This is a genomic window from Pseudomonas lactucae, assembly GCF_016937615.1.
GTDB lineage: Bacteria > Pseudomonadota > Gammaproteobacteria > Pseudomonadales > Pseudomonadaceae > Aquipseudomonas > Aquipseudomonas lactucae.
Genome location: NZ_JAFHKI010000016.1, coordinates 57,672 through 114,524, shown reverse-complemented (window position 1 = coordinate 114,524; position 56,853 = coordinate 57,672). Strand labels below are relative to the sequence as shown.

At 59.5% G+C, this 56,853-nt stretch carries 54 protein-coding genes and 3 pseudogenes (2 of these 57 running past the window's edge); 38 read left to right on the top strand and 19 right to left on the bottom strand.

Translation table 11 applies throughout. The features are described from left to right. The 4 genes in view from JWR98_RS03965 to JWR98_RS03955 are tightly spaced (at most 49 nt apart) and all read left to right on the top strand, a layout consistent with a single transcriptional unit that may run on beyond the window. Positions 1–458, top strand: the 3' portion of a protein-coding gene (locus tag JWR98_RS03965; protein WP_078732555.1) for a TetR/AcrR family transcriptional regulator. 133 nt of this gene lie to the left of the window's left edge; only the last 458 of its 591 coding nucleotides appear in the window; its start codon lies beyond the left edge, outside the window; its stop codon occupies positions 456–458. Between the two features lie 3 nt (positions 459–461). Beyond that, the gene (locus JWR98_RS30040) at positions 462–614 is read left to right on the top strand and encodes a DsbA family protein (RefSeq protein WP_425273144.1); all 153 of its coding nucleotides are present in this window, start codon (positions 462–464) and stop codon (positions 612–614) included. Positions 615–637: 23 nt separating this feature from the next. Next, complete coding sequence (locus tag JWR98_RS03960) at positions 638–1,162, top strand: DsbA family protein (RefSeq protein WP_263974475.1); 525 nt, start codon at positions 638–640, stop codon at positions 1,160–1,162. A 49-nt stretch (positions 1,163–1,211) separates the two neighbouring features. After that, a complete protein-coding gene (locus JWR98_RS03955) occupies positions 1,212–1,541 on the top strand; it encodes a thioredoxin family protein (RefSeq protein WP_205489340.1) in 330 nt (109 codons plus the stop codon). A gap of 6 nt (positions 1,542–1,547) precedes the next feature. Here the strand turns inward: JWR98_RS03955 and kefC are convergent, their stop codons facing one another. From kefC to metC, 8 genes are all read right to left on the bottom strand, one after another. Then, a complete protein-coding gene (gene kefC, locus JWR98_RS03950; protein WP_205489339.1) occupies positions 1,548–3,377 on the bottom strand; it encodes a glutathione-regulated potassium-efflux system protein KefC in 1,830 nt (609 codons plus the stop codon). Position 3,378: 1 nt separating this feature from the next. Then, entirely contained in the window at positions 3,379–3,900 is a 522-nt protein-coding gene (gene kefF / locus JWR98_RS03945) for a glutathione-regulated potassium-efflux system oxidoreductase KefF (protein WP_205489338.1), read from the bottom strand. Between the two features lie 109 nt (positions 3,901–4,009). Then, positions 4,010–4,228 (bottom strand): tautomerase family protein, encoded by a 219-nt coding sequence (locus JWR98_RS03940; protein WP_078732560.1) that lies wholly within the window; start codon positions 4,226–4,228, stop codon positions 4,010–4,012. A 28-nt stretch (positions 4,229–4,256) separates the two neighbouring features. Next, positions 4,257–5,363: an alkene reductase gene (locus JWR98_RS03935; RefSeq protein WP_205489337.1), complete on the bottom strand. Its 1,107-nt coding sequence runs from the start codon at positions 5,361–5,363 to the stop codon at positions 4,257–4,259. A gap of 35 nt (positions 5,364–5,398) precedes the next feature. Then, on the bottom strand, positions 5,399–5,731 hold the full coding sequence (locus JWR98_RS03930; protein ID WP_078732562.1) for a carboxymuconolactone decarboxylase family protein: 333 nt from the start codon (positions 5,729–5,731) through the stop codon (positions 5,399–5,401). 184 nt (positions 5,732–5,915) lie between these two features. Then, positions 5,916–6,791, bottom strand: a complete 876-nt coding sequence (locus tag JWR98_RS03925) for a DMT family transporter (protein ID WP_370694832.1) — start codon at positions 6,789–6,791, stop codon at positions 5,916–5,918. 5 nt (positions 6,792–6,796) lie between these two features. After that, positions 6,797–8,155 (bottom strand): glutathione-disulfide reductase, encoded by a 1,359-nt coding sequence (gene gorA, locus JWR98_RS03920; RefSeq protein WP_205489336.1) that lies wholly within the window; start codon positions 8,153–8,155, stop codon positions 6,797–6,799. A 160-nt stretch (positions 8,156–8,315) separates the two neighbouring features. After that, a complete protein-coding gene (gene metC / locus JWR98_RS03915) occupies positions 8,316–9,485 on the bottom strand; it encodes a cystathionine beta-lyase (RefSeq protein ID WP_205489335.1) in 1,170 nt (389 codons plus the stop codon). A gap of 363 nt (positions 9,486–9,848) precedes the next feature. On the opposite strand from metC, the gene JWR98_RS03910 reads away from it, so the two are divergent. Both JWR98_RS03910 and JWR98_RS03905 read left to right on the top strand, forming a co-directional pair. Further along, positions 9,849–11,318, top strand: a complete 1,470-nt coding sequence (locus JWR98_RS03910) for an amino acid permease (protein ID WP_205489334.1) — start codon at positions 9,849–9,851, stop codon at positions 11,316–11,318. Between the two features lie 92 nt (positions 11,319–11,410). Next, positions 11,411–11,989 (top strand): TetR/AcrR family transcriptional regulator, encoded by a 579-nt coding sequence (locus tag JWR98_RS03905; RefSeq protein WP_205489333.1) that lies wholly within the window; start codon positions 11,411–11,413, stop codon positions 11,987–11,989. Positions 11,990–12,013: 24 nt separating this feature from the next. On the opposite strand, the gene gspJ is transcribed toward JWR98_RS03905, so the two are convergent. Next, positions 12,014–12,619, bottom strand: a complete 606-nt coding sequence (gspJ, locus tag JWR98_RS03900) for a type II secretion system minor pseudopilin GspJ (protein ID WP_205489332.1) — start codon at positions 12,617–12,619, stop codon at positions 12,014–12,016. Continuing rightward, a complete protein-coding gene (gene gspH / locus JWR98_RS03895) occupies positions 12,616–13,077 on the bottom strand; it encodes a type II secretion system minor pseudopilin GspH (RefSeq protein WP_205489331.1) in 462 nt (153 codons plus the stop codon). The genes gspJ and gspH overlap by 4 nt, the downstream gene beginning before the upstream one ends. Positions 13,078–13,145: 68 nt before the next feature. Here gspH and JWR98_RS03890 point away from each other — a divergent pair, with 68 nt between their 5' ends. Beyond that, a complete protein-coding gene (locus JWR98_RS03890) occupies positions 13,146–13,577 on the top strand; it encodes a type II secretion system protein N (RefSeq protein ID WP_124423160.1) in 432 nt (143 codons plus the stop codon). Between the two features lie 6 nt (positions 13,578–13,583). On the opposite strand, the gene gspI is transcribed toward JWR98_RS03890, so the two are convergent. After that, a complete protein-coding gene (gene gspI, locus JWR98_RS03885) occupies positions 13,584–13,970 on the bottom strand; it encodes a type II secretion system minor pseudopilin GspI (RefSeq protein WP_205489330.1) in 387 nt (128 codons plus the stop codon). 138 nt (positions 13,971–14,108) lie between these two features. Between gspI and gspG the strand changes: the two genes are divergently transcribed. Genes gspG through gspF form a run of 7 tightly spaced genes read left to right on the top strand, consistent with a single transcriptional unit; the run spans position 14,109 to position 22,102 of the window. Then, positions 14,109–14,558 carry a type II secretion system major pseudopilin GspG gene (gene gspG, locus JWR98_RS03880; RefSeq protein WP_205489329.1) on the top strand — a complete coding sequence of 150 codons (450 nt, stop codon included), beginning with the start codon at positions 14,109–14,111 and terminating at the stop codon, positions 14,556–14,558. An 8-nt stretch (positions 14,559–14,566) separates the two neighbouring features. Beyond that, positions 14,567–15,490 (top strand): type II secretion system minor pseudopilin GspK, encoded by a 924-nt coding sequence (gene gspK / locus JWR98_RS03875; RefSeq protein ID WP_205489328.1) that lies wholly within the window; start codon positions 14,567–14,569, stop codon positions 15,488–15,490. Then, positions 15,487–16,626, top strand: coding sequence for a type II secretion system protein GspL (gspL, locus tag JWR98_RS03870; RefSeq protein WP_205489327.1), 1,140 nt, complete (start codon positions 15,487–15,489; stop codon positions 16,624–16,626). Before gspK ends, gspL begins: the two co-directional genes overlap by 4 nt. Beyond that, complete coding sequence (gspM, locus tag JWR98_RS03865; RefSeq protein ID WP_205489326.1) at positions 16,619–17,128, top strand: type II secretion system protein GspM; 510 nt, start codon at positions 16,619–16,621, stop codon at positions 17,126–17,128. The genes gspL and gspM overlap by 8 nt, the downstream gene beginning before the upstream one ends. Next, the gene (gene gspD, locus JWR98_RS03860; RefSeq protein WP_205489325.1) at positions 17,125–19,473 is read left to right on the top strand and encodes a type II secretion system secretin GspD; all 2,349 of its coding nucleotides are present in this window, start codon (positions 17,125–17,127) and stop codon (positions 19,471–19,473) included. The genes gspM and gspD overlap by 4 nt, the downstream gene beginning before the upstream one ends. A gap of 2 nt (positions 19,474–19,475) precedes the next feature. Further along, positions 19,476–20,894, top strand: a complete 1,419-nt coding sequence (gene gspE / locus JWR98_RS03855) for a type II secretion system ATPase GspE (RefSeq protein WP_205489324.1) — start codon at positions 19,476–19,478, stop codon at positions 20,892–20,894. Then, positions 20,894–22,102, top strand: a complete 1,209-nt coding sequence (gspF, locus tag JWR98_RS03850) for a type II secretion system inner membrane protein GspF (RefSeq protein ID WP_205489323.1) — start codon at positions 20,894–20,896, stop codon at positions 22,100–22,102. Before gspE ends, gspF begins: the two co-directional genes overlap by 1 nt. Before the next feature lie 64 nt (positions 22,103–22,166). On the opposite strand, the gene JWR98_RS03845 is transcribed toward gspF, so the two are convergent. Together JWR98_RS03845 and JWR98_RS03840 are read right to left on the bottom strand one after the other, a co-directional pair. Then, positions 22,167–23,309, bottom strand: coding sequence for a pectate lyase family protein (locus tag JWR98_RS03845; protein WP_205489322.1), 1,143 nt, complete (start codon positions 23,307–23,309; stop codon positions 22,167–22,169). 271 nt (positions 23,310–23,580) lie between these two features. Then, positions 23,581–24,648: an NAD(P)-dependent oxidoreductase gene (locus JWR98_RS03840; RefSeq protein WP_205489321.1), complete on the bottom strand. Its 1,068-nt coding sequence runs from the start codon at positions 24,646–24,648 to the stop codon at positions 23,581–23,583. Between the two features lie 1,242 nt (positions 24,649–25,890). On the opposite strand from JWR98_RS03840, the gene JWR98_RS03835 reads away from it, so the two are divergent. Next, on the top strand, positions 25,891–26,580 hold the full coding sequence (locus JWR98_RS03835; RefSeq protein ID WP_205489320.1) for a cysteine hydrolase family protein: 690 nt from the start codon (positions 25,891–25,893) through the stop codon (positions 26,578–26,580). 18 nt (positions 26,581–26,598) lie between these two features. Continuing rightward, a pseudogene (locus JWR98_RS03830) lies at positions 26,599–27,934 on the top strand (purine-cytosine permease family protein). A 77-nt stretch (positions 27,935–28,011) separates the two neighbouring features. On the opposite strand, the gene JWR98_RS03825 reads toward JWR98_RS03830, so the two are convergent. Beyond that, positions 28,012–29,169 (bottom strand): alpha/beta hydrolase family protein, encoded by a 1,158-nt coding sequence (locus JWR98_RS03825; protein ID WP_078732523.1) that lies wholly within the window; start codon positions 29,167–29,169, stop codon positions 28,012–28,014. Positions 29,170–29,321: 152 nt separating this feature from the next. Beyond that, positions 29,322–30,233: a LysR family transcriptional regulator gene (locus JWR98_RS03820; protein ID WP_003173128.1), complete on the bottom strand. Its 912-nt coding sequence runs from the start codon at positions 30,231–30,233 to the stop codon at positions 29,322–29,324. Between the two features lie 325 nt (positions 30,234–30,558). Between JWR98_RS03820 and JWR98_RS03815 the strand changes: the two genes are divergently transcribed. From JWR98_RS03815 to JWR98_RS29225, 22 genes and pseudogenes are all read left to right on the top strand, one after another. Continuing rightward, positions 30,559–31,497, top strand: a complete 939-nt coding sequence (locus JWR98_RS03815; RefSeq protein ID WP_205489319.1) for a VOC family protein — start codon at positions 30,559–30,561, stop codon at positions 31,495–31,497. Positions 31,498–31,512: 15 nt separating this feature from the next. Then, complete coding sequence (locus tag JWR98_RS03810) at positions 31,513–31,875, top strand: Rieske (2Fe-2S) protein (RefSeq protein ID WP_003173130.1); 363 nt, start codon at positions 31,513–31,515, stop codon at positions 31,873–31,875. A gap of 351 nt (positions 31,876–32,226) precedes the next feature. After that, positions 32,227–33,906, top strand: a complete 1,680-nt coding sequence (locus JWR98_RS03805; RefSeq protein WP_205489318.1) for a DUF1302 domain-containing protein — start codon at positions 32,227–32,229, stop codon at positions 33,904–33,906. Positions 33,907–33,918: 12 nt separating this feature from the next. Beyond that, positions 33,919–35,283 carry a DUF1329 domain-containing protein gene (locus JWR98_RS03800; RefSeq protein ID WP_042727898.1) on the top strand — a complete coding sequence of 455 codons (1,365 nt, stop codon included), beginning with the start codon at positions 33,919–33,921 and terminating at the stop codon, positions 35,281–35,283. Positions 35,284–35,353: 70 nt separating this feature from the next. Next, a complete protein-coding gene (locus JWR98_RS03795; RefSeq protein ID WP_042727897.1) occupies positions 35,354–36,457 on the top strand; it encodes a WD40/YVTN/BNR-like repeat-containing protein in 1,104 nt (367 codons plus the stop codon). A 4-nt stretch (positions 36,458–36,461) separates the two neighbouring features. Then, the gene (locus JWR98_RS03790; protein ID WP_205489317.1) at positions 36,462–38,990 is read left to right on the top strand and encodes an efflux RND transporter permease subunit; all 2,529 of its coding nucleotides are present in this window, start codon (positions 36,462–36,464) and stop codon (positions 38,988–38,990) included. Between the two features lie 126 nt (positions 38,991–39,116). Then, positions 39,117–40,315: pseudogene (locus JWR98_RS03785) on the top strand (MFS transporter). 48 nt (positions 40,316–40,363) lie between these two features. Then, positions 40,364–41,437, top strand: a complete 1,074-nt coding sequence (locus JWR98_RS03780; protein ID WP_205489316.1) for an aromatic ring-hydroxylating oxygenase subunit alpha — start codon at positions 40,364–40,366, stop codon at positions 41,435–41,437. Further along, positions 41,434–42,477 (top strand): aromatic ring-hydroxylating oxygenase subunit alpha, encoded by a 1,044-nt coding sequence (locus JWR98_RS03775; protein WP_078732529.1) that lies wholly within the window; start codon positions 41,434–41,436, stop codon positions 42,475–42,477. The genes JWR98_RS03780 and JWR98_RS03775 overlap by 4 nt, the downstream gene beginning before the upstream one ends. Continuing rightward, a complete protein-coding gene (locus tag JWR98_RS03770; protein ID WP_205489315.1) occupies positions 42,477–43,430 on the top strand; it encodes a PDR/VanB family oxidoreductase in 954 nt (317 codons plus the stop codon). The genes JWR98_RS03775 and JWR98_RS03770 overlap by 1 nt, the downstream gene beginning before the upstream one ends. A 63-nt stretch (positions 43,431–43,493) precedes the next feature. Further along, positions 43,494–44,065: pseudogene (locus tag JWR98_RS03765) on the top strand (cupin domain-containing protein). Then, entirely contained in the window at positions 44,062–45,054 is a 993-nt protein-coding gene (locus JWR98_RS03760) for a fumarylacetoacetate hydrolase family protein (protein ID WP_205489314.1), read from the top strand. Before JWR98_RS03765 ends, JWR98_RS03760 begins: the two are co-directional and overlap by 4 nt. Continuing rightward, positions 45,045–46,052: an NAD-dependent epimerase/dehydratase family protein gene (locus tag JWR98_RS03755; RefSeq protein ID WP_205489313.1), complete on the top strand. Its 1,008-nt coding sequence runs from the start codon at positions 45,045–45,047 to the stop codon at positions 46,050–46,052. Before JWR98_RS03760 ends, JWR98_RS03755 begins: the two co-directional genes overlap by 10 nt. Next, entirely contained in the window at positions 46,039–46,824 is a 786-nt protein-coding gene (locus JWR98_RS03750) for a cyclase family protein (protein ID WP_193862599.1), read from the top strand. The genes JWR98_RS03755 and JWR98_RS03750 overlap by 14 nt, the downstream gene beginning before the upstream one ends. Continuing rightward, positions 46,821–47,552 (top strand): FCD domain-containing protein, encoded by a 732-nt coding sequence (locus JWR98_RS03745; protein ID WP_205489312.1) that lies wholly within the window; start codon positions 46,821–46,823, stop codon positions 47,550–47,552. The genes JWR98_RS03750 and JWR98_RS03745 overlap by 4 nt, the downstream gene beginning before the upstream one ends. A 139-nt stretch (positions 47,553–47,691) precedes the next feature. Beyond that, the gene (locus JWR98_RS03740) at positions 47,692–48,498 is read left to right on the top strand and encodes a LysR family transcriptional regulator (protein ID WP_263974286.1); all 807 of its coding nucleotides are present in this window, start codon (positions 47,692–47,694) and stop codon (positions 48,496–48,498) included. A 99-nt stretch (positions 48,499–48,597) separates the two neighbouring features. Continuing rightward, on the top strand, positions 48,598–48,927 hold the full coding sequence (locus JWR98_RS29235; RefSeq protein WP_225908545.1) for a hypothetical protein: 330 nt from the start codon (positions 48,598–48,600) through the stop codon (positions 48,925–48,927). 5 nt (positions 48,928–48,932) lie between these two features. Further along, positions 48,933–49,607, top strand: a complete 675-nt coding sequence (locus tag JWR98_RS03735) for an ornithine cyclodeaminase family protein (RefSeq protein ID WP_225908544.1) — start codon at positions 48,933–48,935, stop codon at positions 49,605–49,607. A gap of 28 nt (positions 49,608–49,635) precedes the next feature. Then, entirely contained in the window at positions 49,636–50,652 is a 1,017-nt protein-coding gene (locus JWR98_RS03730) for a dihydrodipicolinate synthase family protein (RefSeq protein ID WP_193862607.1), read from the top strand. Positions 50,653–50,668: 16 nt separating this feature from the next. Further along, positions 50,669–52,138 carry a succinate-semialdehyde dehydrogenase gene (locus tag JWR98_RS03725; protein ID WP_205489311.1) on the top strand — a complete coding sequence of 490 codons (1,470 nt, stop codon included), beginning with the start codon at positions 50,669–50,671 and terminating at the stop codon, positions 52,136–52,138. A gap of 315 nt (positions 52,139–52,453) precedes the next feature. After that, positions 52,454–53,188, top strand: coding sequence for an FAD-dependent monooxygenase (locus tag JWR98_RS29230; RefSeq protein ID WP_225908543.1), 735 nt, complete (start codon positions 52,454–52,456; stop codon positions 53,186–53,188). After that, positions 53,173–53,586, top strand: coding sequence for an FAD-dependent monooxygenase (locus JWR98_RS29225; protein WP_225908542.1), 414 nt, complete (start codon positions 53,173–53,175; stop codon positions 53,584–53,586). Before JWR98_RS29230 ends, JWR98_RS29225 begins: the two co-directional genes overlap by 16 nt. A gap of 44 nt (positions 53,587–53,630) precedes the next feature. On the opposite strand, the gene JWR98_RS03715 is transcribed toward JWR98_RS29225, so the two are convergent. The 4 genes from JWR98_RS03715 to JWR98_RS03700 form a co-directional block, all read right to left on the bottom strand. Then, positions 53,631–54,326 carry an EthD domain-containing protein gene (locus tag JWR98_RS03715; protein WP_225908541.1) on the bottom strand — a complete coding sequence of 232 codons (696 nt, stop codon included), beginning with the start codon at positions 54,324–54,326 and terminating at the stop codon, positions 53,631–53,633. A gap of 63 nt (positions 54,327–54,389) precedes the next feature. Continuing rightward, a complete protein-coding gene (locus tag JWR98_RS03710) occupies positions 54,390–54,908 on the bottom strand; it encodes a TSUP family transporter (RefSeq protein WP_205489310.1) in 519 nt (172 codons plus the stop codon). Positions 54,909–54,957: 49 nt separating this feature from the next. Further along, a complete protein-coding gene (locus tag JWR98_RS03705; protein ID WP_078732568.1) occupies positions 54,958–56,538 on the bottom strand; it encodes a rhamnogalacturonan lyase B N-terminal domain-containing protein in 1,581 nt (526 codons plus the stop codon). Further along, positions 56,538–56,853, bottom strand: partial view of a pectate lyase family protein gene (locus JWR98_RS03700; RefSeq protein ID WP_482822917.1) — the 3' portion only. 932 nt of this gene lie beyond the right edge of the window; the window shows 316 of its 1,248 coding nt (coding positions 933–1,248); its start codon lies beyond the right edge, outside the window — the gene reads right to left on this strand; its stop codon occupies positions 56,538–56,540. Before JWR98_RS03700 ends, JWR98_RS03705 begins: the two co-directional genes overlap by 1 nt.

Sequence of the window (56,853 nt, the reverse complement as noted above, 5' to 3'; positions counted from 1 at the left end):
TTCCCACCAAGGAGTGCCTGGGGGCAGAGCTGATCAAGGACTACATCCAGCGCTTTGAAGAGACGCTGGTCGCGATTGAGGCCATGCATGCCGATCCGCTGTTGCGACTGCGTGGTTTTTCTCAGCTTTTCGTGATCAGCGCCAACGAGGGGCTTTTGCCGCTGTGCGGCGCATTGGCCGCGGAAATGGCGGTATTGCCGCTGTCTCTGCAGGGGCTCACTCGGTGCTTCTTCGAGTCTCAACTCCATTGGCTGCAAGGCACGCTCAGTGATGCCGCCCGCCAGCATCACTGGGTGCTGGATAAACCTCTGGAGGTCTACGCCGCTATGTTGCTGGGAGCGCTTGAGGGCGCCAGCCTCATTAATTGGGCATTGAGCGGATCAAACGATCCCTTGTCGGGTTTCAACCATTTACTTGAAACACTTGCAACGCGGTCTTCACTTATTTGTGCAGGATGACTTATGCAAACCCCTACGAAAAAGTACGTCGTCGATATCTGGTCCGACTTCGTTTGCCCCTGGTGCTGGATTGCCAAGCGCCGTTTTGAAAAAGCGCTGGAGCACAGTTCTCCGACAAGGACAGTGTTCAAGTCAATGTCAGAGCTTATCGTCTAGCCGCCAATCAGGCCCCGGAGCCCATGGTCGCGGCGCTCAAGCGCAAGCTCGGCAATCCTCATTCCGCCGATGCGATGATGGATACCGTCACCAAATACGGACGGTCCGACGGGTTGGAATATCGTTTTGGCACCATGTTGTTCGGCGATACCGCTGACGCCCACATTCTGGTCAAGTCGGTACAGGACCCCGTGGTGAAAAAGCGGCTCGTAGAGAAGCTGTATGAACAGAGCACTACGTACGGCAAGTCATTGTTCGATCGCACCAGCCTGGCGGCCATTGCCAAAGCGGCGGGTGTATCGGATGAGTCAATCGAACAAGCGTGGTCGTCGCCTGAACTGCGCGTAGAGATGGAAGAGGACGAACATTTCGCCGCGCAATTGGGCTCTGGCGTGCCGTTGTTTGTCTTTAATAGCGCGTTCACTGTCGCCGGCGCTCAGCCTGAGGCGGCGTTCCTTGAGGCGCTGAACAAGATGCAGGAGAAGGCACGGGTCGATGAGGGCGCGTTTATTGGCCAGGTCTGCGGCATCGACGGCTGCAAAATTTGACTGGCAACGTGGCGCGGCCTCACAAGAGGTAGCGCTCAATGAGGTGCTGATGAACCGTATCGTTGAATTGAGTGCCCCACAGTTCGCTCGCTTTGTTGCCAAAGGCAGCAGTGTTGTGTTGTTTTCGGCGTCTTGGTGCAAGCCGTGCCAGGAGATGAAGTCTGTATTCCATGCGCTGGAAGACAAGCTCCACGCCCTGGCTGCCTTTGGGAAAGTCGACGTCGCCGTCTCGCCCACCATCGCGCAGATGTATGGCATTCGCGCCGTACCGTCCCTGGCGGTGTTTCACCAGGGACGGTTGCTGCGCGTCATGCCTGGCTCACGTTCAGTCGCCGCCCTGAAGAAAGCCGTACTGGCGGAGCTGGAAGAGGCTCGCTGATCGAGTCTAGTCCGCCTGGTGTGCTCGCGTTGCCGATTGGGGCTTGCCAGGCCCGTTATCGATAGGATGGGCGCGGTCCTCATTGAAGATGTCCGTCAGCATCGCATTGGCGCGTTTATAAGCATCATATTGGTACTCGGTGTCTTCTTGCGGTTGCGCGGCCATTTCCTCAAGCATCGCCAGATTCAGGCGGCGAAACCGATCCGCGCGCTCACGGGCTTCGTAACGCCCCACACCCAGTTGTTCCAGCGCTCTGCGTCCCAGCGCCAGCGCGCTCTCGAAGGTTTCCCGCTCGACCGCTCCGATACCCATCCGGCGCAACATAATTATGTGTCCCATGTCGCGGGCGCGCACCACCAGTTTCAAGGACGGGAAATGCTCCTGGGCCAACCGGGTCAGCGTCAGGTTGTCGTCCGTGTCGTCAATCGCGTTGATCAGCACCAAGGCCTGGTCGGCTCCAGCGGCATGCAATAAATCGAGGCGTGTTGCGTCCCCGTAAAACACCTTGACCCCAAATTTGCGTAACGTTTCAATGTGGTCGGGATCGTGATCGAGCACGACGACTTCAAACCCGCACGACATCAAGAGACGCCCCGCGACCTGGCCGAAGCGACCAAAACCCGCAATGATCACGCGAGGATTGTGCTGGTCGATGGTGTCCGCCGGCTGATCGTTGCCTTTGTTCGCCGATTCCAGGCGGTTGAGCACAATGATCAGCAGCGGTGTGACGCACATGGACAACGCCACCGCCAGGGTCAGGCTTTTGCCCCACGGGTCGACCAAGACGCCCGCCACGGTAGCCGCGCCGAAAACCACGAAGGCGAACTCACTGCCCTGGCCGAGAAACACGGCCTGCCAGGATCGTTGCTCTGCAGGGACATTCAGAAAGCGTCCCAGGAATTTAATCATCAGCAGTTTGATGACGATAAAACCAAGGGTCAGCGTAATCACGGTCAGCGGTGAATGGATCAGCGTGCCGAAGTCGATCGACATGCCGACGCCGATAAAGAACAGCCCGAGCAATAGCCCCTTGAAGGGTTCGATATCACTTTCCAGGGCATGCCGGTATTCTGAACTGGCCAGCAGCACGCCGGCCAGAAAGGCACCCATGGCCATGGACAGACCGGCCTCTTCCAATAGCAAGCCGAATCCGAATACCAGAAACAAAGCCACCGCACTGAAGATTTCACGCAACCCCGAGCGTGCGACGAAACGCAGCACTGGGCGGGAGACGTATTGCCCCAGGAGTACCACTGCCACAATCGCCCCGACGATCTTTGCGATGGACAGCAGCAGCTCGGCACCGGAAGGTGTGCCGCCATTGGCGGCCAGCAGCGGGATCATGGCCACCAGCGGAATCGCCGCGATGTCTTGAAACAGTAGTACGGCAAAGCTGCTGCGGCCCACTGCGGTGGGCGTCATGTTACGTTCGTTCATGGCCTGCATGGCGATCGCAGTGGACGACAGACTCAGCGTCAGCCCCACCAACAAAGCGGCGCTCCAGTTCAAGCCCAGGGCTGCGCAAAACAAGGCAATCGCCGCGCCACAGACCAGCATCTGCAAGGCGCCACCCCCAAAGACCATCCGACGCATCGCCCAGAGGCGCTTGGGGTCGAGCTCCAGACCAATGATAAATAGCATCAGCACCACGCCGATTTCAGCGAAGTGCAGGATGGATTGCACATCCGTGACCAGCTTCAGGCCCCAAGGGCCGATCAGGCAGCCGGCCAGCAGATAACCCAGCACCGGGCCCAGTCCCAATCGCACGGCGATAGGCACAATCAACGCAGCGGAGCCCAGGTAGATAAGCATTTCAATCAGGCTGTGAGTCTCCATATCAATCTTCCTTCCAAGAAGCCAGGCGGGCGCCGTATCGGCGTATTTGAGAGAGCAGGCCGTTTTGGTCGGCACCGTATGCGCCGTGTATTACCACCGGCGCCAACCAACGCATCTGGCAGTAGCTCGCGGTGGCATGCAGCGGCTGAGCCAGCACGGCAAAGCCTGGGTGATCACCGAGGTCGAAATGATCATGATCGCCGCCGGTGGTTACGGCCCAGAGCATGCTTTTGTCTTTTAGCCCGGTAGCGCCTTTGCCATAGGCCCAGCCTTGGGTGAGGACCTTGTCGATCCACAGCTTCAACAGTGGAGGGTAGCTGTACCAGTAAAGAGGGTGTTGCAGCACCAGCAGTTGTGCCTGTTCTACGGTCTTTTGTTCAGCCTCGACGTCAATATTGAAATCGGGGTACAGGTCGTACAGCGAGCGAATGGTGACATCCGAATTATTGGCGGCCAACTTGAGCATCAGTTGGTTAACCTTGGATTTATCGGGGTAGGGGTGGGCGAAAATAATCAGAATCATGGAGGTACACTCCGACAAATGTGCTGTTCCTTCAGAACGGAAAAACTCCCGGCCGCTGAGCATAGGGAGTGCTCAGCGCGGGAGTTGTGGAGTTTAAAACTAAAACCGCTTATTGACCGGCTTGCAGCTTCAAGACTTCCTGAGCCGTGATGGGGTTGCCGGCAATACCCCAATCTCCGCTCTTGACCTCTTCGAAGATGACCCAGGTGAGGGCGCGCATGTTTTCACCCTCCACCGAGACCATGGCGTCGGTCACTTTGCGAATGACCTCAGCTTTCTGTTCATCGGTAAAAACGCCTTCAATGCCTTTGATGGTAACGAGTGGCATGGTGTGCTCCTTGGGGTTGGAAGTGAGATCAAGCCTGGGTTTGCGCGTATTCCGGATAATCCGTGTAACCTTTGGCGCCGATGACGCCGTAGAATGTGGAGGGATCCGGTTTGGCCAGCGGCCAGCCGTTCTTCATACGTGCCACCAGGTCCGGGTTGGAAATGAAGGCAGTGCCGAAGGCGATCAGGTCGAGTTCGCCCTTTTCCAACTCCTGGTCGGCGAGGTCCTGGGTAAAGCCGCCGGCGCCGATGAGGGTGCCGCGATAAGTCTCGCGGAATGCTGCGCCGAAGCCTTCAGGTGTACTGGCAGCGGAAATGGTCGTCTGGTAGTTAAGGTGCACGTACGCCAGATCGCGTTCGTTCAACGCCGACCCCACGCTCATCCAGGCCTCGGCCTCGCCGTCAAAGGCCTCCATGTCGTAGATCCGACCGAAGGGTGAAACCCGTACACCGACTTTCTCTGCGCCGATTTCGGCGGCCAGTGCATCGACGGTCTCCAACAGTAGGCGCTGGCGATTGGCGATGGAGCCACCGTATTGGTCAGTGCGCGTGTTCAGTTTGCTACTCAGGAACTGATCGAACAGGAACGCATTGGCCGCCATCACCTCGACGCCATCGAAGCCTGCATCCATCGCCCTGCGTGCAGATGCGACAAAATCCTGGATAACGCGCTGGACTTCATCGGTTGTCAGGGCGCGCGGTGCACTTGGCAGCACCGGGCCTTCTTTGCCAGGTTCGACCCAGGCGTAAACCATGGTCGTGGTGGCGGGAACGGTGCCCGACGAAACGGGCGCCGCGTTGCCCGGTTGGAGCGACACATGTGACAGGCGGCCGACGTGCCACAGTTGGGCGAAAATCTTGCCACCTTCAGCGTGCACCGCATCCGTGACTTTGCGCCAGCCTGCGGTTTGCTCATCGGTGTAGAGGCCCGGGGTATACAGATAGCCACGGGCTTCTTCCGACACCGGCAAACCTTCGGTGATGATCAAGCCGGCCGAAGCACGCTGTGCGTAATAGAGCACGGTCAAATCGCCGGGAATGTTTTCCGGAGTGCGCGTGCGGGTCATCGGCGCCATCACCACGCGGTTGGCCAATGCCAGGCCGGCTAGATCGTAAGGAGCAAACAGCTTATTCATGAGTTATCTCGATGTCGTAAGAGGGGAGTGCAGGCTTATGACTTGTCGAACGCGTCCAGCACGTGCGTGCTGTAGACCAGTGCGGCACCGGCGTTCATGTTGATCGCCACGCCTAGTGCTTCAGCGACTTCTTCGCTGGTCACGCCGACTTTCTTGGCCTCGGCAGCATGGAAGGCTATGCAGCCATCGCAGCGGGTGGTCACTGCAACGGCAAGGGAAATCAACTCACGGGTCTTGGCATCCAGATGGTTGGTCTTGGTACCGGCACTACCGAGCGCTGCCATGCCCTTCATGGTTTCTGGGGTGAGTGCGTTGAGTTCCATCAAGCGAGTGTTGATGTCTTTGCGGGTTTGCTTCCAGTCTTGCATGGCGATTCTCACTGTGTGCGTGGGATTTAAACTGAAAACAAGGCTACCATCCAGTTGGTAGGCATACAATGTTGTTTTGTTAATACCTACTATCACTGAAATTTTTCGCGCAGATTGGCGACGGTTTGGCTTTGATGGGGGCAGCGATTGCTCTTTATCAGCGCGGCAGGCTTACCGTGAACCTCTAGGCACGCGCTGAGGGGCCGGCGCTGAGCACCAGTCCAATCCCGCTCAGTACGGCCAACGATGTCAGGATCAAGCGAGCGGTGAGCGGTTCATTCAAAATAAATACGCCGGCCAACGACGCTAGTATGGGGACGCTCAACTGCAGGGTTGCCGCTCGAAACGATGACAATGAGCGCAAGGCTGTATACCAAATGGCATAACCGACACCCGAGGCAAGGGTCCCAGAGGCAATCGCGCATAGCACGCCTTGGATATCGATCGATGCGTCGGCGATGAACACAATCGCCGCGCCCAGCATCATGGGCACGGCCCTCAGAAAATTGCCGGTTGTAGAGGCTAATGGGTCATGGGCGCGCTTGCCAATGAGCGAGTATGCCGCCCATGCGACACCAGACAGCAGCATGATCGCCGCACTGCCCGGTGCGGGTGCGCTTGCACCAGGCAATAACAATGCAATGAGCCCGCCAATTGCGAGGGCAAGTCCTGCAATCGCAACGCCCTGCATCCGCTCTCCACGCCAGTACCCGAAGCCCAGCATGGTGAGTTGGACTGCGCCAAACAGCAGTAGTGCGCCGGAGCCTGTCTCCAGGTGCAGGTAAGCGTATGAAAAGGCAAAGGCGTAGATAAACAGCGTAAAGCCTCCCAGCCATGTGCCGGCAGGGCGTTCAGTACGGTTTTTGATCACCATGATCAGCCAGAGCATCATCGCTCCGCTGAATAAGCGAATCAGCGTGAACGTTGCTGGATCAATTTCGGTGTAGCGAAGTGCAAGTCGGCAAAGAACCGAATTGGCAGCAAACGCCAGCATCGCCAGCCCGGTGAGCAGTACTACTTGGTGGGTTGTTGGATTAGTCGACACTTCGGAGGAAGGCATCACAGTTAACCCGCCACTGGTGTGCGCAGGGTGACGAACTCTTCCGCAGAGGTCGGATGCACGGCGATAGTCTCATCGAAGAGGCGTTTGGTCGCGCCTGCTTTTAATGCGATCGCCAAGCCTTGAATTATTTCACCCGCATCCGGCCCGACCATATGACAGCCCAATACCTTGTCGGTCTTGGCGTCCACTACCAGCTTCATCAAGGTGCGTTCCTGGCATTCTGTGAGCGATAGCTTCATGGGCCGGAAACGGCTTTCGAAGATCACCACATCGTGGCCGGTTTTGCGTGCGGCTTCCTCGGTGAGGCCCACGGTGCCAATGTTGGGTGCGCTGAACACCGCCGTCGGGATCAAGTTGTAATCCACCGGGTGATACTGCTCAGGCTTGAACAAACGTCTCGCCACGGCCATGCCTTCGGCCAGTGCCACCGGTGTCAGTTGCACACGGCCAATCACGTCGCCGAGCGCAAGAACGGATGGTTCGCGGGTCTGATAGTACTCATCGACCTTGATAAAACCTCGGTCATCCAACTCAACGCGGGTATTGTTCAGCCCCAGGTTGTCCAGCATCGGGCGGCGACCGGTGGCGTAGAACACACAATCGGCTTCCAGTACGCGACCGTCTTTGAGGGTGGCCTTGAGGCTACCGTCGGCCTGCTTGTCGATGCGCTCGATGTCGGCATTGAATTGCAGGTCCAGGCCGCGTTTGGTCAGCTCTTCCCGCAGGTGCTTGCGCACCGCACCGTCAAAGCCACGCAAGAACAGGTCACCGCGATACAGCAGCGAAGTCTTGGCGCCCAGGCCATGGAAAATACCGGCGAATTCGACCGCGATATAACCGCCACCCACCACCAGCACACGCTTGGGCAATGTCTTGAGAAAGAACGCCTGATTGGAGTTGATTGCATGCTCATGGCCTGGAATATCCGGAGCTTGCGGCCAGCCACCTGTGGCGATCAGGATGTGTTTGCTGGTAAAGCGTTCACCGTTTATCTCGACGGTATGGGGGCCGACGATTTTTGCATGCCCTTCGTGTAACGTGGCGCCGCTGTTGGACAATAGATTGCGATAAATATCGTTCAGGCGGGTGATTTCGCGATCCTTGTTGGCGATCAGAGTTGCCCAATCAAACCTCGCTTCACCCAAGCTCCAGCCGAAACCGGCTGACAGCTCAAATTCGTCTGCGAAATGCGCGCCGTACACCAGCAGTTTCTTCGGGACGCAGCCCACGTTTACGCAGGTACCGCCCAAATAGCGACTCTCGGCCACGGCTACTCTTGCACCAAATCCAGCGGCAAAACGCGCCGCTCGGACGCCACCGGAACCGGCACCGATTACGTAAAGGTCAAAATCGTAGGTCATTTCAATTTCCTTGGCAGGCCAGCAGCGCGAATTATCTGCTGTTCGATAGCGGTTAACGTAGGTGGAGGGAGGCCGTTAATCTTAAAACACACTCCCATCCGGTTGGTAGGCATTCGATTCGGCGTGTCATATTAACGAACTGCCCCCTCTGAAAACCGTATCACCCGAGCAAACGGTTGAACCTCTCGAACCCGCGCTCCAGATCCGCAATCAGGTCATCCGGATCTTCAAGACCAATATGAAGGCGGACTAGGTGCCCGTCGGCTGCCCAGGTCGTAGCACTCCTGACGGGTGTTGGGTCTGCAATCATCGCCAGGCTTTCAAAACCTCCCCATGAGTAACCAATCGAGAACAGCGATAAATTATCCAGGAGTGCATCCGCCGCCGCCTGCGGGGAAGGTTTAGTCAGGAACGAAAGCAGGCCTGAGGCCCCCTTGAAGTCTCTTTTCCACAAGTGATGCTGCGGATGAGAGGCCAGCGCTGGATAATAAACGGCCTCAACTTCGTCCCGGGTTTCCAGCCACTTAGCCACCAGGGTCGCGTTTTTGAAATGACGCTCTAGTCTCACTTCCAGCGTGCGCATGCCTCGCAGGGCCAGTGAGACGTCATCCGGGCTAGCAAACAATCCCGTGTTGAAGTGATATTTTTTGAGGCTGTCCCAGGCTCGCTCCGAGGCCGAGACAGTTCCCAGGATGGCGTCGGAATGACCGACGATGTACTTGGTTGCGGCCATGATCGAAAGGTCCACGCCAAGCTCCAGCGATGGAAAGTAAAGCGGGGTCCCCCATGTATTGTCCGCAATAACCAGAATGTCATGCTCGTGGGCAACCTTAGTGATTGCGCGAATGTCTGGTATTTCCAGGGTCAACGAGCCAGGAGACTCGGCGTAAATGGCTTTTGTATTCGGCTGGATAAAACCTGCGATGTCAGCACCGATGGCCGGGTCGTAAAACGTAACTTCAATACCCAGTCGGTTACCGACGTGTTCAACAAATGCTCTGATGGGTGAATAGACGTTGTCGGCAATCAGCAGGTGGTCGCCAGCACCTACCACACTGAGGATGGCGGTCGTACACGCTGAAAGCCCCGATGGGCAAAGTACCGTGCCTTGGGCGCCCTCCAGTTGCTGCAGAGCCTGGGTGAGTGCTTCAGTCGAAGGGTTATTCCAGCGGCCATATATGTATTTCTGGCGACCTTCGCGCATGGATTCACAGGTGGGGAATACCACTGTCGAACCGCGATAGACCGGGGTATTGACAAAGCCATGATGCTGCTCGGGCTCGATCGACGCATGAGCGAGCAGGGTTTTTACGCTTTTATATTTTTTCATGCGACCTTCCAAGAATGTCCTGAGGGGCTGACTGCGCGTCTCTGACGCTGTCTTGGATTAAGCTATCAAAATAATTAATTGTCTACCATCAGGATGGTGTTTTTTAAAAGTCTAGAAAAATCAATAAGGTGTTGGCTTTTATAAAATACTCGTTGAACGGCATTCATGTGGATGGTAGGTTTTTTAGTGTTTGAGGTGTCCGGTAAAAAAATAACAATGCGCCGGAGGCGCTTCAAAAAGGTGCATCGCGACGTATCAGCGATAAGTTATAAAGCACTGTGTGGGATTGCGCACTAGAAGTGGACGGGCATCTTAGATAACACGAAAAAAACACAAACTGCACATCAATAGCGTGGGTGGAATATGAAAAAGAATAATGCCCTGGCAGGACATGACGAATCAGTAACGCGATCGAACTGGCTCGATTCCCATGAGACCGGCTATGCGAAGCATCTAAAAAAACGCCACGTGCAGATGATGGCATTGGGCGGAGCAATAGGAACGGGATTGTTTCTAGGGGCCGGCGCGAGGTTGCAAATTGCGGGGCCGTCATTGGCCATTGTGTATTTGGTCTGTGGGGTGTTTGCTTTCTTTATCTTGCGGGCGTTGGGTGAGCTGGTGATGCACCGTCCGAGCAGCGGCAGTTTTGTGTCTTACACCCGGGAGTTTATGGGGGAGGGAGCTTCATTTGTTGCCGGTTGGATGTATTTTTTGGTGTGGGCGTTAACCGGCGTCGTGGACATAACAGCGATCGCGATCTACATGAAGTACTGGAGCGTCTTCTCGGATATCCCGCAGTGGGTATTTGCCCTGAGTGCGCTGGGTGTAGTCACCGTGATGAACATGGTCAGCGTTAAATGGTTCGGCGAAATGGAGTTCTGGTTCGCGGTCATAAAAGTGTGCGCCATCACTGTGTTTTTAGTGGTCGGATCGTTCTTTTTCGCTACCGGGCATGCGGTGGCCGGCAGTGTTCCGGGTCTGCATCTGATTTCAGATAACGGCGGGCTATTCCCACACGGGCTGCTGCCGGCCATTATCATCGTGCAGGGAGTGATCTTTGCTTACGCAAGCATAGAGTTGGTGGGCACGGCCGCTGGTGAGACGGCCGATGCCAAAAGCGTGATTCCCAAGGCCATCAATGGCGTGATCTGGAGGATAGGGCTATTTTACGTGGGCTCCGTGTTTTTGCTGGTGACGGTTTTACCTTGGACGGCCTATAGCGCGAATGTCAGCCCATTCGTAACTTTTTTCGAGGCGCTCGGGATTCCAGGAATTGGTTCGGTGATGAACATTGTCGTCATGACCGCCGCGCTCTCAAGTCTTAATTCCGGTTTGTACGCCACGGGGCGCGTTCTGCGGTCGCTTGCCATGGGTGGCTCTGCGCCAGCTTTATTTAAACGAATGAGTAAGCAGGGCGTTCCCTATATGGGAATATTGGTGACCATGGGCATTAATATCATTGGGGTTGTGTTGAATTTTCTGATTCCGGCTCAACTCTTCGAGTTGTTGCTGAATCTGGTTACCCTTGGGATTCTTTCGACATGGGCTTTTATCGTCTTGTCCCAGATCAGTTATCGGCGTGCGGTGAAACGGGGTGAGGCGGTAATGGTTTCATTTAAGATGCCAGGTGCTCCCATTACCGCGTGGCTCACCCTCTTATTTCTTGCCGTGGTATTGGTATTAGTCGGGTTAGACTATCCAAACGGCACTTACACGGTGCTTTCAATTCCACTGGTGGCGGCTGCGTTGGCCATGGGGTGGTGGAAGGCCGTTCGTTCAAAAACGCAAGATGCAGGCAAACTTGAGCCTCTTGCGAGTCGTATAGGCGTTTAGTGCGGTGACCAAGAGAGGTCGATTACCTCGTCCTCTCTTTATTGGAAATAGGCGACTTGCTTAACGATAGCTTTAAGAAACAGGTACGCTTCATGAGTACGCGATCCAAACTTTTAGTTACTGCCGAGTTATTGCTACGTACCAAAGGTTACGCCGCATTCAGTTATGCGGACCTAGCACACGAAGTGGGTGTAAAAAAGGCCAGCATTCATCATCACTTTCCTACCAAGGAAGGATTGAGTGTTGCACTGGTCGAAAGTTACCTATTCAGATTCGATAAAAGCTTGGCGCAGATCAACGAGGATCATGCTGATGTCACTGCACGCTTAAAGGCTTTTTCGGCCTTTTTTGCCGAGAGTGCAAAAACGGGAATGCTGCCTCTTTGTGGTGCGTTGGCTGCTGAATTAGCGGTGCTGCCAGATCGCCTTAAGGCGTTGACCAAAACGTTTTTTGAGATTCATCTCGCCTGGTTGGAAGACAACCTGTCGACTGGCCAGCGGGTCAATACTGTCAAAGCGGAAATCAACCCTAAAGAAATCGCCAGAGCCATTTTGAGTGTACTTGAAGGTAGTTGCTACATCGCATGGGCGCTCAAAGAGACTGTCGTTGATCAATCGGGGTTCGAACTTATTCTGAAATCGTCCACTGTTTCCTATGCTGGCATTGATTAAGCGTATCTCTGCGATCACTTCGATTTATTGAAGGGGCCCCACCACTTGCCGATAACGCTCTTCCCCTTGCGGCGTCTGGCGGGTCAGCTTGATCTCCAGGCCGAGAGGGTCGTTCTTGCGGTTGCCGGCGAGCTGACGCCAGCCTTTGCCGGCCTCCCAGAAGCGTACCTGCAGATCACTGACGCTGGACAATACCGCCACTGTTTTTTTGGGAGCAGGTAAGGGGTATCGGTCACTGGCCGCTGATGTGGCGCGATACAAGGTGTCACCGTCCAGCCACCAGCGCACGCGTTGCAAACCGATCTCTGGAGGTGCTGCGCTACGGATGATGTCCAGTTGAAAATCATGATTGTCGGAGCTGCGAACGCTGACTGCCGGGAGGTCGTCGGGCTGCTCATCCTCGGTCAGGCCTGGGGTGCGCAGTTCGATACTGGCGCGCAGGGCCAGGTCGCGTTCCAACTGGTTCAATGTGCGCAATAACGCCTGGGTCTGTTCCGTGCTGCTCTGCAGATGGCTGTCGGCCCGGCTCACGCTGTCGAGGCCGCGCCAGGCGATAAGGCTGACAATGGCCATCAGCATGATCGCCACCATGACCTCTATAAGCGTAAAACCGTGCTGGTCTGTTTTCATGGTTCGTTCGCCACGCGAACTTGCCCGGTCGCGGTGAGTTGAACTGTGAGGTGGTGCTGGCCATCCGAGAGCCGCAACTGGAGAGGGGAGGCGAACCATTCGGCATTCACTACCACTCGTTGCCTGGGGGTTACGCGCACGCTCATTGACGGAGTTTCCCAGGCCCGAGGACGCAGTTGCGGGTCGTTCACAAAGTGATCCCAGCCGTGGCCTGATTCGTTGCGACGACTGAAGCGGAACCCTTTATTGTCTGCCTGCCAGGTGATTGGGCGGCCGTCGGCACGGGCTTCGGCCTGGGCGACTTGCAGCCTCTGGGCCACTTGGTTGGCGTCCTTGCGCAGTAACTGCAACGGGTCGGGTTTGATACTCAGGCTGATGGCTGCACTGGCGATACCGATGATCACCAACACCACCATCAACTCGATCAGGGTGAAGCCCCGCTGGTTGTCTTTGTTCATGACACAACGCTCCTTCGTCGTGGATCTCTCCTGTAGACTGCCCGGCAGGACAACAGGGAGGTTTTGTCTTGGTCTCTAATTTTCGTTTAACGGTACCGCGGCTGTTGCAGACCGTGGCGTTGGCCACGGCGCTCGTGGGTGTGCTGGTCTGGTCTTCTGTCCTGCTGACGTCGGCCGAGTCCCAGGCGCCGCAGGTTGAGCCCCGCGTTTTGGCCGCTCGCCCCGATACAACGGCGCTGCAGTGGTTTTCCAACCAGCCGGCCGCGGTGGATATCAAGGTCTCTGGCGTGATGGCCGGTGCGCGGGGAGCGGTGGCGATCCTGAGCTTGAACGAGGGCCCGCCGCGCAGCTTTCTGGTGGGCGAATCGTTGGCCCAGGGCGTTCGCCTGGCGGCGATCGAGGCGGATGGCGTGGTCATTGAGCGCGGTTCGCAGAACACCCGCATCACCGTCAGCACGCTGCCGGACGCCGTGGTGCTGCCCCGATTGACCCAGCCCTGAGTACGCTCATTGGCGCGTTTCCGTTGGCGGATTCAGCAGGGTTTCCAGCCGCGCCAAGGGCGGCGCCTCGCGCTTGCGCTCCGACACCTCAACCGTGACACGCAATAAACGTCCATCGGCAGCGGGTGCAATGGTTTGTTCGCAGCGCAACTGTAATTGCCCCTGATCACAATCAAACCCTTTGTGCCCCGGCGGTAGCCGCCCGTCCAGGCGCAGTTCGGCGAGCCGGCTTTGAGCCGACAGCAACGCAATTGAGCGATCGCGCAGTAAGCCGTTGCTCTGGGTCATCAGGCCTGCAACGCGGACGGCGGCCGACATCGCGACGGCAATGATCGCCAAGGCCACGAGCACCTCGATCAGCGTAAAACCTTGCTCCTTGCGCGACAGCTCCATGGGCCACTCTTGGTGTAAAAAACACGTCGCAGGATAGCACTCGCAGAGCCGCAGGCAGCGGCCAATTAATTTTGCTATCCGGCTAGTTAGTTTTGTTACACTGCGCGCCGAATTAGGATCAAACCAAGGATGGTGGATATGGATTTCGCGCGCATCAAATATGGGCCTGGCGGCCGTCACGCTCAGCACGGTTTCACCCTGATCGAGATCATGGTGGTGGTGGTCATCCTTGGCATCCTGGCCGCGATTGTCGTACCCAAAGTGCTTGATCGCCCGGATCAGGCCAGGGCGATTGCGGCGAAGCAAGACGTCGCCGGCCTGATGCAGGCGCTCAAGCTTTATCGCCTCGACCACGGCACCTACCCCAGCATGAACCAGGGCCTCAAGGTGTTGGTCGAGCGCCCGGCGGATGCAAAAAATACCCAGTGGCGTTCTTATCTGGAACGCCTGCCCAACGACCCCTGGGGCCGTCCTTACCATTACCTGAATCCCGGCGCGAACGGCGAGGTCGACATCTTCTCTCTCGGTGCCGACGGCCAGCCGGATGGTGACGGCGTGAATGCCGATATCGGATCCTGGCAGCTTTAAGCGCCGTCATGAAATCGCAGTCGCCGACAGTGGCGAAACAGCGCGGTACGGCGATTATCAGCGCCTTGCTGATCGTCACGGTGGTCGCAGTGATCGCCGCCGGCATGCTCACTCGCCAAAGCATTTTTACCCGTTCACTTGAGGCTGAGCAGGCGCGTGTGCAGGGCAGCGCATTGTTGCTGGGCGGGTTGGAAGTCAGCAGGCAATTGCTCAGGGACGTCCGCGAGCATGATGCGCTGACCCGGCTCGACCAGCCTTGGGCGCGGCCGATCAGTACGGCGCAGGGCGGCCAATTTGAAGGTCATCTTGAAGATCAGCAAGGCAAGTTCAATCTCCGTAATTTAGTCGCCCGCGAGCACGTTGATCTTGGCCAGGTGCGCAGCTTTGAACGGCTGTGCGACATGATTGGTATCGAGGCCCACCTGGCACAGCGCATCAGCCAGCGGGTCATTGCGGCTTACCCGCGCATGCCGGTTGCATCAGCCTCGGGACAGCCTGGGCCGCTGTTACCCGCCACCCAGCCGATGCTGCGCACACTTGACCAACTACGCGGTATCGATGGTCTCAGTGAGCGACTGTTGGCACGGTTGGCGCGTTACGTGAGCATTATTCCGGTCAACACATGGGTCAACAGCAACACCGCCAGCGCCGAGGTCCTGGCGGCGGTAGTGCCCGGCTTGTCACTGTCGCAAGCCGGCGCGTTGGTCGCTGAACGTGACCGCGGCCAGTGGTTTGTCAATCGAGGTGACTTCGTCAATCGCGTGCAATTGCCCAACCTGAGCGTGGATGAACTGCGCGTGGGGGTTACCAGTGAGTGGTTCATGCTTCATGGCCAGGCCCATCGCAATCAACGCCGTGTACACATGGATGCGCTGTTGCATCGCCCCGAAGATGCAATGCCGAAGGTCATCTGGTCGAGGATGGGCGTATGACCGGCCTGCGCATTGCCCTGCCTGCGCTGGATACCTTGACGGCGCAGACCGAGCTTGAGTTCGCACAACTGGACCGCAAGGGGCAGGTCAGCCAGGCCGGCATCAGCACCCTTGAGAAGCTGGGCCGACCCGACAAGTTTCAGGCCGTAGAGTGTTTCCTTCACCCGTTGGATACGGTACTCACACGCATAGCGCTGCCGCCTCTATCATCGGCCCGTATCGGTGCGGCTGTCACCTGCGCCGCGCAGGCGCTGATCCTGGGGCGCAGCGAACAGATGCATATAGCGCACAGTGCCCGGCACGCGGACGGGCAGGTGCATTTGAGCTGGCTGCCAACGTTTGGCCTGGATCGTCTTGGTCAACTGTTGGACCGGCATCGACTCAAGCTGCGCGGCCTTTACCCGGCACCTTACCGCTTAGCCGTACCACCGGCGGGGCAGATCAATGCGTGTGTGGTGGACGGCCAGTTGTTGCTGCGTTTCGCCCTTGAGCATGGGACGGTGGAACCGTTGGTTGAGGACACTCTGCAGGCGCTTGCAGCCACTGGCGAAACGCTGTTGTGGTCAGTCGATCACCAGCGCTGGAGCGGCGCAGCCCCTGGCTGGGGGCTGCACGGCGGGGTAGGTAAGCGCATCGCCCAAGCTGCTGGCTGGGGGCGGGCATTGGGCTGTTGCGCACTGGCTGTTGGCATTTGGGTGATCGGGCTGAACCTTTACGCAGCCCGCGAAGTGGCGCAAGGGCAGCAGCTCAAACAACGAATGAGTCAACGCGTAAAGCAAGCATTTCCGGAGCTGCCGGTGATTCTCAATCCCTTGCAACAGGCCCGTCAGCAACTGGCGATTCGGCAAGGGGGCGGGGCAATGCAGGCTAATCATGATTTTGCGTTTCTGGTGCGGCAAGCCGCGCTTGCGCTGCCGTTCATGGCGGGCAGCGTCGAGCAAATGACATTCGGCCAGCGTCAGTTGCAAGTGCGGATGACGGACGAGGCGCCTCCCGTTGCCGACGCGGCTGCGCAACTGACATTGCACCAGGCCGGGCTCTCCGCCAACCGCGATGAGCGCACCTGGACGTTGAAGAGGCTGGAGGAAACCGTGTCGCGTGAACGTGATGCCTCCTTGGAAAGCGACGATGAATAATCAGATGCGGGTCATGTTTCGAGGACGTTGGAAGGCGTTGGCCCCGCGCGAACAGCGCATGCTGATTGGCGTGGCGGTGTTCCTCGCGAGCTTGTTGGTGTGGTCGTTACTGATCCGGCCGCCGCTCAAGGACATCGAGTATTGGCAAACCGAAACCCCGAAATTGCGCGCCCAGAACCAGGCGCTGGAGCTATTGCTTGGCGAGGTCACGACACTCGCTGGGCCGAGCATTGAACAATCATTGCAGCAATCACTGGACACTGCTGGGTTGGCCGGACGCTACCGATTGCAGGCCAGGGACGCATCCTGGCAACTGACATTCGCACAGGCGCCCGCCGATGTGGTGATCGCCTGGCTATTGAATTACCCCAATCAATTTTCACTGGAAGTGGTCGAGGCTCGCCTGCGACGTGCGGGTGAAGTCACGGCCGATAACACGGCTGGCACTCTCTCAGGAACCGTCCGTATGGATCAGATGCAAGGCGCTAAGGAAGCATCATGAAGTGGTCAGGTTCCAATTATGTACGCACGGCCGCGCCGTTTCTGTTGCTGGCGCTGGGCGCATGCAGCTCACTCCCTTCAGCGCAGTCGCCGCCGGACAGTGAGCTCGGACTGCCCCTGGCCACCACCCAGCGCAGCGGCGATGCGTTGGTCGACAGGCAGCGCGCGCAAGTGCAGATCGAACGACCGCCGCGGCCGTTGCACAAAGTCACCAGCAGCGGGCGCAACGGCTCTGTCGGTCGGACGCAAACAGCACCGAGAAAGCCTCTGGGTGATCAACCCATTACGTTGAATTTCGTCGAGGCCGATATTCAAGCGGTAGTGCGAGCGTTATCCCGCGCCACCGGTCAGCAATTTTTGGTCGACCCCCGCGTCAAGGGCACGCTCACTCTGGTCTCCGAAGGGCAGGTGCCGGCGCATCAGGCCTATGACATGCTGCTGGCGACGTTACGTATGCAAGGGTTCAGCGTCGTGGATGTGGGCGGCATCGCACAGGTGGTGCCCGAGGCTGATGCCAAGCTGCTGGGCGGGCCGGTCGACAGTGCAGACAGCGTCGGCAGTAACGGCATGCTCACCCGTACGTTTCGCCTGCAATACGAAAACGCAGTGAACCTTATCCCGGTATTGCGCCCGATCGTTTCGCCCAACAACCCGATCAACGCCTATCCGGGCAACAACACCATTGTTGTCACCGACTACGCCGAGAACCTCACACGGGTGGCGCAGTTGATTGCAGGCATCGATACCCCTAGCGCCATTGACACCGACGTGGTGCAGGTTCAGAACGGTATCGCCGTGGATATCGCCGAGATGGTTGCGCAACTGCTGGAACAGCCGGGCAGTGATGTGACGCAGAAAATCACCGTGGTGGGCGATCCACGCTCCAATGCCATCGTGATTCGTGCCGGCAGCCCGGAGCGAACCGAATTGGCGCGTAATTTGATTTACAAGCTCGATAACGCCCAAGCCAACCCTAGTAACTTGCACGTGGTGTACCTGCGCAATGCCCAGGCGACGAAACTGGCACAGTCGCTGCGTGGTTTGCTCACGGGTGAAAGCGACAAGGGAGGGGGCGACAATGCGCGCTCGGTGCTCAGTACGATGGGCGCCACTACCACGGGCAGCCTGGCCGGGCAGAGCAGTGCCCAAGGCACTGTCAACAACGGCAATGATGAGTCGGCATTGATGGCAAGCAGCTCGACCGGCCAACCCGGCGAGCAGCAGAGCGAGCAGAACGTTGCCTTCAGTGCCGGCGGGGTGACCCTTCAAGCGGACTCGACCACCAACACCTTACTGATTTCCGCCCCTGAACCGCTGTACCGCAACCTGCGGGAAGTCATCGACATGCTTGACCAACGCCGCGCCCAGGTCGTCATTGAAAGCTTGATCGTTGAAGTCAACGAGGACGATGCCAACGAGTTCGGTGTGCAGTGGCAAAGCGGCAACCTGGCCGGTAAAGGCGTGATCGGCGGAGCCAACCTGGGCGGTACGGGCTTTAACCTCAATGGCAAGACCAGCGTTGACGTGCTGCCCGGCGGCCTCAGCCTGGGCTTTATCAACGGCACCGTGGATGTGCCCGGCATTGGCAAGGTCATGGACCTCAAAGTGTTGGCCCGCGCACTGAAAAGCAAAGGCGGCAGCAACGTCCTGTCGACGCCGAACCTGCTGACCCTGGATAACGAAGCCGCGAGCATTTTCGTGGGGCAGACCATTCCGTTTGTCAGCGGCAGTTACGTCACGGGCGGCGGCGGTACCAGCAACAACCCGTTCCAGACCGTCACCCGCGAAGAGGTCGGCTTGAAACTGAATGTGCGCCCGCAGATCTCCGAAGGTGGCACGGTCAAGCTCGATATCTACCAGGAGGTCAGCAGCATCGACGAGCGCGCCTCCAGCAGCGCGACGTCGGCCGGCATCGTCACCAACAAGCGCGCGATCGACACCAGTATTTTGCTCGATGACGGACAGATCATGGTCCTGGGCGGCCTGCTCCAGGATGGCTATAGCCAGAGCAATGAAGCCGTACCGTGGCTGTCGAGCATTCCGGGACTGGGGGCGCTGTTTCGCAACGAGCGGCGGGCCATCGCCAAGACCAACCTGATGGTGTTTTTGCGCCCGTATATCATCCGCGACAGTGGCGCCGGGCGCGCAATCACCCTGAACCGGTACGACTACATGCGCCGCGCTCAGGGGCGTTCGCAGCCGGAACATAACTGGGCATTACCCGACATGCAGGCGCCTCAATTACCCGAGGCGGCCCAGGCCGTGCCGATAGGGGCGGCCCAACCACGCACGACGCACCGTGCGGTGCCGCAGGCTGCCGCGCCAGCGGGGCGAGAGGTGTATTGAGTATGAGTGCGCTGCCTTACGCCTGGGCCAAGGCACACCGTATTCTGCTGCGTGAGAGCGAGGAGGGCGCGATGCTGACGGTGTGCCCGTCCACCGCGAGCTGGGCGATCGCTGAAGCCCGCCGTCAGTTCGGCCCCCTGCGCCTGGAGCGGGTAGGTGATGCCGAGATCGACGGCCTGCTTGCCCGCGCTTATGCCGACACAGGCAGTGCCGCCGCCGTGGTCGGCGCCGCGGAAAATGAAGTAGACCTGGATCGACTGATGCAGGACATCCCCGAGATCACCGACCTGCTCGACACCCAGGACGGCGCACCGGTGATCCGCATGATCAACGCCTTACTCACCCAGGCGGCGCGGGACGAGGCGAGCGACATCCACATCGAGCCCTACGAAAGTCATTCGGTGGTGCGTTATCGGGTCGACGGCACGCTGCGCGATGTGGTGTCGCCACGCAAGGCCTTGCACGGTGCACTGATCTCGCGGATCAAGATCATGGCGCAATTGGATATCGCTGAAAAACGCTTGCCCCAGGACGGTCGCATCACGTTGCGTGTGGCCGGGCGGCCTATTGATATCCGGGTGTCGACGGTGCCTACCGGGCATGGCGAGCGGGTGGTGATGCGTCTGTTGGACAAGCAAGCGGGTCGCCTGCAACTGGAAACCCTCGGCATGGCGCCCTCGGTGCTGACCAGGCTCGACAGCCTGATTCGCCAGCCCCACGGCATTGTGCTGGTCACCGGGCCCACCGGCAGTGGTAAGACCACCAGTTTGTACGCCGCCCTCGCACGGCTGGATGCAAGCACCAGCAATATTCTCACCGTAGAAGACCCGGTGGAATATGACCTGCCGGGTATCAGCCAGATCCAGGTCAACGCCAAGATCGACATGACCTTCGCACTGGCCCTGCGCGCGATTCTGCGTCAGGACCCGGATGTCATCATGATCGGTGAAATCCGCGACCTGGAGACCGCGCAGATTGCGGTGCAGGCCTCACTCACCGGGCACTTGGTGTTGGCGACGTTGCACACCAACGACGCAGTTTCAGCCGTCAACCGCTTGCTGGACATGGGGGTCGAGCCGTTCTTGCTGGCGTCGTCGATGCTCGGCGTTCTGGCTCAGCGCCTGGTACGCCGGCTTTGCCTGCACTGCAAGGAAGAAGATCAGGCCAGTCCGGGGACTTGGCGTGCGCCTGGATGCCCGGCATGCAACCACACGGGCTACAGCGGCCGCACCGGCATTCATGAGCTGTTCTGCATTGACGATGACATTCGCACGCTGATCCATCAGGGGGCCGGTGAACAGGCGCTCAAAGCCGCAGCACGCCGTGCGGGTATGTTCAGCATGCGTGAGGACGGCGAACGCTGGGTTAACAGTGGCGTGACCGCGCCCGAAGAAGTGCTTCGCGTGACACGGGACGCCTGATGAATCGCTATCGTTTTGAAGCCGCCAACGTCACGGGCAAGATCGAGACCGGGCATCTGGATGCTGACAGCCAGCGTGAAGCCTACAGCCTCTTGCACCGGCGCGGCTTGACCGCATTGTCGGTACAACTTGAGCGCGGTACGGGGGCCGCGAGCGCAGGGATCTTCGCCGCAAAACTGTCAGACAACGACCTGGCCTGGACTACGCGACAACTGGCCAGCCTGCTCAGCGCGAGCCTGCCGCTGGAGGCGGCGTTGAGCGCCACGGTGGAGCAGGCCGAGCGCAAACACATCGTCCAGGCTCTCAGTGCGGTGCGTGCCGATGTGCGCAGTGGCATGCGCCTGGCGGACGCTCTGGCCGCGCGACCACGGGACTTTCCGCAGATTTACCGTGCACTGATTGCGGCAGGAGAGGAGTCCGGCGATCTGGCCCAGGTGATGGAGCGGCTCGCCGATTACATCGAAGAACGCAATAACCTGCGCAGCAAAATCCTCACCGCGTTTATTTATCCTGGGGTCGTAGGGCTGGTGTCGATTGCTATCGTGATCTTCTTGCTCAGCTACGTGGTGCCGCAAGTGGTGAGCGCGTTTTCCCAGGCACGCCAGGATTTGCCGGGGCTGACCCTGGCCATGCTCAACGCCAGTGATTTTATTCGCGGTTGGGGGTGGCTGTGTTTGAGTGCCCTGGTGGCGTGTTTCTGGGGCTGGCGTGTTTACCTGCGCAACCCTGTGGCCCGCTTGAGCTGGCATCGGCGCGTGTTGCGCTTGCCGCTGATCGGGCGGTTTGTGCTCGGGCTCAACACTGCGCGGTTCGCGTCGACCCTGGCGATCCTCGGCGCTGCCGGGGTGCCGCTGCTGCGCGCACTGGAAGCGGCGCGCCAGACCTTGTCCAACGATTGCTTGAGCCAAAGCGTGAGTGACACCACTGCGAAGGTACGTGAAGGGGTCAGCCTGGCCGCGGCCTTGGCGGTGGAGAAAGTATTCCCGCCGCTGCTGATTCACCTGATCGCCAGCGGTGAAAAGACTGGCTCGTTGCCGCCCATGCTCGATCGTGCGGCGCAAACGCTGTCCCGCGATATCGAACGCCGGGCGATGGGCATGACGGCACTGCTTGAGCCCTTGATGATCGTGGTGATGGGCGCGGTGGTGCTGCTGATCGTGCTGGCAGTACTGTTGCCGATCATCGAGATCAACCAGTTGGTGCAGTAGGCACAGGCACGAAAAAGCCCTCGTCACCGAGGGCTTTTTTATATCACTGACGTTGCACTATCGCTTAGAGCTTACCGGCTCCGGCCTTGGCTTTGACGTCCGCAGCGACCTTGTCGGCAGCCAGCGGCGTGTAGCTGTAGGGTGGGGTCCAGCCGATGCTCGAACTCCACGAGCAGCTCAGTGCGCTGCCATTGAGTGTCGAGCCGGTGTCACGGTAGACGCTGCCGCCGTAATCGCCGGCGATCTTGTCGCAACCGCTGATACCGGCGATCTCGAAAACGTTACGTTCGGAGAAGATCTTCGAGTTCTTGCCCACGCCATGGGCATATGAGAACGGGTACACCTTATGGCTGGTGCTGCCCACGTGGTAGTTGTTGTACAGATGCACTTGGCCGTAGCGCACGCGGGGCGCACGGGCGGAGATGTTCTCGAACAGGGTGTTGTGGATGGTGACCTTGAGCTTGCCATCGTCGGTGGTGCGCGAGTCGCTGGAACCGATCAGGTTGTTTTTTTCGTGGGACTTGAACACCGAGTAAGAGATGGTTACGAAGTTGGCGCCGTTCTTGACGTCCAGCGCGCCGTCGTGATGTTGCTTGGGACGCTCGTGTTCGGTGCCGTTCTGGTCATCGGTACGGCGGCCGTCGGTGAAGGTCACGTGATCGACCCACACGTTGTTGGCGCCTTCGACGGTCAGGCCGTCGTACTCGGAGTTCCAGTTGCCGTCGGCACCATCGTCCTTATCAAAGATTGGCTCGGGGTCCCAGGGATTTTCGACGGTGATGTTGCGGATGATTACGTCATTTTCTTTCGCGTAAAAGAAACCTTCGCGGATCTCCGCATTGCTGCCGATGCCCACGATTGTGGTCTTGCCGGGAATGTCCAGGCGGCCGCGAACTTTCATGTCAGCCGTTTTGGTGTAAACCTTGCCTTCGCTGACGTCGATAATGCCGGTGATCTTGATGATGCGACCGTTGCTGCCTGCCGAAGCACTGAGGGCTTTTTTCAGTTCGGCTGCGTTTTTAACGGTGTAGATGTCGTTCGCGGCAGCCCGGGAGCCGCCCTTGGTCCCGCCATTCTGCGTGGCCCAGCCGGTCGTGGCGACGTCCAGCCAAATATCCGCCGCATGTGCGGGAACGCTGGAAAACAGCAGGGCGCCGAATACGGCACTGGCCAGTTTGCAGGCGGTGAAAGTTGAGGGTTTTGTCATGAGTAATCAGATCCTTGATTAACTTGAGTTTTAAACGCGCACAGGGTTTGCGCGTTTCTCGAGCGGACGTCCTTGCCACCGGTGCAGCGAATCGAACGTCCGCTGCATTAGAAATACTATCATGTGTCTCTTGCGATGTCGTACAACTGATTGCGTTATGATTTGCTCTCTTTCGCAAGACTACAGCCGCCGGCCGGACTGGACGGCAATGAGCCCTTCGTGGATGGAAGGGCATCAAAGTGATTTCTAAACGGCTACAGCCGATTGGTGGCTACTGCTCAAAACCGTGAATTTCTCGATCAAGTCTGAATGCGGAAATTTTATCTACGATTTGCCGTGAGGCCATCCTGATTGCCTTCGTAGTATTGCCGGCGATATGCGGCGTCAGTTGAGCATTGGCTATGCCCGTCAACGGCGAACTGAAACGGTCCTTTTCCAGAGCAAAAGTATCGATGGCGACCGCCTTGATATGCTCGGGAAAGCGCCTCATGAAGATAGCCAACTGCTGTTCGTCGACAATGCCACCACGAGCGGTGTTGATTAGAATCGAGCCTCGACGCATTTGACTGAACGCTTCGGCACCGAATAGGCCCCGGGTGAATGCTGTGAGCGGAGTATGAATTGATACGACGTTGGCTTCGGTCAGCAACTGCGCGAGGGTTTGTCGTCGTTCAAGCCCGAGAGTCCCTGCGACCTTATCCGTAAAGCGTTCCGAACCGGTGGCAATGACCTTCATGCCGAGTGCGTGAGCCTTGCGAGCTACCTCCTGAGCGATGTTGCCAGTCCCCACCAGCCCGAGGGTGAGTTCGGAAAGTTCCAGGCCAGGTGCCAGACTTCCCTTGGACCAATGGCCGCTGTGTGTTTCGGTATTGTAGTGGTTCAGGTCTCTCGATAAGTAAACGGCCTGAGCCACCACATATTCGGCGACGGCTGTAGCGTTGGCGCCCGGAGTGTTCAACACCGTCACGCCAGACCGCTCGGCCTCTTGTCTATCGATATGGCTGATTCCTACGCCTGCCTGAGCGATTGCTTGTAACGGAGTTGCCAAGTCTGATGACGCAGCGGACCTGATCACTTCGCTATCAAGAGGGATGTTCAGGCGAGTCTTGAACACGCTGTAACCTCCAGCATGCTTCACTGCAGCGATGAAGGCGGGCTTGTCGTGGCAGTTGATATCGACATATTGAATGCGCTCGCCATAGTGCAGTTTGATGTGGGTCTTATCGATGAAATAGTGAACGTTCAGAGTGATGGCGATGCCCGCTTCAAGGAAGCGGTCGACTTCCTCAAACAGCAGCGGTGGGCCAGGGGCGTCCAGGATCAGCGTGACGAATGCCATGCGTGTGCTCCTTTCGGAAGAATACCTGCAAGTACCTATACCTGATTGCCTTGGATTTCGGTGGGTTATTTACCAATGAAACTGATCTCAAAATCCTCGACGGCGTAATGAATGGCTTTCCGGCATACCGGCCATTCAAAAAGCAGCGTCAATGCCAAGCCAATCGCGCCCCTATCGCCAAGTATTAGTCCAATCCTTCCGAGCGGCCATTGATCCTGAGCAGGAGAGGGCTCCAGAACATCTGCTCATGGTCTACCAGCCCGAAGAGTTGCCTGCGGTGGTCGATATTCGTCGGTTGTGAGTTGCCTGGTGAGCGGGGGAGGTTGGGACGTCTTTTCGGGGGGGCTCATACCCTGTTGATCCTATGAAAATGACACCGCCGGCTTGATGATCGTTCGTCCGATTGGCTATGGGTAGAATCCAATAGCCTTGCTTAGAGTTACCCCTTTTTTCGCTCTTGAAACACCGCAGAAACAAGTCCAGAATTGAGTCTTTCCCTGCTTCGGCAAGAAAAGAAACCCCTTAGATTTCAATGAGTCGGACACCAGATACGAGTCTCGTTTCCCGCTCCAAGTATTAAAAAATGGATCTCTGAAAAGAGGTCCATTTTTTTCGTCCAAAGAAAAGTCTCCCTTTGACTTTTGCCGCGCCGTCCCGTGAAAACACTATCGGCGTATGAAGCGCAATGCTGGGCGCCTGACAAAACCTCCAGGAACAGAAGTGGCCAAAGCTGCCCACCTGTAGCGGGAAGTTCACAAAGATGCACTTCGGCGTTGCGTGCTACGTTTCGTAGCGTGGTGTTACGGCATACCGAATACCATAAGACATCACGATATTTCTGATATCGCTCTATCCCGCCGCTTTCCGAGCCTTCCGATATTATGGCGTGCATATTACTTGTCTGATGGGACTTACCCCAAGAGTCTACGTCATGGTCAGTTTCGCATTTCGACCCGGCATAACGTGCATCAGCCTACTTGGCTGGGCAACGTTAGTCCCGTGCGGAGCCATGAAGAACTTTCTACGTCGTTCGGTTGCGCCTTCCCACGTGACTCTGAAGCGTCTTCCCTCCTGCGTTGCCGCCAAGCAAAACGGCTTTTGGCAAATAGTCAGATAGTCCTTCCTAGAGAATATTTCTCGTACTTTCCGTAGCCCGCGATTGCGGTGCCTGCGCCTGGTTATTCATAGCTATCAGCGAGCCTTGCGGCTATCGCCTGGTGCTCTGCAATTGGAAGAAACCTGATGACCCAAGACACGGCTTTGCTCGTGATCGACCTTCAGAAAGAAGACGGCTTCCCTCTGGAGCGGTTCAATCAAGTAATCAAAAACGCAACAGCGCTGGTTGATTGCGCTCGAAAAAACAACATCCCTTTGTTCTACACCCGTCATGTCAACGATGCCCAAGGTTTCGGCTTGGCGTTGGGCGAGCCCGTAGATGCCGAGGGCAAACCGACAAGCTATCGCGCTGGCACAGCTGCCATAGATATCATCGATGTGTTAGCCCCACAACCCGGTGACGTTGTCATTGATAAGCAACGCTACAGTGCTTTCCACGGTACTCGGCTGACTCCGATGCTGAGGGAGCGCGGCATCAAACATCTCGTGGTGATGGGCGTGCTGACTGACGTCTGTGTGATGAGTAGCCTGTTCGATGCCTATCAGAACGACTTCCACTTGAGCCTCGTGGCCGACGCTTGTACGGCGACAACTTGCGCAGCCCATTACTCGGCCTTGTTTATTCTCTCCAACTGGCTTTACGGACTGGACATGCTTTCTACCGAACAGCTGTTGCGGCGCTGGAGGGGCGAGCCAGCACCTTCACTTCGTACGATGGAACCAGACCACCTTGCCTCCCAGCCGGAAGAGTTTATGCAAGCCATTGCGCGCCTGGAAAGCTGCCTCGTTGCCAAGACTGAGCGGAGAGCACGATGAACGTAGAAATAAAGAAGCATCGATTTCATCCCGGAAACCGAACGTCGGCGAACCCCGTTCTCTGTTCTTCGTGTGGTTTGGGGCCAACACCAACATCACCACGATTGCGGCCGGGGTGGTGCCGATCAGCCTGGGACTGAATCTGTTCTGGAGCGCTTTATCGATCCTGTTTGGTTCCTTGATCGGGGCGGTATTCATGGCTTCGCATTCTGCCCAGGGGCCGAGGTTGGGCATCCCGCAGATGATTCAGAGTCGTGCGCAGTTTGGGGTATTTGGAGCCATTGTTCCGCTGTTGTTCGTCATGCTCATTTACTTGGTTTTTTTTGTGAGTAATACCTTGTTGGCAGCCCAAGCGGTCGCCGCCTCAAGCCCCCTCAGCAGTGAGGCGAACATTGTGCTGCTTGGTTTACTCTGCTTTCTGGTAGCGCTGTTTGGCTACACGCTCATCCACCGCCTGCAAAAAGTGCTGTCGTTGGTTTCGGTTGTTTTTTTCGGGATCGCGACCCTGCTCGCCCTTGCACTGCCAGTCGACGCGGACCAATGGACGGCGCAGGGCTTCAACTTGGCGAGCTTCCTCGCCTCGGTGAGCATTGCGGTGACTTGGCAACTGTCCTACGCCCCTTATGTGGCCGACTATTCTCGCTATTTACCTACCTATACTTCTGCACGCCAGGTCTTTTGGTACAGCTACACGGGCACGGTTATTGGTGGAAGCTGGATGATGCTGCTGGGTGCGGTATTGACCAAGGGCGTCACAGGTTTCTCAGATAACGTTGGCCTCCATTTGCTCGGTGTTCTGGGGGGGAGCACCTTGCTGGCCGTGGCCTTCGCGCTCTATGGTCAGATCGCCATCAACGTGTTCAACCTCTATGGAGCCTTCATGTCGACGGTTACCGTTATCGAGCGTTTTGCTGCGCTCAAGGTCACTCCGAAGGTGCGCGCCAGCTTTATGCTCGTTATCTGTGCTGTTGCAACGGCGTTATGCACCATGGCTCAAGATGACTTCATTCAATTTTTCCTGAATTTCATCTTTTTCATGAGCTATTTTTTAATCCCTTGGACGGCAATCAACCTGGTCGACTACTACGCGCTACGCAAAGGCGTATACAAGATTGCGGATATCTTTGACCCGTCGGGGATTTACGGTCGGGTGAACGGGATTGCTATCGGCGTGTTCCTCGCGACCATCGTATTGGAAATTCCATTCATGAATACTTCCCTCTACGTCGGCCCTATTGCCTCCGCACTGCAGGGTATCGATCTGGCGTGGCTTGTTGGTCTGCTGTTCCCGGCATGCGCTTACTACGGATTAATGAGTCGGCGCAGTATTGGGGTGATCAAACCAACCCATTGACGCCCATCGCCCGGTTGCGCAGTGACACCGTGCAGCTCAAACCCTCGCAGCGTGACGGAACATCCACTTCATGCCCGTCACGCAATGCGACCACCGAGCACTTCAGCCACCCAGTCGGCAATGTAGTGACCCGCATTGATACTGTTGTCGAAGCTCGAATGCTGCACGCCACCCTCGCGTTCGGTGAAAATTTTCAGTTCGCGCTTGGGACTGTTGACCAACTGCTCATAGGTGCGGTGTGCCCACTTCAAGGGAATCTGTGAATCCTTTTCACCGTGGGTGACCAGGAAAGGCACCTTGATGCGATCCAGGATGCCGTCCAGATGAACATCTTCGGCGATGGTCATGAATTCGTCGGTGTCCTTGGCGCCCCATACCCATGAGACGTGCGACCAGTAATGCGGGACCGGGAAGCTGCCTTCCTTTTCCAAGCGGCGTTTCTGCACGTCGCGCCAGTCATGGTTGGCTCCCCACACGACACCGCACGCGAAACGCGGCTCGAAGGCTACCGCGCGCGGGCAGTAGTAGCCCCCAAGCGACACACCTTCCAGACCAATGCGTTTGACGTCGACGTCGTCGCGGGTTTCCAACCAATCCACCACGCGACTGGCCCAATGTTCGCTGTCAAAACGCGCAGTCAGGTTATGTAGCCGGAGCGCTTCGCCTGTCCCGGGCTGGTCGATGATCAGCGACGACACGCCACGTTTGGCCAGCCAGGCGGGCAGGCCGACGCGGTATTTCATTTCTTTGGTGGAGTCGAGTCCATTGACCTGCACCAGAATCGGCGCCGGGCCGCTGACACCTTCGGCACGCACCAGCAGGCCGGAAATATGTTTGCCTTCGTAAGGGATTTCCACGCGCTCGCAGTTTTCTCGTGCCAGTTCGATACTGCACTGGAACGTCTGCAGAAAGCGCTGGTACAGCTCCGTGCGGCCTGGGGCGCCATGGGCCTGCAGGCGTTCGCAGCTCAGGTAATACGTTGCGGCGCGGTTATATTTTTCACCGGCGGACAGCATCCGCCCCTTGCCTTCGTCTTCTTCCGCCAGGCTGCACAGTTTGTCGGCCATGTTTGCCCAGGTTTCACGGAAGGCCTTGCTACCGGCGGCGTCCGGTTGTTTGGCGGCCTCTTGCAGTGGCGCGCACATCTCTTCGATTTCGCCGATACGGGCGCCCATTTCAATGGCCAGGTCGACTGAAAGATTCCACACGTAATTGGTCGGGAAGTAGCGAAACATGATTGTTATTGTCCTTGTGCAAGCAAAGGCAGGCGGCCAGGTTCTGAACGGGAATCGCTAGACCTGACGGTTCGAAGCAGGCTAAGGGCAGTCCCATAGTTTGGCTAATCGCAAGTCGGGATGGGAGGTATTGCGAATGGAGATAGAGTCGACTACTGCTCCAGCTCATTGATGATCTGACTGATTTTTGCCCGCAGCCAGCGGTGCATCGGATCCCCCTCCATGGTCCGGTGCCAGAGCATGAATTCACGCATCACCGGGATTTTCACCGGGGGTTGCACGATGCGCAGCGGCAGGTAATTGGCGTATAGCCTGGCCATGCGCTGGAGCATGGTGGCGACGCGTTGGGTGCCGACGATCAACTGCGGCAGGGTGTTAAAGTCGTGGGTCACAACTTCCATGCGGCGCGTAAAACCATACTGGCCCATCAGCCATTCTTCGACGCTCAGTTGCCGGTTGCGCCCAAAAATCACCGAGACATGGCCCATCTCGATGTACTGATCGAGGCTGATGCTATCGCCAACCAACGTGTTGCCATCCCACACCACGCAAACGTGCTCTTCCTCAAACAGCAGTTGCGAGGGGTGACCTTCAATGAGGTAGTGCTCAGGCACGATCATCATGTCGGCCTCACCGCGCATCAGCATCTCGGTGGACGTGTCGCCGGGGCCCAGCAGTTCGAAGGTGATGTGCGGCGCTTCCAGGGAGATTTTCTGGATCACCCGGGCAAACAGGACGCTGATCAGATAGTCCGACGTGATCAGGCGAAAATGGCGCTTGCTGGTGGCGGGGTCGAACACCGGTTTGGCGGTGATCGAGGACTGGATCGTCAGCAGCACCTGGCGCACCGGCGCCGCCAGTTCACGGGCATAAGGCGTGGGCTGCATCTTGCGTCCGACCTGCGCCAGCAGCTCATCTTCGAAGTAGAGGCGCAGCCTGCCCAGTACACCGCTGGTGGCGGATTGGGTCATATGCAGGCGTTCGGCGGCGCGGGTGATGTTCTGCTCTTCCAGTAACACATCCAGCGCCACCAGGAGGTTGAGGTCCAAGTGGTTAAAACGCATGGCGGTCTCGATTTTTGTATTTATTTTGTAAATACCTTCCGACCTTCCCATCGCGGCGTCAAGAGGCGTGAATGGGCGAATCGGGCGGTCCGTGTTCGATTTTCAAGCCCTTTGCGCTTCGCGGCCAGGTATCGCATTTGCCGATAGGTCGCATCCTGACAAGCGATTAGTCAGTGAGTTTTTAGCCCTTCACTATCAGCCCACAGTCGGTTGGCCGTGGCGCTTTATCGGCTCCAAGACCCGCCTCGGCAGCGTACCGCCGGGCACTGCTCCCATAGCGGGACGCCAGGCCTGCGCTGAATAATGACAATGGAGTGGTAACTCAATGAGCATCATTGGCCTAGACGCGCTTATTTTTGGTGTCGACGACATTCAAGCCTGTACCGATTGCCTGCGTGACTACGGCCTGCTTCCTGTCGATGTCGACAGCGAGGGGGGCCGTTTTGAAGCGCTGGACGGCACTGCCGTGATTATCCGCCGGGCAGACGATGCCAGCCTGCCGGCGGCCATCGGGCCGGCGCCTTCGATACGTGAAACGGTGTATGGCGTGGCCAGCGAGGCTGATCTTGAGGCCATCGCTGATGAGCTGGGGCGCGATCGCCCGGTGACCCGCGGTGCCGATGGCTCCGTGCACAGCGTGGACGATATGGGCTTTGCCATGGGTTTCCAGATCAGCGTGCGGCGCGCCTACAGCGCGCCAGCCGATCTGACCAATGCACCGGGCCACGCCCCCCAACGCCCGGTCAACCAACCCGGCATCAATCCTGACATGCAGGCCTTGCCACGGACCCTGTCCCATGTGGTGTATTTCGTGCCGGATGCAGTCAGGGCCGAGGCTTTTTACAAGCGCTTGGGCTTCGTGACCACCGACACTTTTGTCGGTGCCGGGCCGTTCATGCGTCCGGCCGGTTCCGATGACCATCACTGCCTGTTCATGATCCAGACGCCGCCGCACATGAAAGGCTGCGAGCACTTCACCTTTCACATGGGCAGCGGCACGGAAGTGCTGTTGGCCGGGCGCCGCTTCGAGCAGCAAGGCTGGACCAGTTTCTGGGGGCCGGGTCGTCACCTCTTCGGTTCCAACTGGTTCTGGTACTTCAACAGTCCGTTGGGCTGCCACATCGAATACGACGCCGACATGGACAAGCACGATGACGCCTGGCAAGCGCGCCAGGCGCCGTTGTCGGCGGATAACTCACAATTGTTCCTGTTCACGTCCCAGGAAAAATGGTTCCCGAGCGGCCCGCCGCCCAAGCAGGCCTGAATGCGGATTTCGTCCATGAGCCACGACGCGATTGTTCTCTGTCGCCTGGATGAAGTGCTCGAAGGGCAGTCCCGCGGGTTCGATCCCCTGGATACCGGTAAGGACAGCGTGTTTGCCCTGCGCCATGAAGGCGAGGTGTGTGTCTATCGCAACAGCTGCCCGCACCTGGCGGTGCGCCTGGAGTACCGCAAGGATCGTTTCCTCAGCGTCGATGGTCGCCAGATCGTCTGTTACGCCCACGGTGCGCGGTTTCTCCCTGACACGGGCCTGTGCGTCTACGGGCCATGTCTGGGGGAGCGCCTGAGTGCACTGAAATGGCATGCCGAGGCCGATTGGCTGGTGCTCGAAGCGGGCCAGCTGGAGGCGTATGCATCCTGATTAACGTATCGCGATTGCTGATACATCGTATCCCTACATGCGATTAGTCAAAGGTCTGCTTTGCCGAGAAAGTAAACACAGCGCGGTACTGAATGCGTGCAAACACTGCCAGTGGTGAAGCCTGGGATCGCTCCCGCAGAACGCTGGCGTGAATAACAAGAATAAGAATGAGACGAGCATGAACGCAGACGGATTCTCGACGTCACGGCTGCTCCCATCTGAGGCGCCGGCAAAACTGAAACTCACTCTCCCATGAATGCTTCATGCCTGTGCAGGCTTGGCCCGGTTCGACTGCGGGCGCGGTTTCACCAGAAGAGCTGACATACAACAACAATAAAGAGGGTTACTTCGATGGCTATTGGCAAGTTCGCCGCGTCGCGGCGCGTCCCCTTCACCCTGAGCCTTGCGGCCAGCCTGGGGCTTGGCGCTTCGGCGGCCCAGGCGTTTCAGATTGACACCGGCAATCCTGATCTGAGCCTGCGCTGGGACAACACGCTGAAGTACAGCGCGGCCTGGCGCCTCAAGGAACCCAGCAGCAAACTCAGCGAAGGGTCGACGGCCCTGAACCAGAATGACGGCGATCACAACTTCGGCAAGGGGCTGATCTCCAATCGCCTGGACGTACTTTCCGAACTGGACATCGGCTTTCACAACTTCGGCGCCCGTGTGAGCGGTGCCGCCTGGTATGACACCGTCTATCAGGAACGCAACGACAATCACGACGCGGCTAGTGCCAACCAGCGTTCGGTAGGCTTCGATGAATTCACCAGCGATACCCGTCAATTGCATGGTGGTGACGGCGAACTGCTGGATGCCTTTGTCTACTGGAACGGTGAGCTGGCGGACCGTTCCTTGTCAGTACGTGCGGGGCGCCACGGCCTGATCTGGGGCGAGAGCCTGTTCTTCGGCGGCAACGGCATTGCCGGTGCCATGGCGCCAGTGGATGTGGTCAAGGCGCAATCGGTGCCCAATACCCAATTCAAGGAAATCACTCGACCGGTCAACCAGCTGTCGACCGCCTACCAACTGACCGACGATGTGTCGTTGGGCGCCTTCTATCAGTTGGAGTGGGAAGCCACCCGCTTGCCGGGCGCCGGCAGCTATTTCTCCACCAGCGATACCATCGGTGATGGCAATGAAAGGCTGATCACCGGAGCGCCGTTCCCGGATTTCCTGGGCGGTAATGCCAACAGCCCGGCTGCGTTTTTCCATGGCAAAGACAAGAAAGCCAGGAACTCCGGCCAGGGCGGCCTGCAGCTCAAGTACAACACCGGGACGACGGATTACGGCCTGTACGCGCTGCAGTATCACGAAAAAACGCCCACGTTGTACTTGAAGCCGAATGCCACCGGGCCGAACTTCAGTACCGGGCAAATCGGCGAATATTCCTGGGTCTACCCGGAAGACATCCGGGTTCTGGGCGCCAGTTTCGCCACCTCCGTGGACGAGTACAGCTTTGCCGGCGAGGCATCGATGCGCTGGAACATGCCGCTGGTCTCCAACGCCCAGACCGTCCTGGCGGGTGTCGACGCGGACAACAACGATGACGCTCTGTACGCCGTCGGCCGAACGGCTCACGTCAACCTCAACGTCCTGGCATCGCTGGGGCCTTCCTTCGTCGCCAATGAAGCCAGCCTGACAGCGGAGGTGGCCTGGAACCGCCTATTGGCCGTGACCCGCAATCGCGCAGCCCTGGACCCCAACGCCACCGATGACGGCCTGGGCTTGAAGCTGGTGTACACGCCAACCTACCGCCAGTTCTTCCCAGGCATTGATATCAGCCTGCCGGTGGGCATCAGCTATTTCCCCATGGGCAAGTCGGCGGTGATCAGCGGGTTCGGCGCCGACAGAGGAGGGGACATGAACATCGGCGTCTCCGCCACCTACCTGGACCAAGTGACCGTGGGGCTGACCTACACCCACTTCTACGGTCCCGAGGACACCAGCCTCAACGCCGCCAACCAATTCAATTACAAGCAGTCGTTGAAGGACCGGGACTACCTGGCTTTCTCCGTCAAGACCACGTTCTAAGAGGATTTGCGCATGACCATTCAGTTCACTCTAAAGGCCTTGTGCTTAACCCTGCTGGTCGCCGCCGCGCCGATGGCCTTGGCCGCCAGCGCCGAACAAGCGGCCGCGCTGGGCAAGACCCTGACGCCCTTCGGTGCCGAGAAAGCCGGCAATTCCGACGGCAGCATTCCGGCCTGGGACGGTGGCTACACCAAGGTCGATCCGGCTTATGTTCCGGGCGGCAAGCGCGGCGATCCGTTTGCCGCAGACAAACCCTTGTTCAGCATCACCGCCCAGAACCTGGCCAAGTACGCCGACAAGCTCAGCGACGGCACCAAGGAGCTGTTCAAGCGCTTTCCGGACACCTATCGCATCGACGTGTATCCGACCCGGCGCACGGCGGCCGCGCCGCAGTGGGTTTATGACAACACGCTGAAGAATGCGACCCGCGCCAAGCTGGTCAATAGCAGCGCCGGCCTGATCCCGGATGGCGCCTATGGCGGGATCCCGTTTCCGATTCCACAAAACGGTACCGAAGCCATCTGGAACCATGTGCTGAACTGGCGCGGCACTTCGGTGGCGGGGCATTTTCGCCACTATCTGATGACGGCCGACGGCAACCAGGTGATGACCAGCGACGGCCTGTTGACCCAGGAAATGCCCTACTACTTCCAGGAGGGCGGCCCTGAAAACTACTCGGGCGACTACTGGCAGGTGCACTTTGTCAATCTCGGCCCGGCGATTCGTGCCGGCGAGCAAATCCTGGGGCGCGAGAACATCAACGGTGACAAATCCCAGGCCCATGTCTACCTGAGCGGCCAACGCCGGGTACGCACGCTGCCCAACGCTTGCTGCGACACGCCGACGCCGTCCACCGCTGGGGTCATGTCCTTCGATGAGTTGAGTGTGTGGGGGGGGCGTACAGACCGGTTCGACTGGAAGCTGGTGGGCAAGCAGGAGATGTATGTCCCCTACAACACCAACAAGGTGCAAAACGCTGCCCAGCCGCAGGACCTGCTGGGCAAGCACCATCTGAACCCCGATTACGTGCGCTGGGAATTGCACCGCGTCTGGGTGCTTGAATCGACGGTGGCCGCCGGCAAGCGTCACCAGCTGCCCAAGGGCCGTTACTACCTCGATGAAGACACCTGGCAAGCGCTGCTCGGCGATCGTTGGGATGCCAGCGGCCAACTGGCCAAAACCCTCTGGTCGCTGCCGTCGGTATTGCCCGACCTGCCGGGGCTGGTGCAGCTCTCTTCAGGTTTTTATGACCTGACGTCCGGTGCGTGGTTTATCCAGAACCTCTATGCAGGGTTGCCGGAGCAGTACCGCGCGGTGGATCGCTACAAGGCCTCGGAGTTCTCGCCGGCAGCGATGGCGGGGCGCGGCGTGCGTTAGACCTGAGCCGAGCGTGAAGGGCAGGCCGGTCGCCTGCCTTTGGGATACGAGTGTTTGTCCGAGGTAGGTTATGAACAGAATCAATCAGGCGAGCGCGTTGCTCCTGGCCCTGTATTTGCCCTTCGCCACGAGCGAGTGCCTGGCCGGGTCGGCTGCGGTGGGCGTGCCGCTCAATACCCCGGCCATGCGGGTACCGGTTGCACAAAACGGCGTGTTGATCGACCTGGCGCGTGCCGGCACACGTCTGGTGGCCGTGGGCGAGCGCGGCCTGGTGCTGTTCTCCGACGACAACGGGCAAAGCTGGCAACAGGCTGGGGTACCGGTTTCGGTCAGCCTGACGGCGGTGCGCTTCGTGGATGCGCAAAAGGGCTGGGCAGTCGGTCACGCGGGCGTGGTGCTGGCGACGCTGGATGGCGGCGAGCACTGGACGCTGCAGCTCGACGGCGCGCGCGTGGCACAGCTGGAGCTGGACTCCGCCAAGGCGGAGCAAGCCACGGCTGCCGACCCGGATGCCGCCCTGGCGCGGGTACAAAATGCCGAGCGTCTGGTGGCCGATGGTCCGGACAAACCCTTTCTGGCATTGGATTTCGTCGACGCGCACCGTGGGCTCATCGTCGGCGCCTACGGTGTGGCGCTGCAGACCACCGATGGCGGTGCTACCTGGCACTCGCTGATGGGGCATATCGCCAACCCGAACGGGATGCACTTGTACGCGATCAGTCACCAGGGCACCCGCTGGTTCCTGGCTGGCGAGCAAGGTTACCTGGCCCGTTCGGACGATGACGCCGTGTCGTTCAGTCAGTTGGACAGCCCTTACGAAGGCAGCTATTTCACGCTGCAACGTCGTGACGATGGCGCGCTGGTGGTTGCCGGGCTGAAGGGCAATGCCTTTGTCTCCCGCGACGCCGGCGTCAGTTTCCAGCGTCTGTCGGTGCCCGTACCGATCTCCTTCAACGATGCCACCCGTTTGGCCGACGGCCAGCTGTTGCTGGTCAATCAGGGCGGCATGCTGTTTCGCCACAGCGAGCAGACCGGCGCGGCGATGCTGCCGTTGGGAGCGCCCTTGGGCAAACCTGTTTCAAGTGTGATCGAGGCCGCCGATGGCAGCCTGATCGTTGCCGGTTTCACCGGGCTGCAGCGTCTTGCGCGGCCAGCCACTGCCGCTTCGGAGTGAGGTTATGACGTCTCCTGGTAAGTTTTTCCAGCCCCCTGCCAATGCGCTCGATGATTTTGATCCGCGCTCCGGTTCGCTGCTCGAACGCGCATTGTTCAACCATCGCCTGTGGGTGTTGCTGCTGTGCCTGGCGACCACGTTGGTGCTGGGTTGGCAATCCGGCCGTGTCGAGCTCAATGCCAGTTTCGAAAAAATGATCCCCACCCATCAGCCCTATATCGCCAACTACCTGGAGCACCAGAAGGAGCTGAGCGGGCTGGGGAATGCGGTGCGTATCGCGGTGGTCAACAAGCAGGGCGACATCTACGACAGCGCCTACCTCAAGACCCTGCAGGCGTTGAGCGACAAGATCTACCTGCTGCCCGGTGTCGACCGGGCGTACATGAAGTCGCTATGGACGCCGGCCACCCGCTGGGTGGCGGTGACCGAGGCGGGCCTGGAGGGTGGGCCGGTCATTCCGGATAACTACGATGGCGGCGCAGCGAGCCTTGCGGCATTGCGGCGCAACGTGCAGCTGTCCAACGAAATCGGCCAGTTGGTGGCGTTCGACCAGGCCTCGAGCATCATCCAGGTACCGCTGTTGCAGCGCACCCCCGACGGCAAACCCTTGGACTACAGCCAACTGTCGCAACAGTTGGAATCGCTGCGCAGCCAATACCAGAGCGACAGCATCGACATCCGCATCACCGGTTTCGCCAAGAAAGTCGGTGACCTGATTGCCGGCCTGCGGCAAATCCTGATGTTCTTCGCCGTGGCGATCCTGATCACCACGGTGGTGCTTTATTGGTACACCCGCTGCATTCGCAGCACTCTGTTGGTGGTGTTCTGCTCATTGGTGGCGGTGGTTTGGCAGCTCGGCTTGCTGCCGCTGCTCAATTATCAACTGGACCCCTATTCGGTGCTGGTGCCGTTCCTGGTGTTTGCCATTGGCATGAGCCACGGCGCACAGAAGATGAACGGCATCATGCAGGACATCGGGCGCGGCATGCACCGGGTGGTCGCCGCACGCTTTACTTTCCGCCGCCTGTTCCTTGCCGGGCTCACCGCGCTGCTGTGTGATGCGGTCGGTTTCGCGGTGCTGATGATCATCAAGATCCAGGTGATCCAGGACCTGGCGATGATCGCGAGTATCGGCGTGGCGGTGTTGATCTTCACCAATTTGATCCTGCTGCCGATATTGCTTTCTTATGTCGGGGTCAGCGGCCGCGCGGCGCAACTGAGCCTGAAAAGCGAGCACGCCGAGCTGGCTGGCCACAATCGCCACGGGTTCTGGCGCTTCCTCGACCTGTTCACCCAGCGCCGGTGGGCGGCGCTGTGCATCGCGCTGAGCCTGGCGCTGGCGACGCTCGGCTTCATCGTCAGCCTGCAACTGAAAGTGGGTGATCTGGACGCCGGCGCGCCCGAGCTGCGGGCCGACTCGCGCTACAACCAGGATGATGCATTCCTGACCCGGCATTACGGCGCCAGCAGCGATCTGTTCGCGGTCATGATCAAGACCCCCGACAGCGCCTGTTCGCGCTATGACATCCTGAACAAGGTCGATGCCCTCGATTGGCAGTTGCGCACCTTGCCAGGGGTGGATTCGACCAATTCCCTGGCACTGCTCAACCGCCGCATGCTGGTTGGCCTGAGCGAAGGCAGCCCGAAGTGGTATGAGCTGCAGAACAACCAGGCAATGCTCAACATGGTCACCGCCGGGGCGCCGCGCGGGCTGTACAACGAAGATTGCAGCCTGCTGACGCTGTACGTCTACCTCTCCGACCACAAGGCGCAAACCCTGAACCGTCTGGTGGATCACGTCGAACAATTCGCCGCGGCGAACAATACCGACGAGGTCCAGTTCCTGCTGGCCGCGGGCAATGCCGGGATCGAGGCCGCGACCAACATCGTCGTCAAGCAGGCCAATCGCGAAATGCTGTTCTGGGTCTACGGCGCGGTGATCCTGCTCTGCCTGATCACTTTCCGATCCTGGCGCGCCACGATTTGCGCGGTGATTCCGCTGATGCTTACGTCGATCCTCTGTGAGGCGTTGATGGTCTGGCTGAACATCGGCGTCAAGGTCGCGACCTTGCCGGTAATCGCCCTCGGCGTGGGCATCGGCGTCGACTACGCGCTGTATGTGATGAGCATCCTGCTCGGTCATATGCGCCAGGGCACAAGCCTGTCGCAGGCGTATTACCGGGCACTGCTATCCACCGGCAAGGTGGTGATGCTGACCGGTGTGACCCTGGCGATCGGCGTAGCGACCTGGATGTTTTCGCCGATCAAGTTCCAAGCTGATATGGGCGTGCTGCTGGCCTTTATGTTCGTCTGGAACATGGTGGGCGCGCTGGTCCTGTTGCCGGCCCTGGCTCACTTTCTGTTGCCGAGCAAGCGGATAAGTACAGGGCCGGCCGAGGCCAACCCCAGCCATTCGACGAGCTTGCCGCTGATGCCTGCCGTAGCCGAGGAGGGGGCTTGCGTGAAGCACTCGCTACGCCTGACTTCAGAGCACGATCAAACGATAAAAGACGCCAATCCCGTCGCGTCATAACAACAAGAAAGGACGTTCCCATGCCTCGTGTGCATTTGTTCCAGCGGTCCCTATGGCTTGACCTCTTCGCCGGTCTGAGCGCCTTTGGCATGGCGTTTTGCGCGGCGCACCCTGCGGAGGTGCACGATGAGCGTTGAGCGCCAGGCAGGTTTGCCACAATCATTGTTGCTGTTGCTCGGCAGTTGCCTGCCAGTGCTCGGTGCGGTGCTGCTGGCCCCCGTCCTGCCGCTTATGCAGCAACACTTCGCCGACACACCGGGTGTGGCCGTGCTGGTGCCCATTGCCCTGACGCTGCCGGCGTTGATGATTGCGTTGTTGGCCCCCGTGGCCGGAATCATCGCTGACCGACTGGGGCGCAAACCGTTGTTGATCGGTGCGATGGTGCTCTACACCGTCTGCGGCGTGCTGCCGCTATGGCTGGAGTCGCTGCAGGTCATCGTGATCAGCCGCGCCGGCATCGGTGTGGCCGAAGCGGCGATCATGACCTGCTGCACCACGATGATGGGCGACTACTACAGCGGCGCGCGACGTGAACGCATGTTCGCCCTGCAAATGGTCGCGACCTCATTGTCGGCGGCGATCTTCATTGCCATCGGTGGAGTGCTCGGCGAGCACGGCTGGCGTACCCCGTTTGCCCTGTATGGGCTGGGGCTGGTGTTCCTGCCGCTGATGGCATGGTTGCTGTGGGAGCCGCGTGCGCAGGCGGCCACCCTCACAACGGCGGGCAGGGCATTCCCCTGGCGCCCGCTGGCACCGTTGTATGCCCTGGCATTCCTGGCGGGCCTGAGCCTGTTCATCGTGCCGGTACAAGTCGGTTACCTGCTTAACCTGCTGCATGTCGAAGGTTCGCAGCAGATCGGCCTGACCATGGGCGCCAGTCAGTTCGGCGTACTGGTCGGCGCCCTGAGTTTTCGTCTGTTGAGCGGTGTGCCGGCGCAGCGGCAGATGCTCCTGGCCTTCGTCGCGGCCGGGATCGGTGGCGGGCTGCTGGCGGTAGCCGACAGTCACGGGCTGGTGGTGATCGCCGTCCTGATCAACGGTCTGGGCATCGGCCTGATGATGCCGACCCTGCTCACCTGGATCATGAGCCAGGTCGACTTCCAACAGCGCGGCCGCGCGCCGGCGGCTTCACGGCGATGTTCTTTGCCGGGGAGTTCGCCAGCCCGCTGGTGGTGCTCGCGATCACCGGCGGCGTAATCGGCGCCTTGCCAGCGGCCTTGGGCATCGTCGCGGGCGTTCAATTGATGGTAGCCCTGGCCTGTCTCCGGTTGCGTGGCAGCGGGTCTGTTTTTGCCACGGCGGTGGCCGCAGACCCTGAGCACTGACCTGCCCATTCGACGCTTCAACACAATAAGAACAACGAGGAGAACCGCATGAGTTATTTGCTCAATACCTGGTACATCGCTGGATGGGCAGACGAGCTGGCGCAAGGTGGCATGCTGGGCAGAACCATCGTCGAGCAACCCATTGTGTTCTTTCGCGATAGCCACGGTGTGATCCAGGCGCTCGCCGATCGTTGCCCGCACCGTTTTGCCCCGCTGCATAGGGGCAAGGTTGTCGGCGACAGCGTCCAGTGCCCGTACCACGGCCTGCGTTTCGATGGCAGTGGCCAATGCACGCACAATCCCCATGGCGAAGGAAACATCCCCAAGGCCGCCTGTGTTCGCGGTTTCGCGGCCGTTGAGCGCCACGGGGCGATCTGGGTCTGGCCGGGCGATCGTCACCTGGCCAGCGATGCCTTGATTCCTGATTTTTCCTTTTTCGAGCAGGCGCCCACCCATGCCAAAGGGCATGGGTATTTGCCGACCCGTGCGCACTACGAGTTGCTGTCCGACAACATCATGGACCTGAGCCATGTTGATTTCCTGCACCCGGATACGCTCGGTGGCGGGGCGTTGTCACACACCCGAGCCACCATCGAGGAATTGCCCAACGATCGCGTACGCATCAGTTGGTGGGCGCCGGACGATGTGCCCCCGCCGGCTTTCGGCGCTCACCTTGAAGATCCGAGCCGGGCAGACGTCTGGGCCGAAGTCATCTGGCACGCCCCCGGCCTGATGCTGCTCGGCAGTGGCGCCACGGCGCCAGGGCGCCCCAGGGCGGAGGGACCAGTGACATGGAACCTGCATCTGATGACGCCGCAGGACGCGGCCAACACCCATTATTTCTTTGCCAACACGCGCAGTTTCGAGCAGGACAATGCGCAGTTGAATGCCTTCGTCCAGAAGATGTTGATCGGTATTTTCGCCGGTGAAGACAAACCCATGGTCGAGGCTCAACAGCGCCAGATTGGTGAGGTTGAACTGCTTGGCCTCAACCCTGTGTTGCTGCCAGTCGATGCAGGGGCCGTGCGCTGTCGACGTGTTCTGCGTCGATTGATGGAAGCCGAGCGAGCGGAGACGCAAGCCAGTCGGTCATCAAACTATGAAAAAGAGGAACTGCGATGAGCTTTCTACGCAACGTCTGGTACGCGGCCGCCTGGGGAAACGAGATCAAGGCTGGCGAGTTGTTCCAACGAACCTTGCTCAATGAACCCGTGGTGTTTTTTCGCGACACCCAAGGTAATGCCCAAGCCATTGCCGATCGATGTCCCCACCGTTTCGCGCCCCTGGGCATGGGCATCCTCAAAGGCGATGCGGTGCGTTGTCCGTACCACGGCCTGGAATTCGATGGCAGTGGCGCCTGTGTGCATAACCCCCACGGCGATGGTGCCATTCCCAAGGCGGCTAAGGTCAAGGCCTACCCGCTGGTTGAACGCTACAGCTTGCTGTGGATCTGGATGGGGGATCCTCACTTGGCCGATGCGGCGCTGATTCCGGATTTCAATTGCATGGATGAAGACCATTGGTATGTCGGCAAACGCTACCTGCACGCAAAAGCCAACTACGTGCTGGAAACCGACAACATCATGGACCTGAGTCATATCGAATTTTTGCATCCGTCTACGTTGGGTGGCGATGGCGTCAAGGGTGCATTGACTAGCGTGCAAGAGGAGGGCAACACCGTTTGGTCCAACCGCCAGACGGTTGCGGAAATCATGCCAGAGTTCCTCTACACCGCCTGGAACATCCCCCAAGGTACGCCGGTGGATCGTTGGATCGATGTACGTTGGGATGCGCCTGCGAACATGTTGCTGTTTTCCGGTGCAGTGGCGACCGGTCTCCCAAGAGATAAGGGCGTTTCCACACCGATTCCGCATCTGTTCACTCCAGAGACCGAGACCACGACTCACTACTGGTTCTCAGTCTGTTTCCCCAAGGCAATGGGCAAATTTGCCGAGCGATTCGCTGATGAGCAGGCGGCCGCGATCAGCCGGCCCTTTGCCGATGAAGACTTGCCAATGCTCGAGGCGCAGCAGCTCATGATGGGCGCTGCATCGTTCTGGGACTTGAAACCGGTGCTGCTGATCGGTGATGCAGGAGCGGTCCGGGCGCGGCGTGTACTCGACCGCATGATTGCTGCCGAGCAGCCTGCGGGTGCCAAGTGATGATTGAAGTCATCGTCACTCGCAAGCGCCTCGAAGCCGAAGGCATCTACAGCTTCGAACTGGCCCCCGCCGAGGGCTCCATGTTGCCGGCTTTAAGTGCCGGCTCGCATATCGACGTGCATCTGCCCAATGGCCTGGTGCGCCAGTACTCGCTGTGCAATCACCCGCAAGAACGCCACCGCTACCTGCTGGGGGTGTTACTCGACCCGGCGTCTCGCGGCGGTTCGCAGGCCATGCACGAGCAGGTGCACGAAGGCAGCCCACTTCGCATCAGCGAACCTCGCAACCTGTTCCCGCTTGAGCATGGGGCCGGGTACAGCGTGATGTTCGCCGGCGGTATCGGCATCACGCCGATCCTTTGCATGGCCGAGCGCCTGGCGCGGATCGGCGCGCCTTTCGAGCTGCACTATTGCGGCCGCTCGGCCGGGCGCATGGCCTTTATTGAGTACCTGCGTCATTCGGCGTTCGCCGATTGCGTGCACGTTCATATGGACGATGGCGAGGATGCCCAGCGCCTGGACAGTGCTCGGGTCCTGTCCACGCCGGCCAGTGACCGTCATCTGTACGTCTGTGGCCCCAACGGTTTCATGGACCACGTGCTTGGCACGGCGCGCGCGCAAGGCTGGGCCGAGGCGCAACTGCACCATGAGTACTTTACCGCCGCCGCTGCCCCGGTGGGTGAAGTGGGCGGGTTCGAGGTGCAACTGGCTAGCACCGGGCAGTGCTTCCAAGTGCCGGCCACGCTCAGCGTTGCCCAGGTATTGCTGGAGGCTGGCATCGACATCCCGCTGTCTTGCGAACAAGGCATCTGTGGCACTTGCATCACGCGCGTGCTGGACGGCGAGCCGGAGCATCGTGACATGTTCCTGACCGATGCCGAGCGAGCCCGCAACGACCAGTTCACGCCTTGCTGCTCCCGTGCGAAGAGCGCGCGGCTGGTGCTCGATCTTTAAGGTTTTTTCATGAATTCATCGTTACCCGCTGGCGCGTTTCGCCAACAGATTGAGGACTCGAATATGCAACAGCTTCCTGGTTTCAAACGCGTGGTAACCGGGCACGATGCCCAGGGCCAGGCGGTGGTCGCGCTCAGCGGGCCAACGCCGAACAGTTTCCCGCTCAAGGCCGTGCCCGGCACGGTCTTCCATGAGATCTGGAACAGCGGCGCCAGCCGGCCGCGCTGGATAACGGCGACGACCCCACCCACCAGCCGCTTCAACTGAGCCCCGCGCCATTGGGCAGTGTCATCCGCGTGGTGGATATTCCCCCGGACAGTGTGCAGAACCAGGTCAGCGCCGAGGAGGCCGCGGCGGCCTTCGCCGAAATTGGCCAGGCCCATGCCGGCACGGGGCAGGCGGATTCCAGGCACAAGCTGATGCATCGCACCCAAACGCTGGATTACGGCGTGGTCACCGAGGGTGAGGTCTGGCTGGTGCTCGATGGCGAGGAGGTGCATCTCAAACGCGGCGACATCGTGGTGCAGCGCGGCACCAACCACGCCTGGAGCAATCGCACCGAGCAGATGGCCCGCATGCTCTTTGTGCTGCTCGATGGCCGCTTTGCTCCTGAACTGCAAGGAGAACACCCATGAAGCTCAGCACCCTCAAGAACCTAAATCGCGACGGTCGCCTGGTGGTGGTGTCGCGCGACCTGGCCTGGGCGGTGGATGCCGGCGATATTGCCGCGACGCTGCAGGAGGCCGTTGAGCGCTGGGCGCATGTCGAAAGCGTTTTACGCGCGCGGTATGACGCCTTGAACGAAGGCACGCTGGCCGGTGCCTTCGCCTTCGATCCTCAGCAAGCCGCCGCGCCTCTGCCACGTGCCTGGCAGTGGCTGGACGCCTCGTCTTTCCTCAGTCATGGCAAGCGCATGCAGAAGGCTTTTGGGCTGGATCCGATCGAAGGTGTTGAACATACGCCGCTGATGTATCAGGGCTGTGGCGACGACTTTCTAGGCGCCCACGACGACATCGAGCTGCCCAGCGAAAACCACGGTATCGATTTCGAAGGCGAGTTTGCGGTGTTGGTCGATGAGGTTCCCATGGGCTGCTCGGCGCAAGACGCCGTCGAGCATATTCGGCTCATTGTGCAAGTCAACGACGTCAGCCTGCGTGCGCTCGCCCCCCGAGAAATGAAGACCGGCTTCGGTTTTATCCAGGCCAAGTCCGCGTCCAGTTTTGCCCCGGTGGCGGTCACCCCCGACGAGTTGGGCGAGGCCTGGCGCGACGGGCGCGTGCACTTGCCGTTGAAGGTTGAATGGAACGGTCAGTGGTTCGGTCATGCCCAGGGCGGTGCCATGCATTTCGGCTTTCATCAGTTGATTGCTCACGCGGCGCTGACCCGGCGCCTCAGGGCGGGTTGCCTGATCGGTTCCGGCACGGTTTCCAATGCTGACCCCACTGTGGGCGCTGCCTGCATCGCCGAACGTCGTGCCGTTGAGATGATCGAGCACGGCGTACCACGGACGTCCTTCATGCGCTTTGGCGACCGCGTGCGCATGGAGGTCCTCGATCTGCAAGGTCAGTCGGTGTTCGGGGCGATAGACCAGTGCATCGTGCGCGGAGGCCTCCCATGCGCGTGATGATTACCGGGGCCAATGGTTTTGTTGGCCGGACGCTGGTGAAACGGTTGCTCGAAACCAATGCGTTACAAGGCCGCTCGATCAGCGCGTTGATCCTGCTGGATAAAGAGTTGGTGGGGTTTGCCGAGGACAAGCGCCTGCGCCGGCATTGCGGCAGTGTCACCGACGCCGCGTTATTGCGCCGCGCGTTGGCCGATGGCATCGATGTGGTCTTTCACTTGGTCAGTATTCCGGGGGGCGCGGCCGAGCAGCATTATTCACTGGGCTATCAGGTCAACCTGCTGGCAAGCCTTGAGTTGCTCGACCAGCTGCGCGAGCAGCCGGGACAGCCGGTGCTGGTGTATGCCAGCAGCGTGGCGGTGTACGGCGGCGACGTGCCGGCCCGCATCGACGAGCGTGCGGTGCCGAGCCCGCAGTTGAGTTACGGTGCGCACAAGGCGATGGTGGAAATGGCGATCAATGACCTTGCCCGACGAGGCGAGGTGGACGGTCGCGCCGTGCGTCTGCCCGGCATCGTTGCCCGTCCACGTGAACCCAATGGGCTGCGCTCGGCGTTTATGAGCGACGTGCTGCACGCCTTCGCCGAAGGCCAGCCCTATTGCTGCCCGGTGTCGCCGCAGGCGCAGGCATGGTGGATGTCGGTGCGGTGTTGCGTGGATAACCTGCTACGGGCCGCCGAACTGCCGTCTGCCCAGCTCGGCGCGTCACGCGTCTGGCAACTGCCGCTGTTGCGCCTGTCCATTGCCCAGGTCATCGATGCCCTGGCCGCTGCCTACGGCCAGGAACGCCGCGCGCTGATCAGCTTCGCACCGGACGCGGGGCTGCAAGCGTTATTCGGCAGCTTTCCCGCAATGAAAACCCCTCTGGCCCGTGCCCTTGGCTTTCGCCATGACGGCTCGGCAGCTGCCTTGATACGTAACAGTTTGAATGCCGCTACCCCGACGCGTCGTGCGCGTGGGCGGGTGGGACTTGGAGTGAGCGAACATGCAATCAACTAAACGCCGCCTGGTGGACCTGTCCGTGACCCTGGACAACAACCCCTACACCGATCCACCGCCGTTGCTGCCTAAAATCGACTACATGGACCATCAGCAAGGCTGGCCGGAGATGGCCGCGATGTTTCCCGGCCTGTCCAAGGCGCAACTGCCTGGCGACGAATCCTGGGCTGCTGAGCGCCTGCAGATCACCACGCACAGCGGCACGCACATGGACGCCCCTTGGCACTACGCTTCGACCACGGATGGTGGCAAGCCGGCGTTTGGCATCGACGAGTTGCCGTTGGACTGGTGCCTGCAACCCGGCGTGAAGCTGGACTTTCGTCATTTACCGGATGGCCATGTGGTTAACGCTGCCGAAATGCAAGCTGAGCTAGAGCGTATTGGCCATGTTCTACGGCCGCTGGACATTGTCCTGGTTAACACCCGTGCCGGCGCGCTGTTCGGCCAGCCAGGGTATCTGGACGCCGGGGTCGGCATCGGCCGCGAGGCCACGTTGTACTTGTTGGAGCGCGGCGTGCGCGTAGTCGGCACCGATGCCTGGAGCTGGGACGCGCCGTTCAAGTACACCCGCGAACGCTTCGCCGCCACGGGCGACGCTTCGATCATCTGGGAAGGGCATAAGGCCGGACGCGACATCGGTTACGGCCAGATGGAGAAACTGGCCAACCTGGAATGCCTGCCGGCCTATGGTTTCCAGGTGTCCTGCTTCCCCTACAAGATCAGGCACGCTTCGGCCGGTTTCGTCCGCGCCGTAGCGATTTTCGAGGAGTGAACGTGCCAGTGGCCGGTGGAAAAAAGCGCGGTAGTCTGTCCCAGGGGCTTGAGGCGCTGCTGTCGGAGCACATTGTCGAGGGACGGCTGCGTGGCGGCGAACAGTTGCCCACCGAGTCGGCTCTCATGCTGGAGCATGGTGTCAGCAGGACCGTGGTGCGCGAAGCCATGTCGCGTCTACAGGCTGCCGGAATGGTTGAGACACGCCACGGTATCGGGACCTTTGTACGCGGTAGCGCCCTGTCGTTGGGGGCATTCATCGACCCGGCGACGATCGGTCTCATCACCGATTCGCTGGCGATCATGGAGTTTCGGATCGGTCTTGAGGTAGAAGCCGCCGGGCTCGCGGCCCAGCGACGCAACACGGATCAGTTGACGGGGTTGCGGGCACTTCTCGATCAGCTCGGGCAGCCGGATGTCAGCGTCAATGATCGGGCGGCGTTGGATTTTCAATTCCATTTGGGCATTGCCCAGGCGACCGGCAACCCCTACATCGCCAGCACACTGCTCAACCTGGGCGAGGTCATCATCCCCCGCAGCCGACTGGATTCTGCGCGTCTGTTTCACGATGAGCCTTTGCATTACGAACAGCGCATGCAAAGCGAGCACGAGCAGATTTACCAGGCGATCTTTCATCAGGACGCTGAATGCGCGCGTGCTGCGATGCGCCTGCATCTCCAGGACAGTCGCGAATACTTGCACCAGGCCCGCCAAGAGTTGATGACATGACGGAGAACCAGAGCTACCCGGTGCCGGACATGGCCACGCAGCCTACTGCCACGGCGCTCACCATCATCGATCCCCGCTGGACTTTGTTCGTCCGGGTCGTGGCGGCTGCAGTCTCAGCAAAGCGGCCGTACTGCTGGACATGCCGCAGTCCATGGTGAGTCGCAATATTGCCCTGCTCGAATCGCAATGTGGCGAACGCCTGTTCTATCGCAACGGACGTGGGGTGGTTCTGACCGAATTTGGCGAGCAGTTGCTGCCCTGTATATCGGATCTCCTGGCGAACGCTGAAAGCCTTGTCGACGACATTCGCAACCTGCGAGGAAAGCCGGTGGGGGAGGTGGTCGTGGGCATGTTGCCTTCCGCCGTACGCCGGTTTGCGGGAACGCTTTTTTCTGCGGTGCGCGTGCAGATGCCCGGGGTGAGATTGCACCTGATTGAGGGCGCGAGCGCTCAACTCGAAGAACAGTTGCACGATGGTCGTCTGGATATGGCGCTGGTGCTGCGCGAGAGCGAGGCGAGCATCGGCCAAGCCCATCTGTTGGCCAGGCTACCGCTGCACCTGGTAGGACCCGCCGCCGATCCGCTGTTCGGCAATCGAGATATTGCGCTGGAAAATCTATCGGGGCTGCCATTGGTCGTGCCTGGGCGGCCGCATCTGCTGAGGGCCAGGCTCGATCATTTGGCCGCCGAGCAAGGCGTGGAGCTGTGCGTGGCCGTGGAAGCCGACTCGGTCCAGCTCCAGTACGAAGTCGTCGCGGCAGGCGGAGGCTATGCGATTGCCTCTGTGCTGCCCGGCTCGCTGGATCAACGACTGATTTCATCGCGCATTATCGAGCCCGTGTTGGAACGCTTTGTCGTGCTGGTCGAGTCGCCCCGGCGCCCCTTGACCCGTGCTTCCCGTGAAGTGCGACGGCTGATTTGCAATCTGTCCATGCCATCGATTTAAGCGATAGCTGCTTTGCATCCCCAGCAGTATTCGGTGGGGGGCGCGCCTCGTAGGGTGTCAGTCAACCAACGACTGATCCCCGATTGCGAGGTTTGCGCCATGCATCACGCCCAAGAACTCCAAGTCATTGCCCCGACGCTTTTTCTCAGTGACGCCGATGTGGCCTCGCTCGCCGACTGGAGCACCGCCGTCGCCGCGCTCGCCGAGGCGTATGCACGCCCTGCATCGGATGCCACGGTGCCGCCTCGCTCCATGGCCCGGGGCGATGGCATCTGGCTGCGCAGTCTGACCGCTGTTTCCCCCTCCGGCGGCCATATGGGCTGCAAGCTGATCGCGGCCTCCATGCGGGCGCGCTGCGCCAGCTACCTGATCGCATTGTTCGATCAGCAAACCATGGCGCTCAGTGCCCTGATCGATGCAATCGGGTGACGGGGTTGCGCACCGCTGCAACCGCTGCGCTGGCGGTCGATCTACTGGCGCCTCAACGAGCGCTGCGGGTGGGCGTGATTGGTGCCGGATTCGAGGCGCGTGGTGCACTTGACTGCCTCAAGGCCGTGCGCGATGTCGCCCGTGTCCGGGTGTTCAGCCCAACGCCCGCGAGCCGCGAGCGCTTTGCCGAAAGCTTCAGGCCTGGACTGGATATCCAAGCGGTGAACAGCGCGCAAGAGGCCGTGCAGGAGTGTGATGTGGTGATCTGTGCCGCCCGCAGCCGTGACGAGTCGCCAGTGTTGCAAGGCGCGTGGCTTTGCCCGGGTGCCACGGTCGTGTCGTTGGGCTCCACCTTGCCTGAGCAACGGGAAGTTGACCCGGTCACGATGGAGCGAGCCGTCTGCATCGTCGCTGATATGCCGCAAGAGGTGCTCCACGATACCGGCGATGCCATTGCGGCGATCAGTGCCGGCGTTTATGTCGCCGACAAATTGGTCGCGCTGTCGGATCTCGTCGCGGGTCGTGTCACCCCGCGCCAGAACGCAAGCGACATCGTTCTCTACAAATCGGTGGGCTCGGCGCTGCAGGACGTCGTCATCGCACAAGCGTTGTACGAGCGCGCCAGGCAACAAGGCCTCGGCATCGAGCTGCCTGCCAGCATTGTCCCTGTCTCGAAATAACCCCTCCACTGTTCGAAGGAAAGTCATCATGGCCACATACAAGAAAGCGGATGCCCGTGCCTGGGCGCGGGAAAACCTGGTGGGCTGCTCGGCGGTCACCATCCCAAGTTTCAGTGCCGACCTGAAGCGACTCAACGAACGTGGCATTCGCCACGACATTGAACATACGGTCGGCCTGGGCTACAGCGCCACGTTGCTGTGCAGCGAGCTGGCGATCTCTCCCCAGGAGAACGCACAGTTCACCGCCTGGGCCCGTGAGTCGGGGAAAAACCTGCTCCTATTCTTCCATGCGGCGTTTGGCACGCTTGCCGAGAACATCGAGGCGGTGAAGCTCGCCGAGAATGCCGGTGCGGATATCGTCCTGCTCTCCTATCCACCGCAGTTCTGGCCGACCAGCGAGCAGGAAATCTACGACTACACCAAGGCATTCTGCGACGCGACGGACCTTGCGGTCATGCTCTTCCCGATTCCGCTCTGGGGCTTCGAGCGCGTGCATCCGGCGGGTATGTCGCTGGAGTTGGTCCGTCGGCTGTTGGCCGATTGCCCGAATATCGCGGCCATCAAATCCGAGCAAGGGTTTCCGCTTCCAGCGGGCATTTGTGAGATGTATCACCACTTCCGCGATCAGGTGGTGATCAGTTGCCCGATCGAAGGCGACGCAATCCCCTTGATGAGCCTGATGAAGTTGCAGTTTTCCGGCACCAGTAACACCGCCTGGATGAGCGACTACTACCCGAAAGCATTCGAGCTGGCACGCACGGGGCGCTTCGAAGAGGCGATGGAGTTGTATTGGAAGGTCAACCCGGCACGCAGCGCCAACGGCGCCGCCGCGCAGAGCTACGCTGGCGGTACTGGGGTGCTCAATCGCACGATGTGGAAATACCAGGACTGGCTCGCCGGCTTTAACGGCGGCCCACTGCGTGCCCCAGCGATGCGCGTGCCGGATCGCTTCATGAAGTCGCTGCGTCAAGGGTTGGTCGCGTCGGGGTTGCCGGTGACTTCGGATCCTGACAGCGCCTTCATGATCGGGCGTTATCCGTGCTGATCGGGAGGGTTGCACAGTGAAGCATTTACTTAAGGATCCTACGCTGTGGCGTGACGGTGCCTATATCGCCGGTGAGTGGCTGGCCGAGACGCCGCACGGTCAGTACACGCTGCGTAATCCGGTGGATCAAACGGTGCTGGCCGAGTTGCCGCGCTGCCGTGAAACTGAAGTCCGGCACGCCATCGACGCGGCGCATGAGGCCTTTGGTCCATGGCGTCGCCTGACGGCCAAACGCCGCGGCGAGGTGTTGCGTCGTTGGTATGAGCTGATGGTTGAGCATCGCGAGGACATTGCCACGCTGATTACCCTGGAGGAGGGCAAGCCACTGGAGGAGGCGCGGGGTGAAGTCGATTACGCGGCGTCTTTTGTGCGCTGGTTTGGCGAGGAAGCCACACGGGTGCGCGGTGATCTGATTCCGGGCGTAAAGGACACTCAGCGCATCGTGGTCCTGCGCGAACCCATCGGCGTCTGCGCGGCGATCACGCCCTGGAATTTCCCCGCTGCGATGATTACACGCAAGGCCGCTCCGGCCCTCGCGGCCGGTTGCACGATGGTGGTGAAACCGGCAAGCCAGACACCGCTGACCGCGCTGGCACTCGCCGAACTGGCGCAGCGCGCTGGCGTGCCCGCCGGCGTTTTCAGTGTGATCACTGGCAACGACACCCGCGACATTGCCGGTGAGCTTATGGCCAACCCACTGGTGCGCAAGCTCACCTTCACGGGGTCCACGGAAGTGGGCCGGCTGCTGCTGGCGCAAGCGGCGCAGACGGTCAAGAAATGCTCCATGGAGTTGGGCGGCAACGCCCCGTTCATTGTCTTCGATGATGCTGATCTGGATGCTGCGGCTGACGGGGTGATGTTGGCCAAGTTTCGCAATGGTGGACAGTCCTGTATCGGCGCGAATCGGGTGCTGGTGCAGTCCGCGGTTTATGACGCACTGGCCGAACGCATCGTCGAGCGCATGGCACGCCTGAAGCTGGGCAATGGCCTGGAGCCGGGTGTACAAGTCGGGCCGTTGATCGATGACGCGGCGGTACGAAAATCCCAGGCGCTGGTTGATGATGCGCTGGCCCAAGGCGCTCGACTGCTGTCTGGCGGTAAGCCCCATGCGCTGGGCGGGTGTTTTTTCGAGCCCACCTTGTTGGCTGATGTGACCCATGGGATGCGGGTTGCTCGTGAGGAGATCTTCGGCCCGGTCATGCCGCTGGTGCGTTTCGACACGGATGACCAAGCCATTGCCATGGCCAACGACAGCGAGTTTGGCCTGGCCGCGTATCTGTTCAGCCGTGACGCGGCGCGTATCTGGCGCAACGCCGCGCGCATCGAGTCGGGCATGGTGGGCATCAACTGTGGCTTGATTTCAAATGAGGTCGCACCTTTCGGTGGCGTGAAGCAGAGCGGTCTTGGGCGAGAGGGATCTCACCTGGGAATAGACGAGTTCCTAGAGGTTAAATACCTCTGCTGGGATGGCTTGGAAAGCGTGTAAACAACCGTCGTTAAAGGCCGGTGGACGGCGGTTCGTGTGAGCCGTCGTTCATCGGCTTTTGTATTTGTTCTGCCGCAAAGGCAGGCACTCCGAGCAATGCCCCCGGCTTACCTGCGAGACCCATCGCCGCCAGCGATACCTCGGATTGTGCAAAGCGATTTCAGCGCTGATAGCCGATTCGATAGTCTCGTGGCTGATCCGGCATTTCCCGTCGGCATTCCATGTTTCTACGGTATTGACGCGATCAGGCCGCAGAGCTCGTCGGTGCGCCATGCAATGTCTGCCCGAGTGAATAAGAATAATTAGGAGAGCGTGATGATTGCAGCAGTCAACAAGGTCCTGGTGATCGGAGGAGGGTTCTCCGGTATGACCGCGGCTATCCAGCTCGCCCGCCAGGGCGTCGAAGTGGACCTCGTCGAAATCGATCCATTGTGGTGTCCTTTGGGGGCTGGGATTACGCTCAGTGGGCCCACGCTGCGAGCGCTTGATACGGTTGGGATTCTGGAAAGGGTCGCCGGGGAAGGATACTTGTCGACCAATTTCGATGTGTTTTCACCGGTGGGCGACCTGATCGTGCAATTGGCGCTTCGACCGCCGGTCAGCGATAAGCCGATTCCCTGTGGTGGCGGCATCCTGCGCCCGGTACTGGCTCGAATATTTGCCGACAGGACGCGGGAAGTGGGGACCCGCGTGCGCCTGGGCATCACCTACGACAGCATCATCGAGCATGACGATGGCATTGACGTGTCTTTCACCGACGGGACCACTGAACGCTATGACCTGGTCATCGCCGCTGACGGTGTGCATTCGCGCACACGAAAGGACTTTTTCCCGGATGCACCCTCGCCAAAACCCATCCATCAGAGCGTCTGGCGCGCGGTGCTGAAGCGTCCGCCGCAAATCGTGCGCCCCACTCATTGGCTGGGTCGCACCAAGGTTGGCGTCAATCCGATTTCCGAAACACACATGTATATGTTTCTCATGAAAACCGGGAGTTTTCCGAGTGGATCGATCCGGCCAGTTGGCCGGGTGAAATGGCGCGCCTGTTGAGTGAATTCCCAGCTCCGATCCTGCAAACGCTGGTTCCGCAGCTGTACGAGGCGGGCGCCAATATCGACTATCGTCCGCTGGCCAATCTGTTGGTGCCGCTGCCCTGGCACAAGGGCCGAATCGTGCTGATTGGCGACACGGTGCATGCCACCACGCCGCACCTGGCTTCCGGAGCTGGCATCGGTATTGAGAGCGCCATCGTGCTTGCCGAAGAGTTGCTCGCCAGTAGCAATCTACAGACGGGCCTGAGCCGGTTCGAAACGCGGCGCTGGGAGCGTTGCCAACTCGTGGTCGAGAACTCCGCACGGCTGTGCGAGATAGAGAAAAGTGGTGGGGATAAGGAAGAGCATGCGCAGATCATGCGGGAGTCTACTGCGACGTTGGCTGAGCCTATCTGATTGATTGCGACCCTTCTGGATGGGAAGGGTCGCGCTGCTGGTCTTCAGAAGCAATGATCGAAAATAACGACCTCTTTGACGTAAGCGAAAAAAGACGCCGACGTCAGTGCCACGCCGTCCTCGGCAAGTTTTTGAAACAGCGCTCGCTGATACTGCCGAAACGTCGAAAAATCCGCTTCATTTTCAAACCACAGGCTAGAGGCGCCTTCGTATACGGCGATGTTTGGCCCGAAATAGGCTGTCACCTTGTCACCCTCGGGTAGGTACCGGGAGCGAACATACCGGCGTAGGGCGTTCTGGAAGTCGGGCTGTTCCCGGGTAATGCTCTCGTGAGCTGCGTCCCAAGCTTCGAAAAAACGATCGAGCGCCATCGCGGGATTTTTCTTCAGCAGGATCATCGCCTTCCATGGGAGAGGCGCTGTAGCGGTGCTAGCCGTCTCCGCTTCATCCATCAATTGAGCGAGCTGCTCGGAAAGATCAGCGAAGTTCTTTGCATCAGGGCCGACGGTTTGCTGAGTATAGGGATCGCTGAAGGTGCGAATCAGACCTGGCACGTCTTCAAAAAACAGCTCCGTAATGGAGTCTTTGTGGAAGGACTGTGCATAGGCATTGTCGGCGTCGACCCCGAAAGCCGCGTCGATGACATGGTTCTGCACGTACCGTTTGACACCTAGCGGTTTGGCTTTAGCGATTGCTCCGTGGGTGTGCTCTACATAGTTTAAAAACTCTGCATGCGTCATTCCTGGTTTTCTGCGTACAGCGGCTAGGATTTTTATCATGAAGCGTTCTCGCTTTTGGCAGGGTTAACGGGGATTGAGCCTTAAGTGCACTTCGTGCGGTTGGTATTCATCTGATTGTTTTTCAACACCAAAATATAAGGCCAGGTTTGTCCCGCAAACCAATCGGTATTCATGCTGGTAGGTATCGTGCAATAACATGCTTGACGAGCGCTGAGCTTGTTTGATTAGCGAAAGCAACACAAGTAGCAGCGTGAGTGCCCCAATTATTTTGTGCAGCAGCAGAGGATCGATTTCAATCAGCAGACTCGCCCCCGCCAGCGCCCCAAGCAGACCTAGGAGGGCCGCTGGGAAAGCAGCGGCATAATCGATTTTTCCGTATTGGTGAAAATGACGCAGTCCAGCCAGCATCGTGCCCAGTGAGGCCAAGCGGGCAGTGGCTACAGCCGACTGCGGTGCAATGCCTAGCCCAATCATGACCGGTACTGTGAGAAACACGCTTCCTCCCGTATTGGTGCCGACAAAGCCAGTCACGATACCTAGAATGACCAGGCCAGCCCCTGTCAGCCACTCGCTAGCTATCATTTCGGCGTGCTTGCCGAAGGTAAGTCGGTTAATCGAGTGCCGGTGATCATTACTGCACCCATTGCACGCTATCGAACACAAAGCCCGGGCTAAGAAAGCCTTTTCCCGTGTTACCTGATGCCACGCCGATCTCCAGTGTGTTGACACCTGCATGCAGCGCCGTGGCCGGAACATTGATCTCGAACACGCTGTTGTTACCGCGATAAGTACCTCGAGTAATCCCACGGCTGTCAGGTTGATTCGAGGCCGCTGGCACGGGCGCCTCCCAGTGCTGATTGACACTCACCGCCGGGCGCCCTCCGGCTTGGGCCAGTGAAATAAACAGGCGCAATCGGTAAGCCGTCACCTCGTTGGCGGCCAACACGAATTGGATGCGGGTCGGGCTGTTGACGTCGCGCCATTGCGCGGCGGGAAAGGCGTCGACAGGGCTGCTGCCAACGCTGTAGCTGACCGGGGCCCATGGCGCCATGCGTGAATCGCTGGGGTGGGCGGATGCCAGCAGGTGGGCGTTGCGAAAACCCGCCGGCGTGCCATCGGGCATACCGATTTGCCACTTCACCTGGCCGGCCGGCGGTTGCGCGTGCAGGCTGGTTTGCGTGGTGCCGCCGGCGCTCACTGCGGCGGTGGTTTGTGCGACTTCCAGCTCATTCTGGTACAGCGTGACCCGGTAGTGTCCAGGTCTTACCCCGGTCACGACAAACCGCCCGCTGCCATCGGTGCGTGCCCAATACTCGGCGTTGGCATTACTCAAACCCACCACTGCAGGCAACCCACCGGCCACACCGGATACCTGGCCGGCCAGGGTGCCGCGTCCGGTGCTGTCCACGAAGCCCGCAAGGCCCAGGTGATCGTCGACAAAACCCAGGTCGCTCAAGCGTGCATCAGGCCCATCACCGTCGGTAAACAATAGCCCGTAGACCCCGTGCAGGCCGCCGCGAAAGGGCTCGGTCTGGGTGTGGTTGGAGTACATGTAGTTGTAAAGTTCATGGGTGGTCGGGGTTTTCTGGGTGGCAATATCCTTGAAAAATGCACCGCCCGAGCTGAGCTCGCGATTGCCCATCAGCATATACACCGCGACACCCGGGCCTTTTACGCCGTGCAATGGGTCGTCGATCATCGGCTGCGCCGAATAGAACTTGGAACTGGTGCGGCCATCCGCTAGCAGGAACACGTCCTTGCCTTCGATCGCCGTGCCGACATTGGAATCGGTGCCATGCACAGCCTTGGGCAGCTTGCCGACGTTGAGCCGCGCCACGAAGCGCAGCTCGCCCACAGGCAACAAGGTGGGCGCGTAGGTCGCCATGTAAATGGCCGCGCGGCCTTTTTTGGCCAGGTAATAGTGGATCAAATCACCTGCCCGCGCGCTGATGACGATCACATCACCCACTGTATGCGCCTCGACCTGTGCGCTGCCCAAGCCGGATGCGACCTGCGAGGCCTTGGGTTCGGTGGTCTGCAATTCACTGCCGCGATAACGCAGAGAGACCAGATCGCCATTGCGGGTGTCCACGCTGAACAGCAACTGTGTATCGGTGTCGACGACGATGCGGGAGTCGGTGCGCGTGAAGCCGAAACCGGCGAAGGCAGGGGTCGCCAGTGAGCAGAGCATTAGCAGCAGGACACGTCGCATCAGTGGTTTCCAGGGGTGAGGTGGCCCGCACCGGCATCGCGCAGCACGCCAATTCGCGCAATGTCGGCTGGCTGCGGTGCAACAAGGTATTGACGGTAGGCCTTGAACGCCTCCAGCACAGAAGCATCCCGGGGACGATAATCATCGCCACTCAGGCGCAGCCGGTTGGCGACACAGGGCCTGCCCAGCGCAGCCTGGCAGCCATCGTCGGGCGACGGTGGGAGGGGCGTGAAGAGGGCATACGCGCTGCCCGGTTGCTGGGTATCGTTGAACAGCGGGTGGGACACGTCTTCGAAGTCATTGCCTTCTACCAGT

Coding starts and splice junctions, on each gene's coding strand:
- JWR98_RS03770 (WP_205489315.1), top strand. CDS start 42,477: ATGATTGAAGTCATCGTCACTCGCAAGCGCCTCGAAGCCGAAGGCATC.
- metC (WP_205489335.1), bottom strand. CDS start 9,485: ATGAAAAAATATAAAAGCGTAAAAACCCTGCTCGCTCATGCGTCGATC.
- JWR98_RS03910 (WP_205489334.1), top strand. CDS start 9,849: ATGAAAAAGAATAATGCCCTGGCAGGACATGACGAATCAGTAACGCGA.
- JWR98_RS03845 (WP_205489322.1), bottom strand. CDS start 23,309: ATGACAAAACCCTCAACTTTCACCGCCTGCAAACTGGCCAGTGCCGTA.
- JWR98_RS03805 (WP_205489318.1), top strand. CDS start 32,227: ATGGCTATTGGCAAGTTCGCCGCGTCGCGGCGCGTCCCCTTCACCCTG.
- JWR98_RS03710 (WP_205489310.1), bottom strand. CDS start 54,908: ATGATAGCTAGCGAGTGGCTGACAGGGGCTGGCCTGGTCATTCTAGGT.
- kefC (WP_205489339.1), bottom strand. CDS start 3,377: ATGGAGACTCACAGCCTGATTGAAATGCTTATCTACCTGGGCTCCGCT.
- JWR98_RS03960 (WP_263974475.1), top strand. CDS start 638: ATGGTCGCGGCGCTCAAGCGCAAGCTCGGCAATCCTCATTCCGCCGAT.
- JWR98_RS03955 (WP_205489340.1), top strand. CDS start 1,212: ATGAACCGTATCGTTGAATTGAGTGCCCCACAGTTCGCTCGCTTTGTT.
- JWR98_RS03825 (WP_078732523.1), bottom strand. CDS start 29,169: ATGTTTCGCTACTTCCCGACCAATTACGTGTGGAATCTTTCAGTCGAC.
- JWR98_RS03705 (WP_078732568.1), bottom strand. CDS start 56,538: ATGCGACGTGTCCTGCTGCTAATGCTCTGCTCACTGGCGACCCCTGCC.
- JWR98_RS03730 (WP_193862607.1), top strand. CDS start 49,636: ATGGCCACATACAAGAAAGCGGATGCCCGTGCCTGGGCGCGGGAAAAC.
- JWR98_RS29225 (WP_225908542.1), top strand. CDS start 53,173: ATGGCGCGCCTGTTGAGTGAATTCCCAGCTCCGATCCTGCAAACGCTG.
- gspD (WP_205489325.1), top strand. CDS start 17,125: ATGAAGTGGTCAGGTTCCAATTATGTACGCACGGCCGCGCCGTTTCTG.
- JWR98_RS03925 (WP_370694832.1), bottom strand. CDS start 6,791: ATGCCTTCCTCCGAAGTGTCGACTAATCCAACAACCCACCAAGTAGTA.
- gspE (WP_205489324.1), top strand. CDS start 19,476: ATGAGTGCGCTGCCTTACGCCTGGGCCAAGGCACACCGTATTCTGCTG.
- gspF (WP_205489323.1), top strand. CDS start 20,894: ATGAATCGCTATCGTTTTGAAGCCGCCAACGTCACGGGCAAGATCGAG.
- JWR98_RS03835 (WP_205489320.1), top strand. CDS start 25,891: ATGACCCAAGACACGGCTTTGCTCGTGATCGACCTTCAGAAAGAAGAC.
- gorA (WP_205489336.1), bottom strand. CDS start 8,155: ATGACCTACGATTTTGACCTTTACGTAATCGGTGCCGGTTCCGGTGGC.
- JWR98_RS03940 (WP_078732560.1), bottom strand. CDS start 4,228: ATGCCACTCGTTACCATCAAAGGCATTGAAGGCGTTTTTACCGATGAA.
- gspK (WP_205489328.1), top strand. CDS start 14,567: ATGAAATCGCAGTCGCCGACAGTGGCGAAACAGCGCGGTACGGCGATT.
- JWR98_RS03820 (WP_003173128.1), bottom strand. CDS start 30,233: ATGCGTTTTAACCACTTGGACCTCAACCTCCTGGTGGCGCTGGATGTG.
- gspH (WP_205489331.1), bottom strand. CDS start 13,077: ATGAACAAAGACAACCAGCGGGGCTTCACCCTGATCGAGTTGATGGTG.
- JWR98_RS29235 (WP_225908545.1), top strand. CDS start 48,598: ATGCATCACGCCCAAGAACTCCAAGTCATTGCCCCGACGCTTTTTCTC.
- JWR98_RS03760 (WP_205489314.1), top strand. CDS start 44,062: ATGAAGCTCAGCACCCTCAAGAACCTAAATCGCGACGGTCGCCTGGTG.
- JWR98_RS03715 (WP_225908541.1), bottom strand. CDS start 54,326: ATGACGCATGCAGAGTTTTTAAACTATGTAGAGCACACCCACGGAGCA.
- JWR98_RS03780 (WP_205489316.1), top strand. CDS start 40,364: ATGAGTTATTTGCTCAATACCTGGTACATCGCTGGATGGGCAGACGAG.
- JWR98_RS03750 (WP_193862599.1), top strand. CDS start 46,039: ATGCAATCAACTAAACGCCGCCTGGTGGACCTGTCCGTGACCCTGGAC.
- JWR98_RS03790 (WP_205489317.1), top strand. CDS start 36,462: ATGACGTCTCCTGGTAAGTTTTTCCAGCCCCCTGCCAATGCGCTCGAT.
- gspJ (WP_205489332.1), bottom strand. CDS start 12,619: ATGAAAACAGACCAGCACGGTTTTACGCTTATAGAGGTCATGGTGGCG.
- gspG (WP_205489329.1), top strand. CDS start 14,109: ATGGATTTCGCGCGCATCAAATATGGGCCTGGCGGCCGTCACGCTCAG.
- JWR98_RS03935 (WP_205489337.1), bottom strand. CDS start 5,363: ATGAATAAGCTGTTTGCTCCTTACGATCTAGCCGGCCTGGCATTGGCC.
- JWR98_RS29230 (WP_225908543.1), top strand. CDS start 52,454: ATGATTGCAGCAGTCAACAAGGTCCTGGTGATCGGAGGAGGGTTCTCC.
- gspL (WP_205489327.1), top strand. CDS start 15,487: ATGACCGGCCTGCGCATTGCCCTGCCTGCGCTGGATACCTTGACGGCG.
- JWR98_RS03795 (WP_042727897.1), top strand. CDS start 35,354: ATGAACAGAATCAATCAGGCGAGCGCGTTGCTCCTGGCCCTGTATTTG.
- JWR98_RS03840 (WP_205489321.1), bottom strand. CDS start 24,648: ATGGCATTCGTCACGCTGATCCTGGACGCCCCTGGCCCACCGCTGCTG.
- JWR98_RS03775 (WP_078732529.1), top strand. CDS start 41,434: ATGAGCTTTCTACGCAACGTCTGGTACGCGGCCGCCTGGGGAAACGAG.
- JWR98_RS30040 (WP_425273144.1), top strand. CDS start 462: ATGCAAACCCCTACGAAAAAGTACGTCGTCGATATCTGGTCCGACTTC.
- JWR98_RS03740 (WP_263974286.1), top strand. CDS start 47,692: ATGCCGCAGTCCATGGTGAGTCGCAATATTGCCCTGCTCGAATCGCAA.
- JWR98_RS03755 (WP_205489313.1), top strand. CDS start 45,045: ATGCGCGTGATGATTACCGGGGCCAATGGTTTTGTTGGCCGGACGCTG.
- gspI (WP_205489330.1), bottom strand. CDS start 13,970: ATGGAGCTGTCGCGCAAGGAGCAAGGTTTTACGCTGATCGAGGTGCTC.
- gspM (WP_205489326.1), top strand. CDS start 16,619: ATGAATAATCAGATGCGGGTCATGTTTCGAGGACGTTGGAAGGCGTTG.
- JWR98_RS03810 (WP_003173130.1), top strand. CDS start 31,513: ATGAGCCACGACGCGATTGTTCTCTGTCGCCTGGATGAAGTGCTCGAA.
- JWR98_RS03930 (WP_078732562.1), bottom strand. CDS start 5,731: ATGCAAGACTGGAAGCAAACCCGCAAAGACATCAACACTCGCTTGATG.
- JWR98_RS03905 (WP_205489333.1), top strand. CDS start 11,411: ATGAGTACGCGATCCAAACTTTTAGTTACTGCCGAGTTATTGCTACGT.
- kefF (WP_205489338.1), bottom strand. CDS start 3,900: ATGATTCTGATTATTTTCGCCCACCCCTACCCCGATAAATCCAAGGTT.
- JWR98_RS03800 (WP_042727898.1), top strand. CDS start 33,919: ATGACCATTCAGTTCACTCTAAAGGCCTTGTGCTTAACCCTGCTGGTC.
- JWR98_RS03815 (WP_205489319.1), top strand. CDS start 30,559: ATGAGCATCATTGGCCTAGACGCGCTTATTTTTGGTGTCGACGACATT.